This window comes from Olleya sp. Hel_I_94, from assembly GCF_007827365.1.
Classification (GTDB): Bacteria; Bacteroidota; Bacteroidia; order Flavobacteriales; family Flavobacteriaceae; genus Olleya.
The window spans coordinates 2,196,519-2,254,189 of the sequence record NZ_VISI01000002.1; the positions used below are offsets into that span (position 1 = coordinate 2,196,519).

The window sequence follows — 57,671 nt, forward strand, 5'->3', positions numbered from 1 at the left end:
GGTTTCATAGTGTGGTAATGCATGATTGGATTTATTAATTATTTTAATTTGCATATTGTTTATTTGCTTCTGTTTAACCTGAGTTTCAGGTTAATTTAATTTCTTTTTAATAAACGTTTTATTTCTTTCTTTTCAAAAAGAACTATTAAACCCAAAAATACTAAAACTATAATAGTATTAATATAATAGTTGGCTTTTGTACTTAATGCTACAATAGATAGCGCTACAGCTATAAATAAATAGCCTAAAATTTGCTTTAAATTATAAGGTACCGGATAATGTTTTTGTCCCAACAAATAAGACAATATCATCATAATCCCGTAAGCTACCAAAGTTGTCCAAGCTGCTGCTATAAAACCAAATTTAGGTATTAAAGTAATATTTAAACTAATTGTAACAATTGCACCAACAATAGATAAGTACATACCATATCTGGTTTTGTCCGTAAGTTTGTACCAAATAGCTAAGTTAAAATAAATACCTAAACATAAATTAGCTAATAATACTATTGGTACGATTTGTATGGCTTGCCAATAGCTAGAATCTGTAACTAACAAGGCTTTAAAAATATCTAAATATGCAATTATAAAGACAAACATTAAGCTACCTGCTATTACAAAATACTTCATGATTAAAGCGTAGGTCTGTTTTGCATTTTTTTCTTTTGCATGAGAAAAGAAAAAAGGCTCTGCACCTAACCTAAAGGCTTGTATAAAAATAGTCATGAACATTGCTATTTTGTAACAACCACTGTAAGCACCATTAATGTCTTTGTCTAATAAACTAGGAATGATCCATTTATCAAAATTCTCATTAATAACATATGCTAAACCAGCAATCATAATTGGCCAACCATAATTAATTAATTGTTTAAAAATGGTCTTACTAAAGTATAACTTGGTTTTGAAAAAGTAAGGTAACAACAATAATAATGTTACTGCACTTGCTGCCAAATTTGCGATAAAAATATATTGGACTAAATCCGAAGTATCATACCAAGAAAAAGACATATTAAATTTTGGAATGCACCAAAGGAAAAAATAATTAAGCAAAACATAAATTAATATGTTACTAATTTTAATTGCTGCAAATTTAATTGGTCGTCCTGTTGCCCGTAAATACGCAAAAGGAGCCACTACCAATGTGTCTAACACAATGACACCAATTAATAAATTAAAGTATTTTTGAGAAATGCCAAACATACTAGATAGTTGTTGACTATAAAGTAGCATCGCTATTAAAAACAAAAAAGTAGTAACAACTAAACTGATAAACGTAGTAGAAAATATCTTGTCCTTTTCTTTAGATTTTGTAAAAAACCTAAAAAAAGCTGTTTCCATTCCATAGGTAAGCAACACATTAAAAAATGAAGCGTAAATATAAAAGGTTGTGTTATCAGAAAAGCTTGTGGTTTTTAAATTACCTGTGTGAAGAGGCACTAAAACAAAATTCATAAGACGAGGTAATACAGTTGCTAAACCATAAATTATAGTGTCTTTAAAAAACTTTTTTAGTACGCTCAAGGTATATTACAATTTGAATTATAAGAGTCCGTGTGAAGTTAACAAAAATAAGGTTTAAGCTTTATTATTGTTTATTCAGATTTCTTGGTGGTGCACTTGGGTATTGCTCCATTTGTTTTTCGACTAGATTCTCAATCTTTAAGTACTTAGTTGTACCATTTTCTGTATAACTAACTACTGCTTCGTTATCCTTTAAGTCAAAAGGAATATCTGATGTATCTACACTATAATCTTTTGGCTGATTGGCATTAGTTGTTATACGTCCAATGTATAAATCAGGAAAATTAGGTTTAGTTTGTAAGGTTACTATATGTCCTCTAAAATATAAACTATCTAATTTTAAATTTTTAGAATTAGAGTCTATAGGAATAAACACATTTATACCAGAACCACCATCCTTAAGACCTGCTACCCATTTTTGATAGTAGGCTTTATCTGTTTGAAAAGCTGCTTCCTTTTGAAGTTTTTGTGCGCTAGAGCATTGCATAAATAAAAAACTTGATACTATCGAAAGGCTTAAATACTGTATAAATTTCATAATTGTAGGAATTTGTATAAAGGTAATTAATCAAAAGCTATTCCATAAAAAAAACCTTATCCAATTTGAATAAGGTTTTAATGTATCAAATATTCTACTAAAGTAGAAAAATTGTATTAGTTATTTAATGCTTCTGCACCACCAACAATCTCTAAAATCTCGTTAGTAATTGCTGCTTGACGCGCTTTGTTATATGTCAACTTAAGTTGATCTCTTAACTCTGTTGCGTTGTCTGTTGCTTTATGCATAGCAGTCATACGTGCACCATGCTCTGAAGCAAAACTATCTCTAATTCCTTTATATAACTGCGTTTTTAAAGACTTAGGTATAAGTTCTTCAACTATTTCTAGTTTAGATGGTTCAAAGATATAATCAGAATTGTTATCTGCTTCACCTTCTATCGGCACAATTGGTAAAAACTGTTCCGTCATTACTTCTTGTGTTGCTGCATTTTTAAATTTATTATAAACGATTTCGATTTTATCAAATTCGCCTTTAGTAAATTTATCCATTAACATTTCTGCAATATCTGCAACACTGTTAAAGGTTAAGTCGTCATAAATGGCACTTTGGTTACCAATTACAATTCCTTTTTTAGCAAATGCATCATTCGCTTTTTTTCCGATAGCTAAGACAGATACTTTTTTACCTGCATAGACATTAGAAATCAAGTGTTGTGTTTGCTTGATAATGTTAGAATTAAAAGCACCACATAAACCTCTATTAGAAGTTATAGATACGATTAAAACGTTATTAATCTCGCGTTGTTCTGCAAATTTACTTCCAGCATCTTCATCTAAAGTTGCACTTAAACTTTGTAAAAGTTCAGTTAACTTATCTGAATAAGGACGCATAGCAGTAATAGCATCTTGAGCTTTCTTTAACTTAGCAGCAGATACCATTTTCATGGCACTAGTAATCTGCATCGTTGAAGATACTGAAGATATTCTATTACGTATTTCTTTTAGATTAGCCATTCTTTATATTATAAAGACTCTTCGACACGCTCCGAGTGACATTAGTTTAATAATTCAAATTTATAGTTATAGACGACTAATCTATAACTATAAATTTATAATTGTTATGCTCTATATTTAGCTGAAAGGTCTTTACATACAGCGATAAGTGTATCTGTAACCTCGTCAGTTAATTTACCTGCTTTTAAAGTATCTAAAACACCTCTGTGCTTAGCATTTAAGAATTCAAGATAATCTCTTTCAAATTCTTTAATTTTATTTACAGGTACGTCTTTTAATAAGTTTTTAGATCCAGCATAAATGATTGCTACTTGATCCTCAACAGTAAATGGATCGTTTTGACCTTGCTTTAAGATCTCTACGTTACGTTTACCTTTTTCAATTACGTTTAAAGTTACTGCATCTAAATCTGAACCAAACTTAGCAAATGCCTCAAGCTCACGATATTGTGCTTGATCTAACTTTAAAGTACCTGATACCTTTTTCATTGATTTAATCTGTGCATTACCTCCAACACGAGATACAGAAATACCTACGTTAATTGCTGGACGTACACCAGAGTTAAATAAATCTCCATCTAAGAAGATTTGTCCATCTGTAATAGAAATTACGTTAGTTGGGATATATGCTGATACGTCACCTGCTTGTGTTTCAATAATTGGTAATGCAGTTAAAGATCCACCACCTTTTACGATTGGTTTTAATGATTCTGGTAAATCATTCATCTCTTTAGCAATCGCGTCATTATTAATAACTTTTGCAGAACGCTCTAATAATCTTGAGTGTAAGTAAAATACATCTCCAGGATACGCCTCACGTCCTGGTGGACGACGTAATAATAAAGATACCTCACGGTAAGCAACAGCTTGTTTTGATAAATCATCAAATACAATTAAAGCTGGTCTACCAGTATCTCTAAAATACTCTCCAATAGAAGCTCCCGTAAAAGGTGCATAAACTTGCATTGCAGCAGGATCTGATGCATTTGCAGCAACTATTGTAGTATAAGCTAAAGCTCCTTTTTCTTCTAAAGTTTTAGCAATAAGTGCCACTGTTGACGCTTTTTGTCCAACTGCAACATATATACAATATACAGGCTCACCTGCATCAAAAAATTCTTTTTGGTTTAAGATAGCATCAATACAAACTGCAGTCTTACCTGTTTGTCTGTCACCAATTACTAACTCACGTTGACCTCTACCAACTGGGATCATAGCATCAATTGCTTTAATACCTGTTTGTAATGGCTCAGTTACTGGCTCTCTGTAGATAACTCCAGGTGCTTTACGCTCTAAAGGCATCTCATAAGTTGTTCCAGTGATTGGTCCTTTACCATCAATTGGGTTACCAAGTGTATCTACGACACGTCCAACAATACCTTCTCCTACTTTAATAGAAGCAATACGGTTAGTACGTTTTACTGTAGATCCTTCTCTAACTCCTACTGAAGTTCCTAAAAGTACAATACCTACATTATCTTCTTCAAGGTTAAGTACGATACCTTCTAAACCACCATCGAATTCTACTAACTCACCATATTGTGCGTTAGCTAATCCGTAAGCACGTACAATACCATCACCTACTGTTAATACTGTTCCAACTTCGTCTAATGAAGCGCTAGCTTCAAAACCTGAAAGTTGTTGTTTTAAGATTGCTGATACTTCAGCTGGTTTTACTTCTGCCATCTTTATTGATATTTAGACCCTTCGACAAACTCAGGGTAAGTCTTAGTTTATTGTAAATTCTCTTTTTAACTTGCTTAATTGGTTAGCGATACTAGCATTATACTGCGTATCTCCAACACGTAAAATGAAACCACCTAAAATGCTTTCATCTACTATATTTTTTATTGCTGCATCTTTACCTGTAAGTTCTTTAACTTTTGCTAAAACTTTAGCTTCTAAAGCTTCTGTTAAAGGAATTGCTGTTGTAACTGTAGCAATTTGACTACCTTTTTGTTGCTCGAATAAAGTTATAAACTTTGAAGCTACTTCTGGTAATAAATCTGTACGTTTGTTTGTAATTAGAGTATCTATAAGGTTTACCGTTGCTGGATTAATACCTTTAAAAACTTCTAATAATGCAGATTTTTTAATGCTAGAACTAATTACAGGACTGTAAAGCATATCTTTTAAATCTTTACTTTGCGCTACTGTATTATTAATTAGCTCCATGTCATTGTTTACAACGTCTGTTGTATTATTATCTGTAGCTAAGCTTAAAACTGCTTTTGCGTAACGTATTGCTGCTCTTTCTCCTGCCATAACTTAAACTTAGTTTAATTTAGCATCATTTAACATAGACTCAACTAACTCTAATTGTTTGTCTTTGTTAGATAATTCTTGACGTACTACTTTTTCTGCAATGTCTAAAGATAATCCTGCTACGTGATTTTTTAATTCTGCCATAGCTGATTTCTTTTCGCTTTCAATAGCTGCTTGTGCTTGAGCAATCATATTGTTTGCTTGAGCTTGAGCTTCCGTTTTAGCGTCTTCGATCATTTTGTTTTTCAACTCTCTTGCTTCTTTAAGCATAGACTCACGCTCTGCACGTGCTTCTTTTAATAACTTCTCGTTATCTGCTTGAAGATTTTGCATTTCTAGCTTAGCATTTTCAGCTGAGTCTAATGCATTTTGTATACCGTCTTCACGAGTTTGTAAAGCGTCTAAAATAGGTTTCCATGCAAATTTTCTCATTAATACAATTAGTATTATTAAGATAACACCTTGCATAATGAATAAACCTACCGAAAAGTCATTTAATAAAGTTTCCATACTATATAGATTACTGTAATTCTTTGTTTGTTTAATTTAAAACAGTTCCTGCAACCAACCGTTGCAGAAAGCTGTTTCTTTTTGTTTTAGGATTATGCTCCTAAGATTAACGCACCGAATGCTAAACCTTCTAATAAGGCTCCGATGATGATCATCGCAGTTTGGATTTTTCCAGCTGCTTCTGGTTGACGAGCAATACCTTCCATTGCTTTTCCTCCAATTTGACCTAATCCGATTCCTCCACCGATTACGATTAATCCTGCTCCAATTAAATTGTACATACTAATTTGGTTTTATAAATATTAATTAAACAAATTCTTGTTAGTGATGATCGTCGTGTTCTTCGACTGCCATTCCTATAAATAACGATGATAACATCGTGAAAATAAACGCTTGTAAAAAGGCTACTAAAATTTCAATAACCGAAATAAATAAAGCTAACACTAAAGACATCCCTGTTGATCCAACTGCTCCAAATGATTCTTTCATTGTTATCATTAATGCTATTAAGCTCATTACCACAAAGTGACCTGCTGTCATGTTTGCAAATAAACGCACTAATAACGAGAAAGGTTTAATTAACACAAAACCTATTAACTCTATTACTGCTAATATTGGACGTAAAATAACTGGCACTCCTGGCATCCATAAGGTGTGTTTCCAAAAGTCTTTACTTCCACTAAATAAATATATAACTGCTGTAAAAATTGCTAGACAAGCTGTTACTGCAATCTGACCTGTAACATTAAACCCAATTGGCGTTAATCCTAATAAGTTTAAGATCCAGATAAAGAAAAATACAGTTAATAAAAAGCCCATAAACTTGCGGTACTTTTTCTCTCCAATATTTGGTTTAGCAATATCGTCTCTTACATATATTACTAAAGGCTCTAAAACTCTACTAAATCCTTTTGGTACAGCGTGTCCTTTTTTATAACCTCTTGCTAACGCTGTAAAAGCTAATAACATTAACACTCCTGTTAATAACATTCCAAAAACAGATTTTGTAATTGAAAAATCTATAACTTTATGTGCATTTGTTGGATGGTGTGCATCATCAAAAGCTACTGTTGTTGCGCCATTATCTAACTCGTAAATTTTACTATGTAGCTTTACTAAACGTGTATCTCCTTTTTCTACGATTACGCTTCCACTATCATCATGATGAAATGCTGAAGACATAAACGTCTTTAAACCATTACTTGTCCATACGATTACTGGCAACGGAAAACTGTAGTGCGTTCCAGACTCATTATGTGTAAACAAATGAAAATCATGAGAATCCTTTAAGTGATGTGCGATATACTCTTTAATTTCTTGAGCAGTATTCACCGGATTTCCTGGTTCTTGCTTATCATCGCTTCCATAAGAGGACACGGAAAATAAAGTCAGAACTAATATCGCTATAAAATTGATAGATTTTTTTGCCAACATCATACTTTTTGTAACTAATAAATTTATGGTCTGTAAATTTTGTGCAAATGTAAGTAATAATTTAAAAAGGTAAACGCTTTTTTTAATTAGATTTTTTTTAAGGTTTTAATAACCACTATTATTCTTTATTTCAGGTACTTACTTACTTTTTAATAATTTTGCTATACAAACAGCCTCTACTATTAAAAATAAAAAAAATGGAATTAATAATCCTAAGCGATGTTGTATCGCTAAATCTTGCTCAGTAAATATCGTGGATTTAAACAATAGTATGAAAATTCCTATTTTTAAAAACATCATTGTTAGGTATGCTGCACCTATTTGATTGGGCATTTTATCGTAAATAAGTTCTATACCTAGGTATACTATCAATACTGCAATACCATGAAATAAATATAGTTTTTGTAACGAGTAAGGTAGATTATCTTCTGTTAGAAAATTTTGAAGGTTATAGGCAACTGCTAATAATACTAATATTATAACAACTACATATAGTATGCGTTTATTCATTTTTAGTCTTTTGATCGTTAGTTATTTTAACAACTTGCTTGATTACAGCGTACATTGCTATAAACACAGATAGTAATGTAATTATTTTAAAATATAATTGACTACCATCACCATATTTGCTATCCAACCAATTACCTAATTGGCTACCTAACCAAATGGTTAAACCCATTTGTATGGCAATAGATGTAAACCTAATATATGGATTAAGCTGTTTTTTTTGTTTTTGATCCGCCATTTATATCTTTTACAGTCGTTTTCATAACACACGATACATTAAAAGTTGCTCCAGGCTCTACAGCCAGTTTTTGTGTGACTACTTCACCTTCTATATGTGCAGTGGACTTTAAGGTTAAGGTTTCGGTTAACTCTAAAGCACCTACTAGTTTACCTTCAAAATAGGCATTACTACATTTAAGAGTTCCTTTTATTTCGCCTTCTTTACCAATAACTACTTTACCAGACGCCTCTACATTACCTTCGATTAACCCATCCACACGTAGGTCGCCTTCGCTAAAAAAGTCTCCTACTATTTTAGTGCCTTTTGCTATTATATTTTGAATAGAAAATTGCTCTTGTTGCTTTTTTTTCATTTTTAGGGAAATTATTGATTTTCTAAATATTGATTTAGATTTTTATGTATTTGAAGTATTTTATAATTGTCAGAAGAAATTCCAAAATAAGGTCTATCTATTTTATATTTATCTTCTGCTTTTAAAATCTCTGCAAACCCTTTTGCTCCATCTACGCTTTTTAAACCATGAACCACTACAAATGAAGTTTCGGGATTATAAACATCTACAGATGTTGACAAATTATAATATTGCACCTTAGGTGTTACCTCGTCTAATAATTTTTTAAATGCAGTTATCGCTTCAGTATTGTTTTTTTCAAATTGGAACAATACTTTAAAGGACGTAGACTCCGTATTTGGTTTAAACGTTTTATCACTTACAGATTTTAAGCTGTTAACTATAGCTTCCGCTTTAATAGCCTCTGGCATGTTTGCATAAGCTAATGCTACGTCATTAAGTCCATCTACGTAGGCTTGATATCCATTTAACCTACCATTTGCTGTTGCTTTTAAAAGTGCAAATTTTGCTACTATTGGCTCGCCATCAAAAAACTTAATATATTTATTTGACTTTTCAATGACCTGAGCATAATCTTGTTCTTCTAGTAATTTATAGGTTGCTTCATATAGACTTTCCGGACTACTTTTATCTCTAGTTGCTGCTAATTCTGGGTTTTTCAAAATCTCGGCATATCTAGAACTTGAATAGTTGGCTATAATATCTGTTTTGGTGATTTGTGCTTCGTCGTTTTCGCCTAAAATCTCATATATTTTATATAAGTTATATTTAGAAGGTAAAATTAATTTTTGTTCAGGATTACTAGCTAACAGGTTTAAAAACTTGCTTTTAGACAAATTATATTCCTTAAATTTTTCTTTATAAATCAGACCTAACTGATAATAGGCATAATTACGATCCTTTTTTAAACTATCAAGTTCTTTTTGTGCTGTAGGGATTTGCGCTATATAAAATTGCGGATCTAAAAACTCTTGATCTTGCTCTAAAACTGCTGCTATATCAGAATTGGATTGATTGCCAATTGCGTTTCCGCTTGCAGATGACCATCTCCAATCGTCTTGATTTTTACGGTCTCCCCAAATACGCGTAAATTCGTTTTTACCATAAGCAACTGTGCTTTGGTTATAAAAATAAAAATTACTACCAACACCTGGTAATCCACCTCTTGGCTTAGTGACATTATTTGTTGGCGTATTTGTTGTTGCTAATCCTTTTTTTCTAGCTTCGATTTCTAAACGTTCTTTTTCTTTTTCAGCTTCTATCTTAAGCTTGTTGGTGTAGTCTGTAAAAAATGTAACACGATCTGCATCAGACATGCTAACTAGTTTAAGTATGCTATCATTAACTTCGGCTACGCCTTCATAATAAATAACATCATCTAAGTTTTCGCGTTTACGCTTAATGGTTCTGTAAGGTTTACTGTTTTCAACCATACTAGTCATTGTACTATCAAAATAAGCTCCTGCTACTTTATAGTTATTTCTATCAAAATAAAAATCGCCTAGAGTTTCGTAGTTTTTGGCTGTTAAAATTTTATCTGTAGATTTTTCTCTTAGTGATTTATTGTAATATACTACTGCTAAAGAATCCGATTTATTAGTTAAATGAAACTCGCCAATTTGGTGATATATCTTATCTAGGTACGGACGATTTTCTCGGTCTTTTTCTAATTTGGTTAGGTACTTTAAAAATGCAATTTTATCGCCTTTATCGTAATCAAAGTTTTTAGCTTTCTCAACATGTGCAGCCATTAAGTAACGACGTGGAATTTTTCGGTTTAAATCTATAACCTCGTCAAATGCAATATTTGCACTATCCTTGTAAGTAAGTACGTTGTATAGTTGTCCTGTTATAAAACCAAAACGTCCTTTTTCGTCATTATTTTTAGTTGCTTTAGCTGCAATTTTAATTTGCGTTAAAGCACTATCTAAAGCTTTAGTATTGATGTAGGCTTGTGCTAAAATGGACGTCGCATCCGCTAGTTCTTGACCTTCTAACTCTTCTTGTTCTATTAGACGTTTTAGATTTTTAATGGCTAACTCGTCATTATCCAAACGCATGTTAGTTTTTTCTCGCCAAACCTTTGCAATGTTTATTTTATCTGAAGCAGGATATTTGTAAAGGATGTAGTTAAAGGCTTCTAGAGCTGGCACAAAGCGTTGATCAAAATATCTAGCTTCTCCTAACAATAAATAGGCTTCATCAATTTGAGGGTTATACTCTTTACCTTGAATATTCATCCCATGTTTTTGGATGGCTTTTACTGCTTTTTCTTCTGCTTTAGTAAAACTTTCGTTTTTTGATTGTCCTGGTAAAACAATCTCATCACTAACTTGCATACGCTCGACAGGTAAGATGTCCCAATAATTGTCTTTATAACCTTCGTTAAGACTGTTTTGTCCTAGTTTTAAAGCCTCGTAACCATTAAACAAAGCGTTATACTCCGCAGTAACTGCATGAAAATTACGATTTATAAAACTGTTTTTTTTTCTTGAACAACTAGTAATTGTTGCTAAGATCAAACCAGAAACTATACAAATTTTTAATGCTATCTTCAATGCGGTTGTATTTAGTGTAATACATAACTAATTAATGCCATAATTATTATTTATAATTATTGACAGGTGCGTAAAAATAAGCATCTTTTTTACTTTTTGCCAAAAAATGAACTGAAACTTAGATGTTTTAGTCATCCAACAGCATATTACACTGGATTTACTGTACCAGAAAAATGCGCTTCCAACTCCTTTAAAGTTGCTTCGCTAGTTTGTATATCTTTAATAACATGACCTTTATCTAAGACCACAATACGCTCGCATACATCTGTGACGTGCATTAAATCGTGACTAGACACTAAAACAGTAACTCCTTTTTTTTCTGCTAAATCCTTAATAATTTGCTTTAATCTAATTTGTGTTGTTGGATCTAAATTAGCAAAAGGCTCATCCAAAATAATTACCTCAGGATTACCAATTAATGCAGCGACAATACCTGCTTTTTTCTGATTTCCTTTACTTAAATCTCTAAGATATTTTTTTTGACCCAAAATTTCGCCATGAAAAAAGTCTTCAAACTGTGACACTAAATTGTCTACGTCTTGTTTATTTTGTCCACGTAAATCACCAATAAAATAAAAATATTCTTCAGGTGTTAAATAGCCAATTAAAAAGCTTTCGTCAATAAAAGCAGACGTAAAGGGTTTCCAATCTTCGCTTTCGTTAACTAATATTCCATTAGTTTTAATATAACCAGTAGTAGGTTTTATTAAATCCAATAACAAACTAAAGTACGTTGTTTTTCCTGCACCATTATTACCCACAAGACCAAAGCTTTGACCTTTAGGTATGTCTAAATTAGAAATATTTAAAACTTCGTTTCCGCTATATTTTTTTGAAAGATTTGTTGTTGTTATCATAGTTAAAAAGTTTTGTAAATATTAATTGTCTTGGTTAAATGCTTTTATCATTTCATACTTAGAGTCTAAGTACTTACTGGTAATAAAGCGCATGATTTTTTGATGAAAAATAATTCCGATAACTCCTAGTAGTATTAACGCCGAAATACCTGAATAAAAACTAACAAAATGAGATAATATCCCAAAAATAGCCAATGGTAAAAGTAACAATGGGATACCAATTAACCATTGTACTGCTCCTGTACCTTGAAAGTTAAAAGCTGCACGTTGATTTAAGTCTATTTTTTTTCGATTAAAAGATCCACCAAGCATTATAACATAAGTATTAACACCTATATTATACACTGCTGCTGCAAAATGCGCAACTAAAATTTTCCAACCAAAATATACATATGGAATACTTAGCACAAACATGATAATAACACTAAGTACCATTAAGGTGTATTTAGATTTTAAATACTGCTCATACTTGATGTTTTGGCTCATTAACATTTTGTAATATCCACTATCCCAAGCTGGAATAAATTGTCCAAAATTAATTAAGAAAATACCAGTTACAAATACACCAATAAAACCATACATAATAGGCATGTCTCTGTACATTGGTTGTGGATAAAAAAACAAACCATATAATAATCCAAATACCAACATAAAAACTGCAGACTTTGGACGTTTGTTTCTCCAAATTAATTTTAAATCTAATTGCATAAAAGGTGCACTATCACCAAATCGTTTAGTCCATCCTAAATCTGAAGTGGTTACTTCTTTAATTTTTGTTTTAAGTGAATGGTCTAAGTATAATTTTTTAATTAATATTTTATGATTAAACAGGTATAAACCAATTAAAATTACAATCAAAATTAGCAGTAATAATGGATTGTTAACTATAGCTAACATAGCTGTAGACAAAGCTCCAGAAACATTAATAATATTAAAATAGTTAAGTCCAAATAGCGTACCAGCAAATATGATTATAGGTAGAAATGAAAGTTCTGTTTCTGCAGAAAAACTTTCAATAATAAAATTTAAAAAATTATTTATTAAGGTTAGTAAAATCATAGCAGCAGCCCAAGTCATTACGGTTGCTAGTTGATAATCCTTAGTAATAAGGATAATACTAAAAGGTATTATGGCAAAAAGAGGTAAAAAATTAAAAAAGGACACTGCAGATTTTCCTAAAACGAAATGCACAATACTACTTCTTTTAATGGGTATGGTTAGCAAAGGTTTGACACTCATTACTGGTAATTTTTGAAGAAAAAAACGCAATAATAAATCGCCTAAAAACCAAAAAAAGATAAATCCGTTAACCACTATAAAAGGGTCTTGATCCGGAAAAGTTTTCTCTAAAATTGGATATAATCCAAAGCCTAATGCTAAAAACACTAAAATAAAATATAAAGCAAAAAAGCCCATGACAATCTTTATTGCTAAGCTTTTACCAAAGCTTGCCGAGCGAATAAATGACTTCCATTCTAAGCTTAAAAATTTACTAATCATAGTTGTTATTGTTTGGTTGGTTTAATAGATAAGTATACAAATGTGCAAAAATGTTACAAACAAAATTCTGGATAGGTTTCATTTAAAAGTTGTTCTGCTTTGTTTGGTATAACCTCAAAACTAATATACATCCAAAGACAAAATAGTGTCGAAAAAATAGATAAGCCCAAAACAATGTAAGGGTAACTAAAAATATTACCAGAAAAATTATACCATTGTGGCAGCTGAGTGAGTAAAATTATTGCTGAAGCTCCTGCTTGTTTAAATATTATTTCTTCTAACATCCATTTTTTATTGGACAGCGCTTTACGCTGTTTAAATTGTCTTTTTAGTTGTATGCTTTTGTAGATTGTAAAAACACATATTATTACAAAAAGACCAATTAAAAACGATTTTGCAAAAATTGTAGACAACCCTAAATAAATACCAAAAAATAAAGCTAGTGTAGTTATTAATTTAGGAAACGTAAACCACTGTTTTAACTCTGTCCATAAATACCTTAGATAGCGTTTATTCATAGCTTTTTGACGACGTTCTAACACGTCCATAAAGCCAAATACTCCAAATTTTTTGAAGGCTTGGTCTCTTGCTTCTTCAAAAGATAAGTTGGTTTCTGTTTGCCATACAGACTCAATGTCGTTTGCTAAGTGATCTACTAATTCGGTTTGTAAATCATAATGCTCAACGTAATGTTGTCTTGTAAAGGCGTATAGGTTTTGTATTTGAGGTTGAGTTAATTTCATACTAAATTATGCTGTTTTATATTGATTATACAATGCTTTTTGGTCTTTATAAATCTGTCTTGACACAACTTCCGACGCAATACAAAACAGAAAAGCAATTACCCATAAAATAATAAACCACAGCACGCCTTGACCTTCAATAAAACTTGATTTAAAAAGTGTTAGAGAAAAACTAAATAACTGAGCCAACATATTTACAAATCCCGAAACGGATTGCATATAACTTAATGACAAGTGTTTTTTATTATCTATTGTTTTACGTCTATAAGACCACCAAAATGAAAGGATAGTAAAAGCAAATAATACACCTACTAAACTCAATAAAAAGTTCTCTTTAACCTCCAGAAAATTATAAACACCTACTAACACATACATCAATGCTGTTGTAAGAATAATTTTAGGTAAACTAAAAAAAGATAACAAGTACTTAAAAACTCGCTTATAAAAAACTTTTTCTATTTGTTTGGTCCTATTAGCTATTAACGGTCTAAAGCCTTTTGTCCCAAAAGCTATTTTAGCTTTTGTTACTGCATCCTCAAAAGGTAACTGTGGATTATCTTCCAAAATCTGAGCAGTTGCATCAGCTAAATGGTCAACTAATTCGATTTTTAAATCAAACCATTCTATACCGCTTTTTTCAACGTAGGTATCTATATATTGTATTTGGTCTTTGGTTAAATTCATGATTTAAATAATATTTTTAGAGTACTCTAAAATCTTATTCTTTTTGTTACGCAACTCGATGCCTCCAGCGATGTTAAATAAAATTGCTAAAAACCAAAAGGCAATAAAAAAATATTGATTCTCTAACCATGGTTTAGCTACTCCCATAGTATATAAAAATAAGGACGGTAAAGCCATTATTGAATATAAAGGCTGTGCCATTTGCAACTTTTTAAAAGTTTTATAATGTGAAAAACCAGTAATAAGCGCCCAAAAATGTATAATTGACAGACTAACTATAAGTATTAAAGTAAATGCTTTATTTGGCTGAAACTGCTGCATCCAATACACTGCAAATCCAAATACTATAGTAAAGGGAAGATAATTAGGCTTATAAAAAAACATAGCCAAACGTCGCCACATTTCCCTTTGATAACTCCAATGGATTGTTTTTTGACGTTTCTTTTCAAAGTCTTTTATAAAATCTATTTTAGATTTAAGATAATCTACTAATTGCTCCTCTTTATTAGATGCTTCAAAATCTGAAGCTAAATGATCGATAAGCTCTAATCTAACATCAACATACTTAATCTTAAGCCTAATTAGGTAGTTATCTATAAACTGTATGTTTTCTTTACTCAACTTCATATTAATCCAAGCTAAATTTAGGATTCATAAAGGTTTCCATGGTTTTAATGTAATCCTTAAGTTCTTCCAATTTACTTACCGTTTCTTTATTACCTTTTTCGGTAAGTTTATAGTATTTACGCAAACGGTTATCTACTTTTTTGACCTCGACGTCCAGCAACCCTTCGGCTTCTAACTTATGCAACGCTGGATACAAAGCACCTTCGGTAATATTAAGTTCACCTTTAGTAATTTCTTTCACCTTCTGTGTCATTTCGTAACCATACATTTTTTCGCTTTCATTTAAAAGCTTTAAAATAATAGTGGTCAGACTACCTTTATATAATTTTGAATTTGCCATATTACAAACATACATAATTTTCTTATGCATAATAAACTTATGTATTAATTTTTTTCTAAACAGAAGGCAAAACGGTAAAGCTTCATTATTTTTACATAAAAATTTAAACCATGTCTCAATTTAATACACTAACTATTTCGGATATCACACGTCAAACAGACCAATGTGTTACGTTGACTTTTAATGTGCCAGATAATTTAAAACAAGACTACGCCTTTAAAGCAGGTCAATATATTACACTAAAAACTAAAATTAACGATGCAGAAGTAAGACGTGATTACTCATTATGTTCTTCTCCGTCAAGCGGAATACTAACCGTTGCGGTTAAAGCAGTACCAAACGGAACCTTTAGTACTTATGCCAACAGCAGTTTAAAAGCTGGTGACACATTAGACGTTGCAAAACCACAAGGACGTTTTGTTTTTGAACCAAAAGCATCTGAGGAACGTACCATAGCAGCATTTGCAGCAGGAAGCGGAATTACACCAATTTTAAGTATTGCGAAAACAGTATTAGAGCAGGAACCTAAAAGCCACTTTGTATTAGTTTACGGTAACAAAACGGTTAATGACACTATATTTTTAGCAGATATTTTAGCCTTACACCATCAATATCCAGAGCGTTTTTATGTACAATTTTTATATAGCCAATCTCAAGAAGAGAACGCTTTATTTGGACGTATCGAAAAAAGTACCGTTAACCTTATTGTAAAAAATAAATATAAACATGTAACAATAGATGCTTTTTACCTTTGTGGTCCAGAAGCAATGATTAACACGGTAAAAGAGGTATTAGTTGAAAATAATATTGCCGAAAACACTATTCATTTTGAATTATTTACTGCTGCTACCCAAAATACAACAACCACTGTAGAAGCAACTCATGGTAACACACAAATAACAGTGACAGTGGATGACGAGTCGGAGACCTTTACTATGTCTCAAAAACAAACTGTATTAGAAGCTGCTTTAAAACAAGACCTAGATGCACCATATTCTTGTCAAGGTGGTGTTTGCAGTAGCTGTATTGCAAGAGTTACAGATGGTAAAGCAGTCATGAGACAAAACAACATACTTACAGATGCCGAAGTGGCTGAAGGCTTAATATTAACCTGTCAAGCACATCCTACAACACCAACATTAGTTGTAGATTATGATGATGTTTAGACCAAAACATACGTTTAAACGTTTTTTTAACACCTTTTACCGAATCACATCTAAAACAGACCTTCAAAAAATAAAACTAGTATAGTATCAGATATCTTTGAAACAGATTATAACACTGAAATTTGTTAGTTTAAGGGATGATATTAATTTTATATTAGTAGTTAAAATCTAAAAGCCTCAAGAAATTGAGGCTTTTTTTATGCGTTTAAAACAGCAGTAACTTTTTCTGTAATTTGTTTAGGTTGTATACTTCCAGCGACATTTTTATAATCTTCTGGATATTTATTACCGTAAATAGAAGTCGGTAATTTAGGATACAACATTTTGTCTGGTGTAATATTATAACTTTTAGGCTGATTAAAAGCTGCAAAACCAGCATAAGGATGCGTAACTCCCCAAATAGTAATCACTTTAACACCAAGCATAGCTGCCAAGTGCGCATTACCAGAATCCATGCTTATCATTACATCCAAGTTAGATATTAAATCTAACTCCTGGTTTAAATTATATTGACCTGCAACATTTATTACAGCTTCACTATTTGCTGCCAATGAGTCTAGTTTAGCTTGATCTGCTTTACCACCAAACAGAAAAATAATATAACTCTTCTTTAATATATTAATAACCTCTAGCATCTGATCCAATGGATACATTTTGGATGTATATTGTGCACAAGGCGCAATACCAATCCATTGCTTTGTGTTTTGGTTATTTACTTTGTTTAAGATTGTATTAGGAAGTGGTTGTTTACCAGGAAAACTTGGGTTATCTAAACTAAACTTAAAACCTAACGCTTTAAAAACGTCTGCATAACGTTGGTGCGTACTTTTTAAAGGATGAAAATTTTGTCCATTGACAAGTGCTTTCTTTTCGCTTCGACCCTTATCTATTTGTTTAAATTTTTTTCCGAAGAAAAAAAGTTTTAAAATCTTAGTTCTTAAAACATTATGTAAATCTGCAACAGCATCTATTTGTAATGCTTTTAGTTGCTTGGATAGTTTATATAATCCAAAAACACCTTTGTGCTGTTTGTTTAAATCAATTGCAAAAACCTCAACATTTTTTAAATCTCTGAAAAAAGGAGCAAAAAACGGACGTGTTAAAACGGTTAATTTAAGGTCTGGATAATGTTGTGTTAACGCTTGTAAAACAGGAACAGTCATAGCAACGTCTCCCATTGCAGAGAGACGTATTACTAAAATATGCTTTGGTATTTTGGACATACTTAAAACACGTGCTAAAATTACAAGTGCACGTTTTTATTTCTGATTTCTTAAAACAGGGTTAAGCTCGTCGTCATTATACATTTTCATTTGCTTATATACTTTCATGTACTTATCGCCATTTTGGATATCCGATAATAAGGTATCAATAGCAGTGCTTAAATCCACGCGTTGTTCTAATAAAATATCTAATTTAGTTTGGCAAGCAGCTTTATGAGAGGCTGACGCATCTGCTCTAGTTGCTTCCTCTTCCATGTGGTATACTTTTAGTGCCAGGATAGATAATCTATCAACTCCCCAAGCAGGACTTTCTGTATTAATAGTCGCGTCACTTTTAGGTGTCACGTCTTTATATTGCTCTAAAAAATAGCTATCAATATATTCTACCATATCTGTTCTGTCTTGGTTAGAGGCATCAATTTTACGTTTTAAAGTTAATGCAGCAACTGGATCTATTTGTGGATCACGAATAATATCTTCATAATGCCATTGTACAGTATCTATCCAACATTTACGGTATAAAAGGTGTTCTAATAAGTGCGTGCTTTTGTCATAAATATTAGTAAACGGTTGGTCTACCGTATTAATGATATGGTACTTTTTTATAACGTCCTGGAATATTTTATTTGCTGTATCTGTAAACATATTATTATTTTTAAGACTGTAAAATTACATAAATTAAACTGAATTTTAGGCTGAACGCGTTTTGGCTTTTTAAATATTAGAGTAACTTTACTTTTTAAAGAAACAATTATCATGCATATTCATAATCTATCTGAACAAAATTCTATTTTAAATCAATTTATTGCTGAAATCAGAGACGTTTCTGTCCAAAACGATAGTATGCGTTTTAGAAGAAATATTGAGCGTATTGGAGAAATTTTAGGCTACGAATTAAGTAAAGCTTTAGAATTTGAAACCAGGACTATTACAACGCCTTTAGCAACGATAACAACAGAAACTCCAAAAAACGATGTGGTTTTATGCTCAATACTTAGAGCTGGAGTCCCATTACATAATGGTTTACTAAACTATTTTGATAAATCAGAAAATGCATTTATATCTGCCTACAGACACCATTTAGATAATCCTGAATCTTTTGAAATAGTTGTCGAGTATCTAGCGTGTCCAGATCTTACAGGTAAAACATTAATACTTGCAGACCCTATGTTAGCCACAGGACAATCTTTAATTGCGACTTATAAAGCTTTAGAGCCTTTTGGAAAACCAAAAAACGTGCATATAGTAGCTGCAATTGGTGCAGAACCTGGTGTTGATTATTTAAAAAATAATTTACCAGAAGACACTAATCTGTGGATTGCTGCAATAGATAAAAGCTTAAATAATAAAGGTTATATCGTTCCTGGATTAGGAGATGCTGGCGATTTAGCTTTTGGTGCCAAACTACAACACTAATAAGACTATTGGAATAACTAATAACAATCCTAAAAACAATTCTTTAAACCATTTTTCTTCAATAGTTTCAATATAATTTGTAATTATTACAGCTAAAGGTGCAAAAAGAAATAAGAGTTCGCTTCCGTTTTTTTGTGGTGCAAAAGCAGCAATAATGCTAGCAAAAATACAAGCTAAAAACAAGATTTTATAAGATGGTCGGTAACTTCTCATTTTCTTTTTAATATCTTTTAAATAAAACAAAGACGACCAAATCCCAAACGATAACAACATGGTTATTGCTGTTATAAATTGCACCGAATTATAGCTGTTAAAGTCAAAATTAACTGCTGGATTTATATTTAGTGCTAAAAAATAATCATCGTAAACTACTATCGAAAAACTAATAGTCAAAACAACAACTGTTGCAAAACCAATAAACGGAACCAAGTAATATTTTACGTTGGTCTCTGAAAACAACAACATAGCTATAAACAGCAGCGGAAAAAACAAAATAGCCCAAAAATAAAATAGCGACGCCATAGCAATTAAAAACCCTGAATCAAATAACTTTTTAATTACGTCTTTTTTTGATCTAATACTTATTAAACGTCTTAATGTGAGCAAGATAAAAAAATTAGAGACAACAATTTTATAGTCTAAAAAGGCTTGCGGAATAGCCAAAAAAAACAGCGCAAATAATAAAATTTCGTAGTTATTTTGTTGCGATAATAAGTTTTTAGTAACTATAAAATTAAGCAGTAATATAGACAAATAGACTAATACAAAAACAGCGATATTGGTCCAAATGGACGTTTCAGCATTAACCAAATTTGGGTACTTAAAAGGCAACAATAAAAAAGCAATTAGTGTGATACTAAAAACAATTAAAAAATTAATTGGTTTGGATTTGCTAAAAATTGTTGTAATCATTAACTCTTTTTGTATTTTTGTACTATAAATATACTATTATATAATTATGAAAGATTTTTTTGAAGCTATAGCAAGCCTTTTTGTTGACGTATTATTTGCTCCTTATGACGCATTAAGAGCCTTAGAACTAGAAAACTGGTGGGCAGCAAACTTTATGTCATGGATATTTATCATCATTGGTTTTGTAGCGTTTATTTATTGGATGTTACAATTAAAAGGTTACGCAGCTAACAACGAAGAAGATAAAAGTATCTCTTCACACTCATATTTATAAAACTTATAGGTCAAATCCTATATCTTTTCTATAATTCATCTTATCAAAGTTTAGTTTATCTATACTTTGGTAAGATTTTTTTATGGCCTCTTGGTACGTATCGCCATAACTAGTTATTGCCATAACACGACCACCTGAGGTTACAATACCACCATCTTTGTTTTGTGCGCCTGCATGAAACACGATAGAGTCTTCAATATTTTCTAGACCTGTAATGACCTTTCCTTTTTCATAAGCTTCAGGATAACCACCAGAAACTAACATAATTGTAGTTGCTGCTCTTGGGTCTACCTCAATAGTAATTTGATCTAACGTTTGATTAGCAATTGCTTGAAAAACCTCAACTAAATCGTTTTTAAGTCTTGGTAAAACGACTTCGGTTTCAGGATCACCCAAACGCACGTTGTACTCGATAACCTTAGGCTCTTCTCCTACTTTTATCAATCCAATAAACACAAACCCTTTGTATGGTAAATTATCTTTTTGTAAACCTGCAATCGTTGGTTTAACCACTTGCTCTTCCACTTTATCTAGAAATGCTTGGTTAGCAAAAGGTACAGGAGACACTGCTCCCATTCCGCCTGTATTTAAGCCTGTATCACCTTCGCCAATACGCTTGTAATCTTTAGCAGTTGGTAGGATTTTATAATTTTTACCATCGGTTAGCACAAAACAACTTAACTCTATTCCGTCCAAAAATTCTTCGATAACCACTTTAGTACTTGCTTGCCCAAACTTAGCATCCACAAGCATGCTTTTTAATTCGGCTTTAGCCTGATCAATATTATTTAAAATAACAACACCTTTACCTGCTGCTAATCCATCTGCTTTAAGTACAAATGGCGGATTTAAGGTTTCTAAAAACGCGTAGCCATCTTCCACAGTGTCTTTATTAAAGCTTTGGTAAGCTGCTGTTGGTATGTTATGTCTGTATAAAAACTGTTTTGCAAACTCTTTACTACCTTCTAAAGTCGCAGCTGCTTGTTGTGGTCCAATTACCGCTACGTTTTTAAGTGCGTTATCTGCTAAGAAAAAATCATGAATACCTAATACTAAAGGATCTTCAGGACCAACCACTACCATAGTAATTTTATTATTTAAAACCACCTCTTTTATGGCTTCAAAATCGGTTACACTAACAGGTACATTTTTAGCTATTTGTGCTGTTCCAGAATTTCCTGGTGCTACAAAAAGCGAGCTACATTTTTGGCTTTGTTTAAGCTTCCATGCAATAGTATGTTCTCTTCCTCCTGATCCTAAAATTAAAATATTCATTGTAGTAATGTTGTGTTGTTGTTGTTTCCACAAAAATAATTATTTAAAAGAATTTGATTGACTTTAAATCCAATAGTTTTTTATTTCTTTATTTTACAGAAAATCTATTGCATTGAAACAATTTGAATGGTCTTTACGGTTAAAAGGATTTCCTGTTAATGAAGCTAAAAAAACACAAGCTATTATTGATGGGTTTACACAAGCTGATTATGCAAATTACCTAAGTAAGCAACTACAAGCCATTGTTGCATTTCATTTAGAACACACACCTTTTTACAACACCTTATGTCAAGGGATTGACACCAAAGATTGGAGTGCCTTACCTGTGTTAACCAAAGCTAATTTGCAACAACCTTTAGCTAATAGATTATCTGACAAATACACTGTAAAAACAGTACACAAACATAAAACATCAGGCTCTTCCGGAACCCCTTTTGAGTTTGCTAAAGATAATTTTGCGCATGCCATGACTTGGGTAACGTTTATGCAACGCTATAGTTGGTTTAATATTGATTTAAACACTTCTAAACAGGCGCGTTTTTATGGTATTCCGTTAGATACCAATGGGTATTATAAAGAACGATTAAAGGATTGGTTAGGTAACCGTTTTAGGTTTTCGGTGTTTGATTTAAGTGATGCTGCTTTAAATAAAGTATTACATAAATTTAAACGTACAAAATTTAATTACATTAATGGTTACACTAGTGCTATCGTACAATTTGCAAAGTTTTTAAAACGAAATAATATTGTTTTAAAAGACGTTTGTCCCACATTAACTGTTTGTATTGTTACCTCTGAAATGCTATTTGATGACGATAAAAAACTACTTGAAATACAATTTAATATTCCTATTGTAAATGAATATGGTGCAGCCGAATTAGGGCTTATTGCTTTTGAGGACCAAGACGACAATTGGATAGTAAATACCAACCATTTATATGTCGAAATTTTAGACAATAACAACCAACCAGTCCCTTATGGTCAACCAGGTAAAATTGTGGTCACCGATTTATATAATCGTGCACACCCTTTTATACGTTATGAGCTTGGCGATTTAGGACAGTTGTCCATTAAAAGCACGTTACAACGTCCAATTTTAGACGCTCTAACAGGACGTACCAGTGATTTTATTACGCTTCCAAGCGGAAAAATTGCAGCAGGTTTAACCTTTTATTATGTGACTAAAACCGTCATGACCAAAGACGCGAATGTAAAAGAGTTTATAGTTGAACAAATTAAAGAAGACACCTTTAAAATTGATTATGTTGCTACCGAAGCCTTAAGTAAAACGCAGCAAAAAGCAGTACAATTAGCAGTTGACAAGTATTTAGAACCTAATTTAAATTTAATTTTTGAACAGAAAGCTATTTTGGAACGGGAAGTTAGTGGTAAACTAAAACAGTTTAGGTCTGGATTGTAGGTTAAAATCGGTATTCTGCCCTTAAAAGCACCATGCGTGGTAGCAATCTAACTTCTGTAGTTGAAGACCCTAAATCGCTAATAGAAAAACTAGTGTAACGCTTGGTATTAAATAAGTTTTTACCAGTTATGCCTACTGTTAGTTTTTTATCAATCAACTTATATTGTGTTTCAAAATCTAAAAAATAATAAGTATTGTCTGTGTCTAAACTTCCAAAATGGTAACGTTCTGTTTTTACTTTTGTATCAAACTTTTTATTAAAGATAAAGTTAAGATCTAAAAAAGATTGATTATTAGTAAACTTACTATTAGCAAAGGTTTCAATTTTATTGGTTGTCCAAGCAGTACCTAAATGGTAATTAAAAACCCCTTTAAAAGCAGACCGTAACTCTAATCCATAATTATAATTATTAGATACTACTGTTCTTAAATTAGAATTGTTTACTACGTTTTTAAATTCATTTTTGGTGTAACCTAAATCTAATTTTAGGTTAGATGACATAAACTTAAAATAGTAATCAAACTTGGTATTAATAGTTAAAAACTGACTGTCTTTAATAAGTGTTTTCTGGGTTTGTGTGTAGTTTTGATTAATTAGCGTGTTAGTTGACAAAAAATCATGGTTTTTAGTATAAAGCACCAAAGTGTTTGCAAAAAACCGATTTGCCCAATTACCCAATTGATAATTAAGCATCATACTAGAGGCTTTTAATTGGTTAAAGGTATTAGTTCCTTTACTAAACGATCTAAATCCTGTTAACACATAATCACTGTACACGTCTAATACATTGGCATTAGTCGTATTGTAAGTATAAGTGGTTTGTATTTTATTATTACTATTTATAGTCCACTCTGCACCTAGACTTGGATTAATATAAAAAGGAGTTTGTTGGGTAGACGCATTGTTACTACCTAATGTATTAAACAACTGATGCGCTTCAAGGTTACCACTTAGTGCAAAATTATCTAGTTTTATCCTGTATTTGCTTTTAAAATATAAATCATTAACCTGATATTTAGTCTGGTTTTGGTACTCTATTGGCTGATCTAACGAAACGTTATCTTCTAATAGTGTAAAACTGGTGTTTAATTTATCCTCTCTAAACTGGTTACCAAATTGCAACTCTAATAAATGACCATTTGATTTACGATCTAAAATATGCGCATTTACACCAACAAACTGCATTTGGTTGTTGCTAACCTGATAGATATTGTTTGCAGCACTATACTCTGGAAATAAATCTTGATACAAAAACTGATTTATGGTGTAATTTTGTGGCTTTTTTTCGGTAATAAAACGACCTGTAAGTAACATTACCTTTTGGTCTTTAAACTTATTAGTATAGTTTAATTTTTGATCAAAAAAAGTATTGTTTTGTTCTAAATTTTGGAGTGTAGACACCCCATTAAATACTAAATCAGCATCATTATTATAATTTCCATTATTATACTTTGTAGTGGACTCTAACATTTTAGTTTTAGAAGGGTTGTAAATAAAATCCAACTTCCCAAATGCTAATTGTCTTTTATTATCCAACTTATAATCTTCCGCGTTAGTAAAACTGTTGGTGTTGGTAATGATATTATCCACTTGATTTCTAAAAAAAGAGGTTTCATCCCAATTAAAAAAGCCTAAGGTTTTTATTTTTATTTTATCTGAAGGATTAAATATGGCGTTTAGTGACACCAACTCGGCATTATTAAAATTGGTGCGTTCTTTTTTAAAATTAGAATCGGAAGCCGATAAACCTATTAAATTACTTACCGATTGATTATCTCCTAAACTTGCTGGCTGATTAAGTCTAAAAGGTTTAATTAATTGTTGAATATCTCCTGTAGCATTATAACCAATACTATTGGCATTGCCTAAAAAGTAGTATTTATTTTTTTTACCAAAATTCATCAAATTAGACTTGTAATGATAAAAACTATCGTTACCTATATTAGCCTCCAAATTACCAAACCAAATGCGTTTTGACTTATCGTTTAATTTTAAGTTTAAAGCTACCTTATCGCTTACTTCTATATCCTTTAACAAATGGTTGTTGGAGTAATTTTGCAACACCTCGACCGTTTCAATAGGATAAGCAGGCATATTTTTGGATAATAATTTATACCCTTTTTCAAAAAGATCGTCACCATCAATCATTAATTTTTCAATCTCTTTATTACCAACTTTTATAGTGCCTTCATTGTCTATATTTAAACCAGGTATTACTTTTAGTAAATCCTCGACTGTATGCTCATTTCCTCTTGTAAAGTATTTAGTTTTAAAGGTTATGGTGTCCTTTTTTATTACCATTGGACGTTCTGATTTTATAACAACCTCATCTAATGTAAAAGGTTGTTCTTCTAAAACTACGTTTATGGTTTTATTATTTTGAGTACCATCAAATACTAATGCAATTATTTTGGTTTTATAGCCTAATGCATTAAAAACCATATTAAATTGACCTTGGTTTTTGGTAACCAATGTATAGTTTCCGTTGTTATCTGAATATGTGTAATTTAAAATACGATTAGTTAACGTATCTTTTATAGTTATGCTAACGGAATATAAGCTGCCATTACTATCTGAGACAGTTCCAGACAATGTTGACTGCGAAAAGCCAATGGTTTGGAACACTAACAATAACGTTATGAAAATTAGTTTTTTCAATATTATTATTTTTTGTCTTCCCATTCAAACAACAACTCACGTCCTTGTCTTTTATTAAAGGTGTCTACAGAGACATTTGTCCCTCTGTCTTGTCTAGATTTTAGATTATTTTTAAAGTTATTCATCTTTGTATTAAACACCTCTTCTCTTAACGCTACAAATGCTTCTAAACTAATGTTTACATCGTGCTTGTCTTGATTAAGTATCTTTTCATTAATCGTTTTTTTAGTTATTTTAGTGACAATCCATTCGTATTTATGTGTTTGGTCATACATATCTAAAATTAGACCTGGTAATCCATGAAACTTCCATGGTCCAAAAGTTATTGGGATGTCATTGGTGTACCATGCTATGTAATTTCGACCTCTAAAATTTGTGGTTGCTTTATTGCACATATATGTGCCAATTTTAAGGGTATCTGGATGGTTTAGATCCCAATCTAGTTTTGGAAGTGCTTCCGTTACTAAATACGTTTTACTATCAAAGGTGATATTCTCTGTAGACGATAGCTTATTTGTATTAAGATTTACAAAGTTTCGTTTTATAACATTTTTTTTACCAATAACAATTGTTTCGTTTATCTCCGAATCATTAGTATCATCCTTTTGAATGCTATCTTCATCAAGCGGAATTTCGTAATAATTAGATTTATTTTCTTTTAAATATGGGATTAAAATTCCTTTTTTAGAAAGCGGAATATAAGTATTGAAATTAACTGTGAATTCTATTTGGTATTGGTTGCTAAGCGAATCTGATGGACTTATTTTGTCTGAATTTTGTGCACTTATAAGCTGTATTGATAATAATAATAAAGCAATTAAAATTTTAATTTTCATAATTGATTGATTTATTAAAACAGCAATAGTATATCATGAGATATACCATTGCTGATTAATTAAAGATTAACCGAATAATTCATTATAAGTTTCATAAATGTCATCAATTAATTCGTTTGAAGCTTCTTTACAACTTCCTGATGATATTGTAACGGTATAATGAACAGACATTATTAAATTTCCTTCTTCATCAACCACGTTGTGAGTAATGCTACAAGTTTTAAAATATATCCCATCGAAAGAAAATTCATAAAATGAATTTTTTTCTATTGAATTATCCACAGAGGGCAATTTCACAATATCGTTATGAGCCGATGCAAAAGATGTTATTAACATAAGTGCAAAAACAAAAATTAATTTTCTCATAATTTCTAAAATATTAAACCAGTTACATTGTTTAAACTGGTTGATTAATAATTAAGTTATTAGTCGATATTAAATTAATAGTTTTCGCTATTAAATTTAAAATAAGTTGTCGAAAAAATAAAAAAACAAGCGCTTGTTAAAGATTAATCTTGTGTCTCTAGCTAGTAGTTAAAATGAACAAAATTTGACTATTTTGCTATTAACAAATCGAAGCTAAGTTTAAAAAATTAAAACAACAGTTTTTTAATCGTTTTTTTTAGCGCTATATCGAAAACGGTGTGTTTCGCTCATTTTATGTTGTGGTTAAAACCACACATAATCAAATGTTTATAAAAAACGTTAGGTAAACTATTGTTTAGTAGATACAATTAATCTAGACTTTACAAAAAAATGTTCGTAAATAAAAATAACCATGCTGTATATGGATTTTATTGTTGAAAAGCCTAAGCCTTTTTTATACACCCAATAGTTATGTTTTAATAACTCTAATTTATTAGAAGAGATAGAGTTTGCTCTGACACGATAATATGCTAATGGCTCTTGGATACCTAGAGCAGGTTTACCAGACTTTTTGATGGCTGACAACCACAATAACCAATCCTGTCGTTTGCGTAGATTAGGCGCTGTTATTTTGCCTAAAGTTTTAGCATTATACATTCCGGTAAGATTACCTATGTAATTGGTTTTTAAATATCTTTTGTAACTGAGTTGTGGTAATGCTTTTACTAACTTGTTTAATGATTGTCCTGCTTCATTAATCTGTTTGTAACTACTAAAACTTACATCACAATTTTGAGTTAGCATAACATTAACTTGAACTTCCAATTTATTAGGCATCCACAAATCATCTGCATCTAAAAACGCAATAAAATTGCCTTGTGAAGCTTCAATACCTTTATTTCTGGATATTGCTGCGCCTGCATTAGTTGCATTTGATAGTAATTGGATATTATCATGCATGGCAACATATTTTGTTGCTAATGCAATGGTGTTATCTGTTGAGCAGTCATCTATTAGCCATAACTCCCAATTAGTATACGTCTGACCTAAAATACTTTTTATAGTCTGATCTATAAAAGCTTCTGAGTTATACATTGGTGTTATTATAGAGACTAATGGTTTCATGTTTAGTAGGCTTGTTTTTGACCTTTAAAAACGTTTATCATGGTTTGAAATATGATTCTAATGTCTAATACTAGTGACCAATTTTCGATATAAAAATTATCATATTTAATACGGTTAATTATGTCTTCGTCATTTTTTATTTCACCTCTATAACCTTTGACTTGGGCTAATCCAGTAACGCCAGGCTTAACGTTGTGTCTAAATATAAAATTGTACTTATCAATTTTTTTTGAATAATCATCTGTATAAGATAGCATGTGTGGTCTGGGTCCAACAACACTCATGTCTCCTTTTAATACATTATAAAATTGCGGAAACTCGTCCAAACTAGTTTTACGTAAAAACTTACCTATTTTGGTTACTCGTTTATCATTTTGGGTGATATAGGTTCCTGCAATGGTTTTATTAGTTTTTAATGATCTAAACTTATAACAATCAAACTCTTTATAATTAATTCCGTTACGTGTATGTTTATAAAATAAAGGTCCTTTAGATTCTAATTTTATTACAATAAACAGTAATGGGACTAGCCATGATAAAATAAAGATTATGATAAGTGATGAAAAAACAACATCAAAAATGCGTTTAATAAATTTATTAAAGTCGTTATTTAATGTTACCTCTGGCATTGACAATACTGGTAGGTAATTATAATAATCTGTTTTTAATCTACTAGTAAGTAATTTGCTAGATCTTGGAATAAACTTAATATTACAATGATTAATCTCGGCATACTTAACGTAATCATTAACTTGCTTCTCTGTTAGTTCATCAATTGCGCAATAAATCTCGTCAATACTTTTATCGTTAGATAAAAATTGAAAACTATCTGAAATATTTCCTGTAAACCCTTTAGTATCTGTATTTGCAAAGGTCGCTTTAATGGTATATCCTAATTCTTTACGTTTAGTAAATAATTGTTTTAGCTCTTGTGCACCTTCATCCTTTCCAATAATAACAACACGCCTAACATTACCTTTTAAAAAGGAGCGATACGATTTTAAAATATAATAGCTAACTAGTTTTGCGGTACTAATAATTAAAAATGAAAGTAGTAAGTATTTAAGGGTTGTAAAGGCAGGTGTATCTATGCTTCTAAAAGCTCCTATAAAGGCATATACGATAATACCAAAAGCTAAAAATTGCTTTATAATTAAGGATATAATGTTAATACTTGAGGTGTAACGATAGACCTCGTAAAATCGTAATAAAGACGTCGATATCATCCAGAAAAATATTGAATACACCACATACAAAAAGTGTTTGTTATTCAATATATCTATATCAAAATAGTAAAGACTTGATTGATTAAAGTTAAAAAAGTAAAAAGCAAGTACATTGATGACAACTAGGTCAAAAATGATAAGAGCAGGTCTAAGTAACCAAGAGTACCTTCCGCGTTTATACTCCATAAAAAATTACTTATTATAATTTGAAAAATCTTTGTGTTCGCTTTTATGAAGCTCAGCTTCGGTTAAGTTTTTAAAGTAGTCATAGGTTTTTTTCATACCTTCAGCACGACCTACTTTAGGCTCCCAACCTAACAACTTTTTAGCCAATGCTATGTCTGGTTGACGTTGCATGGGATCGTCCACAGGTAAATCTTTATATATTACTTTTTGCGTCGTGCCTGTTAATTTAATAATCTCTTCTGCAAAATCTTTAATGGTAATTTCATGTGGATTTCCAATATTTACAGGGTTTGCATAATCACTTAATAGTAATCTATAAATCCCTTCTACTTGATCTGTTACATAACAAAATGATCGCGTTTGCACACCATCACCAAATACGGTCAAGTCTTCTCCACGAAGTGCTTGTCCCATAAAAGCAGGAATTACACGTCCATCGTTAAGTCGCATTCTTGGTCCATAAGTGTTAAAAATACGGACAATACGTGTCTCTAATCCATGAAACCTATGATACGCCATAGTTATAGATTCTTGAAAACGTTTGGCCTCGTCATACACGCCTCTTGGTCCTATGGTATTAACATTACCATAGTAATCCTCTGTCTGTGGATGGACTAATGGGTCACCATAAACCTCTGATGTAGAAGCAATAAGCAACCTTGCATTTTTAGCTTTAGCTAAACCTAATAAATTATGTGTCCCTAAACTACCTACTTTTAGTGTTTGAATAGGTATCTTAAGATAATCTATTGGACTTGCAGGTGAAGCAAAATGTAAAATATAATCTAGGTCACCTTCTATATTTATAAAATTTGTAACGTCATGTTGTATAAAAAGAAAATTAACATTAGAAGACAGGTGTGCTATATTTTTAGGATCTCCTGTTATAAAGTTATCCATACCAATAACAAAATAACCTTCGTTTATAAAACGATCGCATAAGTGTGATCCTAAAAATCCTGCTGCTCCAGTAATTAAAACTCTTTTTTTACTCATTTATCTTCCTATTGACACATATTTAAACCCTTCATTTTCAACATCTTTTACGTCATATAGATTACGTCCATCAAATATAGTTGGACTATTCATTATCTCTTTAATTTTTGCGAAATTTGGAGTTCTAAAAATACTCCACTCTGTAGAAATAATTAATGCATCTGCTTTGTTTAATGCTTCATACATACTATCTGCAAAGTTAATTTTATCCCCTAATTTACGTTTAACATTTGGCATAGCCTCTGGATCAAAAGCTGTAATATTACATCCTGCTTCTAATAAAGCATCAATCATATATAAAGCAGGTGCCTCTCTAATATCGTCTGTTTCTGGTTTAAATGCTAATCCCCAAACAGCTATATTTTTCCCCTTTAAATCATTATTAAAATGAGATTCTATCTTAGGAATTAATACTAGTTTTTGTCTAGCATTAACATTAATAACTGCGTCTAAAATTTTAAAATCGTAATTATTATCTAATCCCGACTTATGTAATGCTTTTACATCTTTAGGAAAGCATGAACCACCATATCCAATCCCTGGAAATAAAAATCGTTTTCCGATACGAGAGTCTGTTCCCATACCAATTCTAACTTTATCTACGTCTGCTCCTACTTTTTCGCAAAAGTTAGCAATCTCATTCATAAAGGTTATTTTGGCAGCTAAAAACGAGTTGGAAGCGTATTTTGTAAGTTCGGCAGACTTTTCGTCCATTACAATAATTGGATTTCCAGATCTTACATATGGCTTATATAGTTTTTCCATAAGCTTAGTTGCACGATCGCTACTTGACCCAACAACGATACGCTCTGGCTTTAAAAAGTCGTCTACAGCAAATCCTTCGCGTAAAAACTCTGGATTAGAAACAACATCAAAATCTACTTTTGCATTTTTAGATATGGCTGCTTTTACTTTATCAGATGTACCTACTGGCACTGTACTTTTGTCCACGATGACTTTATAGTCCTTTATTAACTTTCCAATATTATCTGCTACACCTAAAATATATTTAAGGTCTGCAGATCCATCTTCATCTTCTGGCGTTGGCAATGCAAGAAAAATGATATCTCCATGCTCCAATCCTTCTTCTAAACTAGTAGAAAATTTAAGCCTATTAGCTTTAATGTTTCTTTCAAATAACACATCTAAATGAGGCTCGTAAATAGGCACCTTTCCAGATTGCATTTGTTTTACTTTTTCCTGATCTATATCTATGCAAAGTACTTCGTTTCCTGTTTCTGCTAAACAGGTTCCTGTTACTAAACCAACATATCCTGTCCCAATTACTGCTATTTTCATTTGTATCTATATTTAAACTATCTTTTTGTCAAAAATTTCAAAATCAGAATTCATACTTAAAAACTCAGGTACGATCTCTTTCATTTTTTTTACAATTTCATTTTTGTTGTCTTCTTTAGCTAAAATAAATAACTCATTTACATCTTTGTTAATTTCTGTATGAGTACAATTATCTATTTTGGCAATCATGATTTTGCTATTGTAAGTTGGTAATGTTGTAGATTTATAGCTTAACAACTCTTCATACAACTTTTCTCCTGGTCTTAATCCAACAACTTTAATATCAATATCTTTATAAGGTACAAAACCTGCTAAACGAATAATTTTTTTAGCCAAGTCAATTATCTTAACAGCTTCTCCCATATCAAAGATAAAAATCTCTCCACCATTACCCATTGCTCCTGCTTCCAAAACTAATTGGCAAGCTTCTGGTATGGTCATAAAATACCTAATAATGTCTGGATGCGTTATTGTTAACGGTCCACCTTCTTGAATTTGTCTTTTAAATAATGGTACAACAGAGCCATTACTACCCAAAACATTTCCAAATCTAGTGGTTACAAAGTTAGTTTTGTTTTTAGGATCTGCCATAGCTTTAACCTGTAAGGCTTGGACATAAATCTCGGCAATACGTTTTGAGGCTCCCATTACGTTACTTGGGTTAACAGCCTTATCTGTAGAGACCATGACAAATTTTTCTGATTTAAATTTATAAGATAAATCCGCTACATTTTTTGATCCCATTATGTTAGCAAAAATAGCTTCCGATGGGTGTTTTTCCATTAATGGTACATGCTTGTATGCTGCTGCATGGTACACTACTTGTGGATTATATTTTTTAAAAACATCTTCTAAAACATCTACTTTTCTTACATCTCCTATAATTGCTTCGAAGTTTAGATCTGGAAAATCACGTTTAATTTCTTGCTGAATTTCGTATAAAGGCGATTCTGATTGATCAAAAATCAATAGTTTACTAGGTTTATAGCTAGCTACTTGTCTAACAATTTCGCTTCCAATGGAACCTGCTCCACCTGTAACTAGAATACATTTATTAAAAATTTCTTTTGCAACTAACTTGTTATCTAACTGTATTGGTTCTCTCTCTAAAATGTCTTCAATTTGTATTTTTTGAATTTGATTAGAAAGTGTAGTGTTTTTTTCTATATCGGAAATTAAAGGCGCTCTAAAAACCTTGTAGTTAAACTCTAAACAGCTATCAACAATTTTAATACTTTCCTCTTTTGTTAAGGAGCTATCTGCTATAATAAGTGCTTGTGCATTATATATCCTAAGTAATACTGCGGTTTTGCGTTTTAGATAAATAATTGGTAGACCTAATATTTCTTTACTTTTATTTTTACCATCCTTATCAATAAATCCTAAAACCTTGTATCGCGAAGGTTTTTCCGATTTTAATGCACTTGCTATTGCTATTGCATTTTCACTGGTACCATAAATTAAAACATTTAGTCTTGCTTCTTCATCATTGTAACGTTGGTAAACTTCAAAGACTTGTTTAACCAAAATCCTAAATAAAAATAAACCACAAAAAGATACGATGGAATATATAAACAGTTGAGGAATTGAAAACAACTCGTCACCAACCAAATAAAAATAACCGTAGTATAATGCCAAGGATGAAAGCAATGTAGCTAAAGACGCTAGAAAAAACTTAGCAGCATCAATAAAGGTTGAGTGCCTTATAAGGCCAGCATAAGTCCTAAATAGTATAAAAAATAAGACATTAATTACAACTATTAAAAGCTCCTCATTTGAAAATCCTAAATTAAAAAAAGCTGCATTTTTAATTTTGCTTACAATAATCTTAGTAAAAAATAAAGAAATTACTAATATGAAACTATCAAAACAAAGTATTGCCCACCTTGGTAAGTAATTTACATTTTTAAAATCTATCTTTTTCTGACTAGATTCTAAAACTTGAAATAAAGCTTGTTTTAATTGTTTAAGCATTTGGATCTTTAATAAAAGTTAACAAATATCTTAAAATATAATGACAATGTAATCAAAATTATATTTAAAGCCTTTACAACTCTAGTTAATGTAATAATTTATAAAAGCTTATTTACTACTTTTTTTATTCTATCTAAATCTACTTGCTGTAAATTTGATCCACTTGGTAAACACAATCCTTTTTCAAACAGGGTTTTACTTAATTGATCACCAAAGTATAGCGCGTTTTTAAAAATTGGTTGCATATGCATAGGTTTCCATAAAGGTCTTGTTTCTATGTTCTCTGTATCCATAGCTTCTTGGAATTGTGCTTTTGTAAAAGGTGCGTCTTCATGAATTAAGATACAACTTAACCAAAAATTTGAATAAAAATCTTCATTTGGCTGTTTTTGAACTTCGACACCTTTTACATCTTTAAAAAGATTAGTGTAAAACGCATTCATGTCACGTCTTAATCCAATGTGTTTATCTAAAACCTCCATTTGTCCACGTCCAATACCAGCTGAAATATTACTCATTCTGTAATTATAACCAATTTTAGAATGTTCGTAATGTGGTGCATTGTCCCTTGCTTGGGTAGCATAAAAAATAGTTTGATCCTTATCTTCACTTGTATTGCAAACCATTGCTCCTCCACCGGAAGTTGTAATAATTTTATTACCGTTGAAGGATAAAATTGAAAAGTCCCCAAATGTTCCGCATTGTCTACCTTTATATGTGGATCCTAAAGCTTCTGCAGCATCTTCAACTACAGGTATTTGATATTTTTTAGCGACCGCTAACAATTGGTCTACTTTAGATGGCATACCATACAAATGGACTATAATTATAGCTTTTGGTTTTTTACCGTTGGCTATTCTGTCTTTTATTGCTTCTTCTAGATGCTTTGGACACATATTCCACGTTTCTGCTTCACTATCCACAAAAACTGGTATTGCACCTTGATAAACTATTGGATTTGATGATCCACAAAAGGTAAAGGTTTGACAAATTACTTCATCATTTAATACTACACCAAGTTGTACTAAAGCTAAATGGATTGCTGCTGTACCAGAAGATAAACAGGCTACTTTTTTGTCTTGACCTAAATAGGTTTCTAGGTCTTTTTCAAAACCATTTACATTAGGACCTAATGGTGCTACCCAATTAGTATCAAACGCTTCTTTTATATAATTTTGCTCTGTTCCTCCCATGTGTGGAGAGGATAGCCATATTTTTGAATTCATTTTCTAAAAATTATTTTAATAACTGTTTTTATTATGATTTTAATATCACCTATAAAAGACTGCGTATAATAGTACTCTAAATTAAGTCTTAATTTATCAGGATATATAACAGAATCGTTATAATGTTTTGGGTTATCATTCTTTAATAAAACTTGTTCTTCGTTAATATATTTTAAGGTTGCAGGACTAGTTAAACCTGGTTTTAATTCTAATATTTTACTAAACTCACCTGTTAGTTTATCCAAATATATTGGTAATTCTGGTCTTGGTCCAACAAAGCTCATGTCACCAATTAAAATGTTTATAATCTGAGGAATTTCGTCTAGTTTATATTTTCGTAGAAAAAATCCTACTTTATTAATTGTATCCGTTTTTAAACAGAAGGTTTGCAGCTTATAAATAGTAAATAATTTACCATTTTCACCTAACCTTTTTTGTTTAAAAATACCTGTTCCGCCATTATATATTTTTGCTATAATTATTAAAAACAATAATGGTAGTAACAAAACTACAAGTAACATTAAAGCTAATAATTTATCAAAAAAAGCTTTCATTTTTTATGCTCTGTACAATGGGAAAAACCCACTATTGGTATCTTTATTTTTTAATTGAACTAAGTTGTCATAGACTTCTTGATCCGATATAAATTGCCACACTTTATAATTAAAGTTTAAATCTGAAAAACCTGATTTAAACTTGTAAAGTGAGTCTTCATCACTACCACCAACACCACCACCAAGGTGCAGGTAATCTAAATCCAAAGTGTTACCTAATAGTCTAGCCTCATCTAAAATTAGCTTCATTGGTGTATCCCTAGAAAATTCTGCTTTTGTACCCGCTAAATGGTATTGCATTACTTTATTTGTGACAGTAAAAATAGCACCTGCTGTAATTATATCGTCTTTTTTAGCTAAAAGTAATTTAGCATCAAAGGAATCGTTTTTTAAAAAGGAGTAAAAATAGTCTTTAGTAAAGAAGTAATTATCCGAAGCATTAACCCTTTTCATGGTATCATTATAGATTTCAATAAATTGATCTATTTCCTCATTAGTAGTGGCTTCAATCACCGAGAAATTATTTTTTTTAAGCTTATTTATTTCGTATTTATTAGACTTTCTATATTTCTGTCTTTGTAAATCAATAGGTAAATTTAGGTCTATTGCTATTGTTTTATTTAAGCTAATTGTTTTTCCAAATCCATCTAACATTTTATGGTTTTCAAATACTGGATGTAATCTAGAAAAACAGGACACAATTTTAGAGTCTTTAAAAAATGACAGTACATTATTATGAAACAAGTCTAAAAGCGCTTTACTAACTTGGTCAAATGCTATGTTAGATATTGGTCCTGCGTAGCCATATACCGATGTACAGTCTTTAAAATCTGATTCAGGAATATCCCTAATAATAATTGGCAAAGCAATATAAGCATCCTCTAAAGATTGGACCAATAATACAGGTTCTCCTTCTGTTTCTAATACATTATAGTCAAGGGTATGATAAAAATCATAATTAACACTATTAGTAATTATATTAGACCATTCTTGGCTTTCGCTGAGTTTGATTATTCTAATACTATTCATTACTGAAATAAAAATTTAATTTGTTTATTATAAGATTAATATCCTCTGTATTATATCTATAATCTAAATGCAAAAAAAGAACTTTATCTTCAATTTCTATATCTCTTTTAGTAAGTTGGCCAGGCCACAAAACAGCTGGATATATTTTATTACTAATTAGATAAGATTTAAGTTCATCTCTATTTTTTTTAGACTTTAACTGTAAAACTAATCCTGCTCCAAGTCTTGTTTTTTGGCTATTTAAAACTAAGTCTTTATCAATCTTTAAATTACTTAAAGCTTGATTAATATTTTCTTTTTTTGCTTTAAGTATTTGGGTAATATCTAAATTTTGTAAAAGTACCTTAGCTGTTTTAGGTATTTTGGCACTTTTTAATTTGCCCTCCAAGTTTTCTTCACTTTCAATAAATATCTCTCTGTAGGTGTCTTTATCGTTAGACAAACCTTCTAAATATCTTTTTTTCAAATACATTGCTGTCAATTTTTTGATAGCTATACTATTTGCTAAACGACTTTGTTTACCCTTAGGTAATTTAAAACCATTAGAACTTGCTAAAAAGCCCCCAGAAGGTATTGGCAACTCTTTACGTAAAGAACCAAAAACATAGTCCGCAGTGCTAGTCTTTATGGCTTCTAAATTATGAGTTAAATCATCTATTAAAACTGCTTTTTTTATGGATAGAAACAAGTGATGTTTTAGCCCAAAAAAATCAACGTTTATAATCACAGACGTTGGATTATCATTAATCTTAAAATCTTTATCTATTGTGTCTAAAAAAGGATTAAAATCGTAAATCTTAACATCTATAGTTAAGTCTTGTATAAACTTAACAACCTCTTGGCAATAGTAACTAGGAAAATATACTGTTTTCCAGTTATGCTTTTTAATACCTTGCTTTAGCAAGGCATAAAGCGCTGTTCTGCCTGATAAAAATAAGGTTGTGTTTTTTAAGAAAAAATTTTGGTTATTGGTTTGCCACTTGGACTCTGTGCAAAGATGGAAATCTGAACCAAATTCTTTATTTGTTATTGACCCTCCCAATATTTATTTTCTTTAATTAAATTAAAATAATCTTCTTTAGTAATACCAACAATTACTTGATCCCACCATTGATTTTTTCTAAAATAATGATTTTTTTTAACACCTTCTACTTGCCAACCACACTTTTTAGTATAAACTCCTATAGATGCTTCGTTGTAAGAAATCATTGAACCATTCATTCGCATTAAACCTAACTCTTCAAATGCATATTTACTTATTGCCATTATAGTGTCCACACCATAACCTTTACCTCTCATATTTTTATCTCCTAATAGCATACCATGAAAAGCATTTCTATCTTTCCAGTTAATCTCTACAATATTAGCCATACCTATTATACCAAGCTCTTCAGTATCTATTGCAAATCTTTGGTTTGTACTGTTTAGTGATAATGAATTAAACCACTTTTCTTGGTCTTGTCTACTAGAAGGGAAATGCCAACCACCTAGCATATAATTAATTTCCGGATTATTTGACCACTTATGTAAAAATTCTAAATCTTCTCTTTCTATAGCTCTTAGCGTAATTTTTTTTCCCGTGATATTCATTATTTATTATTTTTAAAATGGTTAGAATCTAAGTTTTTACTAATCCCTAAATCATCAACTTCGTCTACTGTTTGCCCGTTAACTATTGTACTTTTACTAAATAAAACACTGTTTATAGTCATAAATATAATTTTGCAATCTAATTTAAAACTTAAATTGTCTATATAATAAACATCATTTATAAAACGCTCGCTAAATTTCATTAGATTTCTTCCTTTAACTTGTGCTAAGCCTGTAATTCCGGGTTTAACTAAATGTCTTCTTTTCTGTTCTTCTGTATACAACTCTAAATAACTTGGTAGTAAAGGTCTAGGACCAATAATACTCATATCTCCTTTTATTACATTTATTAACTGTGGTAACTCGTCCAAGGATGTTTTTCTTACAAATTTTCCAAAATTAGTTAAGCGGTCAACATCCGGTAATAACACTCCGTTTTTATCTTTGTCCTCTGTCATCGTTTTAAACTTAATAATATTAAAAAGTTTACCATCTTTACCAGGTCTAGTCTGGAAAAAAAAAGGGTTTCCTTTATTTACATATGCCAATGACAAGTAGACAATAATAAATATTGGGCTAAAAACTAATAAGCCTAGTAATGCTGCTGTAAAATCAAAAAATGGTTTAAAGACGTTTTTGTACATTCTATTTTTTTGTGTTTTCAATAACTTTAACTACTTGTGGGACTAGGATAGACTTATCGTATTTAGTCTCTGCTAACTGTCTAGAGTTAATAGAAAACGTATTATATAAATCTATATCTTTCTGTAAAACCTGTATTTTTTCAACTAACTGCTGTGGACTTGTTATGTCAGCATAAAAACCACAATTATTATCCTCTACCATGGTTTTTGTCCAACCTGCAGAATTAACTATTATTGGCTTACCTGCAGATAAGGAATCAAACAATTTGTTAGGTGAATTAGTCTTTAAAATGTCAATATTAGCGAAACTTACAAGCGAGACATCACATGCATTTACAATTTCTGAAACTTCAATCAATGCTTTTGTACCTAAAAACTTTACGTTGTCTAACGCATTATCTTGCACGTATTTTTTAAAGGTTTCAAATAAAACGCCTTCACCTAAAAACACAAAATCAATGGTTGTTATATTATTGTCTTTTGCATATTTTGCTGCTTCAAAAAGGTGCTCTAAACCGTTAGCTCTACCCATTGCACCAAAATGAATACAATTAAACTTTTGTGGATTTAAACCTAAGTTAGTTTTTTGCTGGTCTGATACTGGTCTAGGAAAAAACTCGTCAATCTTAGACATATTTGGTATCATGCTAACTTTGGTGCGGTCAGTGATAAACTTTAACACCCCTTTTTCCATACCTGGGGACAATGCAATAATATGACTAGCATTTTTATATATTGTTTTTTCAAAACCTACTGCTAATTTTATTAACAGTTTATTTTTTAAAGCTCCCATTTGGATTGGTACTTCAGGCCATAAATCTCTAACTTCAAAAGTATATGGAATCTTTTTAAACCATTTCCCTATTAATGCGGGAAAACCAACCGTTAAAGGTGTTGAAGTTGCAAAGACTGCATCTACATTTTTTTCTTTTAATAAGTAATAACTTGACATAAACATAAATGACAAGAAAGACTTAATTCTAGCAAAAATTGACAAGTTGTTAGAGTACGGAACGTTTAAGTACAAAACGTTAATACCATCAACAATTTCATGCTTTTTTGAAGAATCCATATTGTTTTTAGTACTAATAACTAAAACATCATGGTTTTTTTTTATTAACTCTTTAGCGATCCAATAAGATCTAGTACCACCAGACTCGGTTGGTTTTCTAAAATATTGGTGTATGTAGATTATTTTCATTGTTTTAGACTTAGCGCTCTATCATAATTAATAAATAGTACTGATATAAACATAATGACTATTGTATTAACACTTGTAAGTAAATTACCCGAAAATAGAGATGCAAAAATAAGACTAAATATTATAAAATTAGAATACTTAGCAGAACTTGTACAAAGATTTTTGAAGAACAAAACATATGCAACAACTCCAGTAAGCCCAAAAAACAGGATTAAATCAAACAATTCTAACTCAACTCGACTATTCGCAAATTTAGGTCCCCCAAAGATATAATTTAAAACACCCCAATTTTCTTCAATATAAGGAATAAAATAGTTTTGTAAAAGCACATTCCTGTATGACGTAAAGGATGTAAAAAAGCCTTCTTCCAAATACACCCTATTAAACAATGAAAACTGTTTAGCAAAAACATCTTGAATTACGTGTCTAAATAAAAAAATCATTAGTAAACTACCCGCTAAAAAATAGTACGTTATCTTTTGCTTAAGCAGTTTAATATTGTCAATAAAAAAATATAATAAGAAAATTAATGTTAATAAAGATGCTTTTTTTGTTCCAATTAAAAAGGAGCAAACAACTAGTAAAACTAAAACACTTGCCATTACCATATCCTTTTTTTTAAGGTATAAATAGTAGGCAACACATATTGCTATAAAATATAGATAACCTGCTTCGCTGTGATATAAAAGCAAACCTTGAAATCCAAACCTATTCCCTCCAAAAAAGTAGGATTTAAACACATTAAGATTTAAAAAATAACCAATTAATATGGTAACTGAGTTTAGTGCCATAAACCAAATAAAAACTTTTACTTGATATTTTAAAACACTGAATACCATTGTTTTATTAAATAAAAAAACAAATAGCAACGCAAAAACACCATTTAAAAAATAGTGTCCATTAAATAAGATATTAGCCTGGTTTAGTGTAGAATAAAATGTTAATTGACTAATAATAAATGCAATTGACAGCAAAACTATTGGCAATAAAAACTTATAATCTACTTTATATTTATTAAAAAAAAAATAGGCACTTATTATAATTAGTATTTTAAAAATAATACCATATCTGTAATAAGTAAGATTAGCAATGTCATGGGATACAAAAAGCTTTACAATAAAATCATATGTGAAAAAAAACAGTATACTATTTTTTAAAACAAAGTCTTCATTAAAAATTTTGTCAATAATTTTACCCATTATAAATACTAATATGTCTATTTACAAAACTTTCCCAGGACAGGCTTTGAGAGACTTTAATCACATTGTTTTTATATTGATCTATGTTGCTATTAACAAGTAAACAGGCGTCTGCAAAGTCCTTAGCATTATGGCTATTTGCTACCTGACCTACTTTATTAATATTTACATACATTTCTAATTGTCCTTTAGGAGGTACTACAACAGCCACACCGTAGGATCTAGCATCACTTACAGGTCCGCTGGCAGAAGGGAAACTATCACTATGTGTTGATAAAAAGATATCTGAAGCCTTAAAATTATCTTCATATTCTTTTAAACTCAAATATTTAAGTGTCTTGGTTACTCTATTTTCTATTTTAGCTTCTTTTATTAGGCTTTCAATTTCATCTATCTTATAATCGGATAAACTTCCTGCTATAACAAAATGAAAATTATCTGGTAATTGTTTAATGGTTTGAATTGCAACTTCAATTTTTTTGTCACGTCTTATCATTCCTAAAAATGAAATAATAGTTTTATCTAACGGTACTCCAAGTTCTGCTTTAAGCTTGTCTTTATCAATTTTTGAATACGCATTACTTGGGTAATCAATACCAGAAATTTTGTTTTTTAATTTTGGAAACGCTAAAACTAACCTATCCTTAATCCACTCTCCATGACATACAACATGAGCAGTTTTACTAAAACTTGTGTTTAGCATACTTTTTACTAGATACTTGTAGACCGATCCAATAGAGAATGATTGCAAATTAAAATCTGAAGCATGTAATGTGTAAACTAATTTTATAGGATTGTTTTTTAGTTTTTTAGCTAAATACCAATACGATATATATTCTGAATCAAGAATATGAACTACATCATAATTTTTAGTTTTTAAATGTTTTACTAAATCTTTATGAAATTTAATACCATTAGAAACCCTATCAAAACCCCTTTTAACCATACCCAATTTACCATACTTAGCATAGTTTTGCCTTGATAATTTAGAGAAGCTTAAATCACTTTTATGTATCCTATTTATATCAATATCCGTGTCTGCTAAAATAGCATCTTTAGGCACAAATACATCTGTATCAATAGCCTTTAGGTTTTTGTGTATATTGTTTAAATACACCGTTCCATGACCTGAATTACTTACACTACCGCTTACTAATAAGACTTTCATGCTTTACTTTTTTTGATTGAATAATAATGACTAACAGACAATAATACAAAAAATATTTTGCGGATGTCATACCCGAAGACACATTAAAGGGTACAAAATAAAATGCAGCAAAATATAGTAATACATTGTTTTTATTATTAATAATAGCTTTAACAAAAATGTATATTATGAATAAGAAAAACAGAATTCCAAAAAAGTAACCACAGGTTACAAAATATTCTAGAAAAAAGTTATGTGGCAGTAGTGAATCTTTATTTGGTGAAAAAGACAAATTAGGCAAAAAATTAATTTCTTGTATTAATTTTTCATAGATACTAAATCTAACTTGGACACTAGCTCCACCATCAGATTTAATAGCATAGGTCATCCTTTTTAAAGTTTCGATACCATTGTTATATGCAAAGGTTTCAATTTTTTTGAAAATATAATCCCAATTCAAATAAATTAATAACCCTATAAACGAGGCATACATAACACTTTTAAATCTTGAAGCTAAAAGGTATATCAATAATGTAAAAACTAGTCCAACAAGCGCTTGCCTAGAACCTGATAACAACAGTAAAAAAAACACAATCCCAATACACACCCATTTATACCATTTAGATTTGATACCAAAAAGTAAGATGGTTAAACCAGCCAATATATTGCCTACATGCTGATACCTGTTTTTAGATATTAATCCATTATAGTGCAAAAAGAAGATAAATAATCCTAGTATTATATAGGATAGCAATAGGTTTTTAAACGTTGTGTTAATGTCATGTTTATTAATCTCGCAATAAAAAATATAACTCATCGGAAAAAAAAACAGAAACAAATACATTGCTGATTTTACACGCACCTCAAAGTCTAAACCTATTAAACCTCCAATCAATAATAATGATGCTAACACACCTAAAAGCACGTAAAAGACAGAGGCTTTAAGGTTTATTATTAATTTTCTATTAAAAAAAATATAAACTAAAAAATATGAAACAGGAACAATGTAAGTGACAAAACTAAATCTAAAAGAAAAAGAGTATAAAAACAGTGTTAACACAAATATATTAACAAAAGACTTTTTAAATATGTTTTCTCTAAGAATACTAAAGAGCTTCATTTTTCTTCTTATTTATAACGTTAGTAATTATGTTTAGTAATTCTGGTTGTTGTTTAAAATACCAAACCATCAATAGCACAGATGCAATCATGGCAAATATAGCGTCTAGATAAACATTAGCAACTAGTAAAATAAGACTAATTGTTACGCTAAATATTAGTATCGGTTTATAAATATATTTAAGCCATTCAAACGGGTTTTTTACAACAATCTTAGCGGTAATAAAATTAAACATTGATGTTATAACTAATCCAATGTTTCCAATAATTACACCATAAAGTCCAAAAGATTGACCCAATAAATAAATACAGTACAATGCTAGAAAAGAGCCTAGTAACTGCCAAAGCCCAATATGTTTAGTCTTTTTAATTGCCATAAGGGTATAAAACCCTGGTATACTTAGGGAGTTAAATGCATAAATGACAATAGCTAACTGGAAAGCTAAAATGGAATCTGGATAAACTTCTAAATTAATATCCATAATATCTTTTAACAAAATCCTATAGACAATAAGCATTAAAAGTGATGCAAAAAATATCAAGAAAGTATTAAACTGGATGGCGTGTTTATACTCTTTAATAAATTCATCCCTATGTGTTTTAACCTTGGTCCATAGCTCTGTAAGCTTAGGTATTATTGGTTGTAAACCAACAGTTGCGATAGAACTAATATAACTAGTAATAGAAATTATGGCAGCATAAATACCCAATATTTCTGGTGTTGTTATTTTACCAATAATTATTTTATCAAACTGAGTAAAAATAACACTTCCAAAATAACCAACCCATGTAGTCCCAGAATAACTTATAATGGATTTTGTAGTTTGATAGTCAAAATGCGGTTTTATTTTAAAAATATTCAGCTTTTTAGAGGCCAAATAAATGTAAGTTATCAAGGTTAAAATACTAATTAAAAACATATAAAATGTTAGGGTTACAAAGTCTTCTTCTAAAAAACTAAAAACTAGTAGTCCTACATTTATAACAAAAATATTAATAAACTTAATAATATTAACTATCAAAAATTGATTGTAAGCTTGTATAATACCCGAAAACAAATGTTGAATTAACATAATTGAAGAGTATAACCCAATCCACCTTAAGGCAATAATTATATCATCACTGGCTAAACTACTGCTTAAAAAAATATGTGCAATTTCTGTTGTAAAAAACAAAAAAGATATCGCTACAATTGCACTAAGTACAATGTTAATTAAAAGCAAAACGGGTATTACCATTTTAGTTTTATGGTCTACCTCCTCTTTAGTTTCTAAAGCATTAATTTCTGACACAAAGTGCATTGTTGTGGACGCAATACCTACATCAAGCATTAAGGCTATGTTACCAATAGAAGTAATTAAAGCCCAGACACCAAATTTTTCGACACCCATATAATTAACCATCAATGGGATGGTAAAAAGAAACAGAATAGCTCTACCTGCTCCTCCAAATATATTATATAGATTATTTTTAATACTCATTATTTAATTTTTGAGAATTTGTAACGTAATAGTAGTACAATGAATTAAAGGCTGAAAAAAATATAATCCCGTTTAATCTTTCAAAAAACGTCTCTGTTAAAAACACCACCATTAATAGCATTAAGACAAAGAAATAAGCATAGTTTTTAGTTTTTATTGATAAAACCATATTGTTAATTATTAAAACTAAAAATGCAAAAAGCGTTACTAAACCACCAGACAACAATAGATAAAAATAGTTATTATGTGTGTTTAAATTATTGTCGTACAACCCCATAAACTCCATATCCAAATAGCAATTACTTAAGTTATAACTTACATCTCCAATTCCGTAGCCTAAAAATGGATTATTTAAAAATAAATTGGTATTACATTGGTTTATAAAATACCTGCCATCTATACCACTTGTAGACACCGTAGCATCCGTAAACCAAGCATACACTTTCTCTAATTGCAGTACAAGCCTGTAATTTAAAGAGAAATTATTCATCAATAAATAGTAAAACCCAACTAAAAACGGAATACATAATAACAAAAATATAATTCTACCTTTTAGAGTTTTGGTTTTTATAAAAAGGTATATAGGGATAATGATAATATAAGAATATACTACTGCTCTAGAATTAAGCATAAATAAAAACAAACTAAGTACTATTATAATTGCTATTGCTGATGCTTTGTAAGCCTTTTGGGTTACAGCATAACAATACTCGATCAATAAGATTATACTAGTCAATATAAAAGCGCTAATATACGTTGGATGCCAATCCTTGTAAGTGCCCGTATTAATTATTGATCTAAAATCAAAATTAGTAGTAGCGACTTCTAAAATAGAGACATTTTCGGAAAGCTTAATGCACAAATAAAGAACCGACAACACATTAGCTAACACAAATAATTTGGCTAAAATAATTAGTTGCTTTTTTGTAAGATTAATGAAATAAAAAATAATTATTGGAAATAATACAAAGGATAATTGTCTGGTAATAATTTTAAACCCTGTGTTTTTATCCGATGTGTAAATTATAGAAACTACTAATAGTAAAAAAAACAAACTATTTATTACCAATCCTTTAATAGGGGCGTTTTTAATAGAATTAATTCCTGTTTTAAAATTTAATACGACACTAAAAATAAAAAAAAACAATATAATTTTAGAGTTTGTTTTTACCTCAAGCATTGGAAAAAACATCAATAAACAAATAAGCAGAAAAGAAATTTTCTGCTTATAATTATTAATTTGGAATAAAACTGATTTCATTTATTGTGCTGTTTTATTCTTTATAAAAAACTTCTAATTTAGGTCTACTATCCACATCTACATGATTACTAGAGCAAAATCGTATGCCTTTATAGGGCTTCTCTTCGCTCTCCAATCTAAAAATATACCCATAATTTGGATAGGTTTTATTAACTACATTTTTAACGTAATTAGTAACGTCTATTTTGTAGGGCTGCATTTTGTCTGTTGGTGCAACTATTAATATTTGATCGCTTTCCTCGCCTTCTGGTTGGTTCTCCCAATTAATATCTTTATTTATCCAAACCGATTTAGAACGTTGAATATAAAATGAATTTTTTTCTCCAAAATGTCCAGGTTCAATAGCTTTTAAATATATAAAAGCTGAGTCTATTTTTGCAGTTTGAGGAATTGAAGCAAATCCAAAACGAATTAAAAAACGACTATCATTATCTATCGTGTCTTGAACTGACAACGATAATAAATGTAATCTTTCTAAATGCGAATAGTTTCTAGTTTCATAGGCTTCTGAAATTACTACATCTTTACCCATCACTTCATCGGGTTGAAAAACAGCTTTTATTGTTTTGTCTTTATTACAAGAGCAAAAAAGTATAATAGTAAATAAAATTGTTGCTTTTAAAAACTTCATTTCTTCGAATTTATCTGTCGTTTTCTTGTTCTAAAAAAAATTGAAAGGTTTTTTCTAATCCTTCTTTTAAGTCTACGGAATGTTTCCATCCTAACTCGTGCATTTTAGAACTATCCATTAGCTTTCTAGGCATACCGTCTGGTTTTGTAGTGTCTTTAACTATTTGACCTTCAAATCCTGTAATTCCTTTAATTATTTCCGCCAATTCTATTATTTGAACATCCTCGTCCGAGCCAATATTGATGTGTTGGTTTTCGTTATAGTTATTCATTAAAAATAAACAAGCACTTGCTGCATCATCAACATACATAAACTCTCTTTTAGCACTTCCTGTACCCCACATTACAACCTCAGCATCGTTGTTTACTTTGGCAGTGTGAAACTTTCTTAAAAGCGCTCCTATAACATGGGAATGTGCTGGGTCAAAATTATCGTTTTCGCCATATAGATTAGGTGGCATTGCAGATATAAAATTTGTCCCGTATTGCTTATTATAATATTCGCATAGTTTTATTCCTGCTATTTTTCCTAAAGCATATCCCTCATTAGTTGGTTCTAATTTACCATCTAAAAGATACTCTTCTTTCATTGGTTGTTGTGATAACCTTGGATATATACAAGAACTTCCTAAAAATAATAATTTAGAGACTTTGTTTTGGTATGCTGCATCAATGATATTGGAATTAATCATTAAATTATCATACAAAAATTCGGCTGGTCTTTCAATATTTGCTCCGATACCACCAACTTTTGCAGCAACAAGAAATACGTATTCTGGTTTTTCGGTTTTAAAAAAACTATTAACCGCTTCTTGATTTTTTAAATCTAATTCAAAAGATCGTCTAAAAACAAGGTTGTGATAACCGTCTTTTTTTAGAGCTCTTACAACAGCAGAGCCCAGCATACCATTATGTCCAGCTACATATATCTTAGCGTCTTTATGCATTTGAAAAGGATTTAAGGCAACTTATTAAACGGTCTACATGCTCTTTATTATCCTTTGAGTGATTACCTACAAAAAAGGCTTCGTCATGGATGTAATCAGCATTTTCTAATGTATTATGTACACTATAATCTAAATACTCGACTGCTTTATTTCTAACAAAGTTACCCGCAACTACTGGTCTTGCGTCAATATTATTTTGATCCAAAAGCTTAACTAATTGGCTTCGTTTACCTTTGTTTTTTCCTTCTAAAATTATTGCAAATCCAAACCAAGAACTGTCCTCTGTTTCTTGTTGAAATCTATAACCCTCTAAATCGTTAATTTGAGATTTAAAGTATTTAGCATTTTCGCGTCTTTGTGCAATAATACCATCTAATTTTTTTAATTGCTCAATACCTAAAGCGCCTTCCATTTCGATTGGTCTTAGGTTATATCCAGGCATTATAAAGTTGAAACTCTCGTAAAAAGCATCTTCTTTTTTCTTGTAAATTTTACTGTCTTTTGGAAGGTTTCTAGTCCAACCATGAGCTCTAATAGACAACATGTAATGATAAAGCTCTTCATTATCAGTTACGGTTACCCCACCTTCCATTGTACAAAGGTGGTGAGAGTAAAAGGTAGAAAAGGTTCCCATTTCTCCAATTGTTCCAGCTGCTTTACCTTTATAAAAGGCACCCATAGACTCACAATTATCTTCTAACAGAATTAAATTGTGTTTTTTGCAAATGCTATTTAAGGCGTCAAAATCGTTTGGGTTACCAAGTAAGTTTACTGCAAAAATTGCTTTTGTATTAGGCGTTATTGCAGCTTCTACTTGGGTAACATCCATGTTTAAAGTTTTTGCATCTATGTCGATAAACTTTAATTTTAAATTGTGTTGGGATAATGGAAAATAGGTTGTACTCCAAGATACCGCTGGTACTAGAACCTCATCACCTGCGTTTAGTTTTTTTGAATAGACTAAAGCTGCGATTGCTAATAAATTAGCTGATGATCCAGAATTAGACATCACAGCATATTTTGAATTGAATTTTTTAGCAAAATCCTGTTCAAAAGCTTTTACTTTTTCTCCCATTGAAAAGAATCCAGATGCTATAACTTCGTTTAAAGCTTCAAACTCTTTATTGTCCCAAGTATTATCAGATAAGGTATATCTCATTATAGAAAATTTTTAATCAAATGATTTTTTAATTGTGTGTTCTTTTTTAGCTAATTGAAGGTCATGTTTCATCATGATTTTAACTAACACTTCGATTGATGTTTTGCTAGAGTTCCATCCTAATAATTTATTAGCTTTTGATGGATCACCCAATAAGGTTTCAACTTCTGCAGGTCTAAAGTATTTTGGATCTACTTCAATTAATACTTTACCAGTTTTTTTACATTTTCCTATTTCCTCTACACCTTTACCTTCCCATACAATTTCAATTCCAACTTCTTTAAAAGATAATTCACTAAAGTATCTAATTGAATATTGCTTTCCAGTTGCAATGACAAAATCTTCTGGCTCTGGATGTTGTAACATTAACCACATACACTCTACGTAGTCTTTAGCATAACCCCAATCTCTTAAAGAGTCTAAATTTCCTAAATATAATTTATCTTGAGTTCCTTCAGCAATCCTAGAGGCTGCAAGGGTGATTTTTCTAGTTACAAATGTTTCACCACGTCTTTCAGATTCATGATTAAACAAGATACCATTAACAGCATACATCCCGTAAGATTCTCTGTAGTTTTTAGTAATCCAATAAGCATACATTTTTGCTACTCCGTATGGAGATCTTGGATAAAAAGGAGTTGTCTCTTTTTGAGGAATTTCTTGTACTTTTCCATAAAGTTCGGAAGTAGAAGCTTGATAGATTCTGGTTTTCTTTTCTAATTCGCAAATCCTAACAGCTTCTAATAAACTTAACGTCCCTAAAGCATCGGTTTTAGCTGTATATTCTGGCAAATCAAAAGACACTTTAACGTGTGATTGTGCAGCTAGATTATAGATTTCATCCGGTTCAATTTGCTTAACTAATCTAATTAAGTTTGAAGTATCCGTCATGTCACCATAATGAAGTGTTATTTTTCTATTAGAATGAAGGTCTCTAATTAACTCATCAATATACAGATGTTCTATTCTTTCTGTATTAAAAGAAGAACTCCTTCTAATAACACCATGTACTTCGTAACCTTTTTCAATTAATAACTCCGCTAAAAATGATCCATCTTGACCTGTTATCCCTGTTATTAGTGCTTTTTTTTGTTGCATTTTATTTCCGTTTTTTAACTAATTGGTTATCAACTTACCATAAGATGGGTCAAAGATATTGATTTTAAAGCGAAAACCAATTATTAGTGATTTTTGTTTAAACTTTAATTATAGTATAATCTAACGTTTAGATTATCTAAATTAAGTGGTCGTTTTAAATAACACACTACACTTTTTGCTTTTATACATATGTTGCAATAATTAATTCCAAAAATTGATGGTTGATAAAATTAAAAATTATTTAAATGATTTTTTAAACTTTTTTCCCAATCTAAAACCTTTAAATCAAAGGTGTCTATTATTTTTGTTTTATCCATTACACTGTACTTTGGTCTAAGTGCTTTGGTTACATACTCCAAAGAACTTACTGGTATAAGTTTGATTTTGGTATTAGTTAATTCAAATATCTTATTCGCAAAATTAAACCACGTTGTTTCACCTAAGTTACTAAAATGATATAGCCCAAATGCTTTTTTATCGCTATTAATTACCTTTACAATAGCTTCTGATAAATCGTTTGCATTTGTAGGAGTCCCTTTTTGATCATTAACAATACTTAATTCACTTCTTTTTGATGCTAGATTTAGCATCGTTTTTACAAAATTATTTTTAAATTCAGAATATAACCAAGAGGTTCTAATTACATAATAGTCGCTTAATATAGATTGAATTTCATGTTCTCCTTGCAATTTAGTCGTCCCGTAAACACCTAAAGGGTTTGTTGTATCTGTTTCTTTGTATGGCGTTTCCGCTTTACCGTTAAAAACAAAATCTGTTGAAATATGAATTAAAATTACTTTAAATTTTTTAGAGGCTTCAGCTAAATTTTTAGCCCCTAAAGTATTTATATTATAAGCTATATCACTTTCGTCTTCTGCTTGGTCAACTGCTGTATATGCAGCACAATTAATACAGTAATCAAAGTTGTTTTCACTAAAAACTTTATTAATCTGGTTGACATTAGTAACATCTAACCCTTTACTATCTAAAAAAACAAAATCTAAAGTGTCTTGTTCTTTAGATTTTATTTTTAAACATGATCCTAGTTGTCCGTTTGAACCTGTTACAAGGATTTTTTTCATTTGTAAAGTGTTTTTATAGTTGGAAGAATCTTATCTTTTTCTGAAACTATAAATTGATCAGGACTAAGTTTCCAATCAATATTTAAGTCTTTATCATTGTATATTACTCCGTTTTCAGAGTCTTTATTATATACATTATCACATTTATAATTAAATACTGCTGTCTGACTAAGTACTATATAACCATGTGCAAATCCTCTGGGTACAAAAAGTTGTTTTTTATTATCCGAAGATAACTCAACAGCTATATGTTGTAAAAAGGTTTCAGAATCTGGTCGTAAATCTACTGCTACGTCCAATACTAAGCCTTGTGTTACCCTAACTAATTTAGCTTGGGCAAATTCACCTTCTTGAAAATGAAGCCCTCTTAACGCTCCTTTATTAGAAAAAGCCTCGTTGTCTTGAATAAAATCAATTGCTTTACCAATTAAAGATTCAAATTTACTTTTATTATAGCTTTCAAAAAAATAGCCTCGAGTATCACCAAAAATGGTTGGTTCAAAAATGAAACAATCTTTAAGTTTTGTTTTGACGATATTCATTTATTATTGATTTACTAAACTAATTAAATGCTCACCATAACCACTTTTTAGTAATGGTGTTGCTAAATCTATTAATTGTTGTTTAGAAATAAAACCACTGCTATATGCAGCCTCTTCTATTGCTCCTATTTTTAAACCTTGACGCTCTTCTATCACTTGAACAAACTGCGATGCTTGCATCAACGAGTTAAATGTACCTGTATCCAACCAAGCGGTACCTTTATCCAGAATAGATACTTGTAATTTACCCTGTTCTAGATATGCTTTATTTACATCTGTAATTTCCAATTCACCTCTATGACTTGGTTTTATGTTTTCTGCAATTTGGATTACACTGTTATCGTAAAAATAAATTCCAGGAACTGCGTAATTTGATTTTGGTTTTTCTGGTTTCTCCTCAATGGATAATGCCTTACCTTCTTGATCAAAATTTACAACTCCGTAACGCTCAGGATCTGTAACATGATAAGCATACACAATACCACCATCTGGATTAATATTTGATTTTAATAAATCCGATAGACCTGTCCCATAAAATATATTATCTCCTAATATTAATGCTACTTTATCTTTTCCGATAAAATTTTTCCCTATAATAAAAGCTTCGGCTAATCCGTTAGGAGCCTTTTGCACTTCATATTCAAAATTGCATCCTAATTGGCTACCATCACCTAACAATTGTTTAAATAAAGGCAAATGGTCTGGTGTAGATATAATTAAAATTTCTCTTATACCTGCATGGATTAACGTGGATAAAGGATAATATATCATTGGTTTATCATAAATAGGCATTAATTGCTTACTTAATACTTTGGTTAAAGGATGTAACCTTGTACCTGATCCACCTGCTAATATAATTCCTTTCATTAATGATAATTTATTAACTATTATATTTTTTTAAATACCAGTCAATGGTTTTTCTAATTCCAGACTCAAAATTCTCGTCTGCTTTCCAGCCTAGATCGTTTTCAATTTTTGTAGCATCAATAGCATATCTTAAATCGTGACCTGGTCTATCTTTTACAAAGGTAATTTGCTCTTTATAAGATTTATTTGCTGGCTTAATATTGTCCAAAATTGAACATATAGTATCCACAATAGTTAAATTGTTACGCTCATTTCTACCTCCTATATTGTAAGTCTCACCAGATTTACCTTGTGTAAAAACTAAAGCAATACCTTTACAGTGGTCTAGGACATACAACCAGTCTCTAATATTTTTACCATCTCCATAGATAGGAATATTTTCTCCTGAAAGCGCTTTTCTAATTATTGTTGGAATTAATTTTTCATTGTGTTGTTTAGGTCCATAATTATTGGAACAATTTGTTGTAACAACATTAAGGCCATATGTATGAAAATAGCTTCTAACTATAAAATCTGAGGCTGCTTTTGAGGCGCTATACGGACTATTAGGTGCGTATGGTGTTTCCTCTTTAAATAAACCTGTATCACCCAAAGAGCCATAAACCTCATCCGTAGATATATGATGAAATCTATTATTTTCTTTTCCTTTTTTAAATTGAAAAGGAGCTGACATCCAATAAGATTTTGCTACATCTATTAAATTAAAGGTTCCTGTAATATTAGTATCTATAAAAGCACCTGGATTAGTAATTGAATTATCTACATGAGATTCTGCTGCAAAATGTATAACACCATCAAATTGATGCTTATCAAACAACTGCTCAATTAAACCTCTATCGCAAATGTCACCTTTTATAAAAGTATAATTAGGATTATTTTCAACTTCATCTAAATTAGTCAAATCACCAGCATAGGTTAAGTTGTCTAAATTTACCAGATTTACGTTAGGGTTTTCATTTAAATAATACGATATAAAATTAGAACCAATAAAACCTGCTCCTCCAGTAACAAGTATGGTTTTATTCTTCATAATTTAAAGTATAGACAATTATTTTTCTAATCATAAAAAATAATATCAGTATTACTAAAGATAGTATTGGGAAAATAATTGAATATTTTTCTTTCCAATGACTTGATATGTTACCGACTTCCTGAAAGCTAGATATTACCTCAAATACAACATCTTCTTCTATTTTTTGTTCCTCTAACTTCTTTAACTCGTTTCTTATTCTTTGTTCTTCTTGTAATAGCTCGTATTCTCTAGTTTTTTGACCATCACTACCTGATATAGATATGTCGCCAATTTTAAAGCTTTTTTCTTTATTGTTAGATTCTCTCTCTATTACATTAATATAAATATTTTGTAAATCTTTTACTTGTTGTAATTGATCTTCAAGATTTTCTTTTTGAATATTAATTAAATCATCACGCCTTTTCATGGCTTTGTTTGAATAATTATTTACAAAAGAAGTTAATATACCATCTTCCAAATCTTTAAATACGTTAGCTCTTGAAGCATATGCCTTAATTAAAAAGAACTTTCCGGCATACTCACTTCTATTACTAATAAAGTCCTCATAAGAATATTCTTGAGCTCTGACACTGTCTAATTGCGCTATAAAATTCTCATATTGCAACAGCTTGTCATTTTCTGTTTCAGGTCCAGGCTCTATACTAAATCCATTAATGGCACTTACTGTCTCTTTATCAATCTTAAATATTTTTTGTAATGATTGCGTGTCACCACTAGCTATTAATGCGTTAAAATAATCAATATTATTAACCAATTGAAACTTAGAATTAAAATAAGGCTCTACCAACATCTCTGCTTGAAAAGCAGTAGGTTTAGTTTTCTCTAAAGCATATCCAATGACAGCAGCTAATAGCACAATGCCTAAAATAATTTTCCATTTGGTTATAAAAAACCTAAGCGTAAAAATTAATACTGAAAATATATATTTAAGTATCCTAAATATATTGTTTAATAATTTATTAAAAGCATTACCTATTAGGTTAAAAAAAACAACTAAATCTTCTTCTTCGTTATTTGATTTTATTTCTTTATTATTTTCACTCATTGTAAAATGTTGTACTATTTAACACCTATTTATAATTGACTACATGCTTATAAAACTTTATAAAAGAGCCTACCAAAGCTAGTAAAACTAATGCTATAAGCGGGAATATTATTTTATACTTTTTATACCAAATGTTTTCTAAAAGTCCTTTTTCTTTAAATGAAGAAATTTTTTCAAATATTTCGTCATTAACTACCAGCTCTTTTTTAAGTCCATTTAACTGTTTTAAGATATCCAATTCTTTTGTTAATAATTGGTCCTCTTTTGTTTCTGTTTTCTCTACTTGAAAACCTAAAGAGCTGCCTAGATTAGAAGATACTATATTTTTTTCTGATTCTTTTTGTAGTACATCTAAGTAAGCGTCTTTCATCTTTCTAACTTCAACTAAAGATAACTCTAAGTTTTCTTTTTCTAAAATTAAAACAGAGTCTCTTTTTTTCTTTTCTATATCAGAAAACACGTTGTTTATAGATTTAGACAAACCACCTTCCAACTTTTTAAATATCTTATAATTGTGGGAACGCGCTCTTAACAAAAACACATTGGCAGTATAAATATTTCTATTATCTATATAGTCTTCAAAAGTAATTTTAGTCTTTGTTGTACTATCTAAGGTTTTTAAAAACCCATTAAAGCTTTCTAATTGTTCATTTTTTGACTCTGGACCTATCTCTGCTTCAAAACCTATAAGAGATTTTGCTTCTGTTTCATTTATTCCAAACTGGGATATTAATTCTTCTGTGTCTCCAACTGCAATCAACGAGTTGTAATATTTTATACTGTTAATCAATTCATATTTTGATTGAAATTTAGGTACTACAAACATTTCAGAATAATACACCTTTTCTTTTTGTGTATCTAATACATAACCTATAATTATTGCCACAACAGCAACTGCAAGTATAATTTTAATATTAATAAATATAGCTCTAATTAATGCTATAAACAGACCATAAATACCAACAAAAATTGATTTTATAAAAACCAATAATTTATTAATCGTATTTCCAATTAAATTGAAAAAAACAATTAAATCCACGTCGTCCTTATTGTTTTTTTCAGGTTCTAATTCGTTACTCATACTTTTTATATATTTAATTAAATATTTGTTGTAAAATTTTCCTAGTAATTAAATAGGTTGGTTTCACACCTGAAGTACCTAGTCCTCCAGAAGCTAATGTTCCACCAGATTCCAATGGATTATCACTAGCATAATATGCGTATCTTACTTTTACGTTTGGATTTATACTACCTCTAACTTTAGATGCTGCTTGTATTGCTTTTTGATAATGCGCACCTTCCATTTCAAGTCCAATTACATTCCAGGTAGAATTATAAAAAAACTTTAAGATATCCTTATTTTGAAGTGATGTTCCTAAAACGGTAATCATACTTCCTTCATATACTGCAACACCTTGATTTTCTAGATCAGATTTGTTTAACTCATTTTCAAAAGGATAATTATCTGCTGTTCCTTCAAAAATATGTGCAGAAGGTATCATTATGTCTCCTTTTGCGCCTTCTAATATACCTGCTTTACCCATTATTGAGATAGACTCAATATTTAGATGTGTTTTAGTGTCTCCTTCTCTAAACGGTTTTAAAAACTCGTCAATTGTTTCATACGCTTGTTCTCCAAAAGCATAATCCATAACAAAAAGCACAGGTGCTTCAGAATTTTTATCTTGTTTTGGTAAGTTTAAGTCTGTCTTTGATAAGTCAAGCTTAGCAGTATCAAAAATCTGAACATCTATATTTGTTCCAGAAGTGTCTGGAATAAAAATCATACCTTGTTGCAACGCCTTTTGGGTGACCTTGTTACGCAACGCTTTATTATCGCTTTGGCTTAAGGCTTCGTACACTTTAAAAATTTCGGTTTTAGAGGTTTCGGCTTTTAATGCAATTGGAGAGTATAGTGTATTCATGACACTATGTAAATTGGCACTAATAATATGGATTGGTCTTTCTAAAAGACCTTCTTTTTTAAGTGTATTTTTTATCGTGTTAGCCCAGATTTCACCATGGATATGGTGACCTAATCGTTCTCTTAACACTGGACTAAATGTTACAGTACGTTTATTATTATTAACAACCTCATCAATTGCTAATTTACCTAACCAATATACAATATGTAATAAACGCTCTGGTTTATTTGGCAATGCAAAAACGTTATAAACGGTAGACAGTTCCTTAAACGTGCGTCCTAAAATATTTGCGGTATGCGTGATAGCAATTTCACGTTCTTTTTGCGTTAATTTTTTCTTGTTTAATACTGCTGCTTCTAGCTTTTGCCAATCTCTTGTAGTTGCGCCATTTTCATCAATAATAACTCGCTTACTAATTTTATGGGATTCGACAAATAAAAAGGTTAAATGCGTTAATATATCATAAATCTCAGAGCGACCTCTAGTGATTTCAATATTCATTTGCTCATCATCAATACGATAGCAGTTTCTTCTTCGTTTTGGCGGAATTATAGCTTCAAAATGAGAATCCTTATAGCCTTCATCACTAGTTAGATTAATAAATCGACACTCTTCAATTCCATGAGGCAATCTATCAATTACGTAAAGTAACCCTTCAAGCTCCGCTTTTTCTTCAGATATAGATCCATAAATTTCTGGTCTAAGCACTAATAATGCTTCACGAAGTGTCTCTCCAGACACACCCATTGGTTTATAAAACCCTCTATTAAACAAGTGACGCATCGTAATATACATACGTTCTATTGCATTTGAGCTTTCTTGAGCTCTCGTTCTTTCATGTTGTTTTATCATACTACTCATGTAATGTATTTAATGGCCAAAGA

58 protein-coding genes (1 of these 58 only partly in view) are annotated in these 57,671 nt (G+C 30.6%); 4 read left to right on the forward strand and 54 right to left on the reverse strand.

From position 1 onward, the window contains the following. From dut to JM82_RS13180, 19 genes are all read right to left on the reverse strand, one after another. A protein-coding gene (gene dut / locus JM82_RS13090) for a dUTP diphosphatase (protein ID WP_145004786.1) crosses the window boundary here: on the reverse strand, nt 1-54 show its start. It extends 381 nt beyond the left edge of the window; 54 of the gene's 435 nt are visible here — the first part of the coding sequence; its start codon is at nt 52-54; the stop codon falls past the left edge of the window. Nucleotides 55-95: 41 nt separating this feature from the next. Then, the gene (locus JM82_RS13095) at nt 96-1,523 is read right to left on the reverse strand and encodes an oligosaccharide flippase family protein (protein ID WP_145004788.1); all 1,428 of its coding nucleotides are present in this window, start codon (nt 1,521-1,523) and stop codon (nt 96-98) included. Between the two features lie 64 nt (nt 1,524-1,587). Beyond that, complete coding sequence (locus JM82_RS13100) at nt 1,588-2,061, reverse strand: hypothetical protein (protein WP_145004791.1); 474 nt, start codon at nt 2,059-2,061, stop codon at nt 1,588-1,590. A gap of 116 nt (nt 2,062-2,177) precedes the next feature. Next, on the reverse strand, nt 2,178-3,038 hold the full coding sequence (atpG, locus tag JM82_RS13105; RefSeq protein ID WP_145004794.1) for an ATP synthase F1 subunit gamma: 861 nt from the start codon (nt 3,036-3,038) through the stop codon (nt 2,178-2,180). A gap of 104 nt (nt 3,039-3,142) precedes the next feature. After that, on the reverse strand, nt 3,143-4,723 hold the full coding sequence (gene atpA / locus JM82_RS13110; protein ID WP_145004797.1) for a F0F1 ATP synthase subunit alpha: 1,581 nt from the start codon (nt 4,721-4,723) through the stop codon (nt 3,143-3,145). A 42-nt stretch (nt 4,724-4,765) separates the two neighbouring features. Next, nucleotides 4,766-5,302, reverse strand: a complete 537-nt coding sequence (atpH, locus tag JM82_RS13115; protein ID WP_145004800.1) for an ATP synthase F1 subunit delta — start codon at nt 5,300-5,302, stop codon at nt 4,766-4,768. A gap of 9 nt (nt 5,303-5,311) precedes the next feature. After that, nucleotides 5,312-5,812 carry a F0F1 ATP synthase subunit B gene (locus tag JM82_RS13120; protein WP_145004803.1) on the reverse strand — a complete coding sequence of 167 codons (501 nt, stop codon included), beginning with the start codon at nt 5,810-5,812 and terminating at the stop codon, nt 5,312-5,314. Between the two features lie 92 nt (nt 5,813-5,904). Further along, entirely contained in the window at nt 5,905-6,093 is a 189-nt protein-coding gene (gene atpE, locus JM82_RS13125) for an ATP synthase F0 subunit C (protein WP_090837241.1), read from the reverse strand. Between the two features lie 40 nt (nt 6,094-6,133). Continuing rightward, a complete protein-coding gene (gene atpB, locus JM82_RS13130) occupies nt 6,134-7,249 on the reverse strand; it encodes a F0F1 ATP synthase subunit A (RefSeq protein ID WP_145004805.1) in 1,116 nt (371 codons plus the stop codon). A 135-nt stretch (nt 7,250-7,384) separates the two neighbouring features. Next, on the reverse strand, nt 7,385-7,756 hold the full coding sequence (locus tag JM82_RS13135; RefSeq protein WP_145004808.1) for a DUF6168 family protein: 372 nt from the start codon (nt 7,754-7,756) through the stop codon (nt 7,385-7,387). Continuing rightward, nucleotides 7,749-7,991 carry an AtpZ/AtpI family protein gene (locus tag JM82_RS13140; RefSeq protein WP_145004811.1) on the reverse strand — a complete coding sequence of 81 codons (243 nt, stop codon included), beginning with the start codon at nt 7,989-7,991 and terminating at the stop codon, nt 7,749-7,751. Before JM82_RS13140 ends, JM82_RS13135 begins: the two co-directional genes overlap by 8 nt. After that, on the reverse strand, nt 7,960-8,346 hold the full coding sequence (locus JM82_RS13145; protein WP_145004814.1) for a polymer-forming cytoskeletal protein: 387 nt from the start codon (nt 8,344-8,346) through the stop codon (nt 7,960-7,962). The genes JM82_RS13140 and JM82_RS13145 overlap by 32 nt, the downstream gene beginning before the upstream one ends. An 11-nt stretch (nt 8,347-8,357) precedes the next feature. Then, nucleotides 8,358-10,904 (reverse strand): tetratricopeptide repeat protein, encoded by a 2,547-nt coding sequence (locus JM82_RS13150; protein WP_261375405.1) that lies wholly within the window; start codon nt 10,902-10,904, stop codon nt 8,358-8,360. Between the two features lie 146 nt (nt 10,905-11,050). Continuing rightward, a complete protein-coding gene (locus JM82_RS13155; RefSeq protein ID WP_099568480.1) occupies nt 11,051-11,761 on the reverse strand; it encodes an ABC transporter ATP-binding protein in 711 nt (236 codons plus the stop codon). 21 nt (nt 11,762-11,782) lie between these two features. Continuing rightward, nucleotides 11,783-13,261, reverse strand: coding sequence for a DUF5687 family protein (locus tag JM82_RS13160; protein WP_145004816.1), 1,479 nt, complete (start codon nt 13,259-13,261; stop codon nt 11,783-11,785). Between the two features lie 53 nt (nt 13,262-13,314). After that, nucleotides 13,315-14,004, reverse strand: coding sequence for a hypothetical protein (locus JM82_RS13165; RefSeq protein WP_145004819.1), 690 nt, complete (start codon nt 14,002-14,004; stop codon nt 13,315-13,317). Between the two features lie 6 nt (nt 14,005-14,010). Continuing rightward, on the reverse strand, nt 14,011-14,688 hold the full coding sequence (locus JM82_RS13170; protein WP_145004822.1) for a hypothetical protein: 678 nt from the start codon (nt 14,686-14,688) through the stop codon (nt 14,011-14,013). Between the two features lie 3 nt (nt 14,689-14,691). Further along, complete coding sequence (locus JM82_RS13175; protein ID WP_145004825.1) at nt 14,692-15,315, reverse strand: hypothetical protein; 624 nt, start codon at nt 15,313-15,315, stop codon at nt 14,692-14,694. Nucleotide 15,316: 1 nt separating this feature from the next. Beyond that, nucleotides 15,317-15,655, reverse strand: a complete 339-nt coding sequence (locus JM82_RS13180) for a PadR family transcriptional regulator (protein ID WP_145006810.1) — start codon at nt 15,653-15,655, stop codon at nt 15,317-15,319. A 110-nt stretch (nt 15,656-15,765) separates the two neighbouring features. Here JM82_RS13180 and JM82_RS13185 point away from each other — a divergent pair, with 110 nt between their 5' ends. Beyond that, nucleotides 15,766-16,821 carry a ferredoxin--NADP reductase gene (locus JM82_RS13185; protein ID WP_145004828.1) on the forward strand — a complete coding sequence of 352 codons (1,056 nt, stop codon included), beginning with the start codon at nt 15,766-15,768 and terminating at the stop codon, nt 16,819-16,821. A 197-nt stretch (nt 16,822-17,018) separates the two neighbouring features. On the opposite strand, the gene JM82_RS13190 is transcribed toward JM82_RS13185, so the two are convergent. Next, nucleotides 17,019-18,044, reverse strand: a complete 1,026-nt coding sequence (locus JM82_RS13190) for a glycosyltransferase family 9 protein (protein WP_261375409.1) — start codon at nt 18,042-18,044, stop codon at nt 17,019-17,021. A gap of 36 nt (nt 18,045-18,080) precedes the next feature. Beyond that, on the reverse strand, nt 18,081-18,689 hold the full coding sequence (locus JM82_RS13195) for a DUF4254 domain-containing protein (protein WP_145004831.1): 609 nt from the start codon (nt 18,687-18,689) through the stop codon (nt 18,081-18,083). Nucleotides 18,690-18,800: 111 nt separating this feature from the next. On the opposite strand from JM82_RS13195, the gene upp reads away from it, so the two are divergent. After that, the gene (gene upp, locus JM82_RS13200; RefSeq protein ID WP_145004834.1) at nt 18,801-19,460 is read left to right on the forward strand and encodes a uracil phosphoribosyltransferase; all 660 of its coding nucleotides are present in this window, start codon (nt 18,801-18,803) and stop codon (nt 19,458-19,460) included. Here upp and JM82_RS13205 read toward each other — a convergent pair. Continuing rightward, nucleotides 19,449-20,372: a DUF6427 family protein gene (locus tag JM82_RS13205; RefSeq protein ID WP_145004837.1), complete on the reverse strand. Its 924-nt coding sequence runs from the start codon at nt 20,370-20,372 to the stop codon at nt 19,449-19,451. The genes upp and JM82_RS13205 overlap by 12 nt on opposite strands. Before the next feature lie 46 nt (nt 20,373-20,418). Here JM82_RS13205 and JM82_RS13210 point away from each other — a divergent pair, with 46 nt between their 5' ends. After that, on the forward strand, nt 20,419-20,646 hold the full coding sequence (locus JM82_RS13210; RefSeq protein WP_145004840.1) for a DUF6341 family protein: 228 nt from the start codon (nt 20,419-20,421) through the stop codon (nt 20,644-20,646). Nucleotides 20,647-20,649: 3 nt separating this feature from the next. Here the strand turns inward: JM82_RS13210 and purD are convergent, their stop codons facing one another. Then, entirely contained in the window at nt 20,650-21,921 is a 1,272-nt protein-coding gene (gene purD / locus JM82_RS13215) for a phosphoribosylamine--glycine ligase (RefSeq protein ID WP_145004843.1), read from the reverse strand. A 112-nt stretch (nt 21,922-22,033) separates the two neighbouring features. Between purD and JM82_RS13220 the strand changes: the two genes are divergently transcribed. Beyond that, the gene (locus tag JM82_RS13220) at nt 22,034-23,341 is read left to right on the forward strand and encodes a phenylacetate--CoA ligase family protein (protein WP_145004847.1); all 1,308 of its coding nucleotides are present in this window, start codon (nt 22,034-22,036) and stop codon (nt 23,339-23,341) included. A gap of 1 nt (nt 23,342) precedes the next feature. Here JM82_RS13220 and JM82_RS13225 read toward each other — a convergent pair whose 3' ends face one another. From JM82_RS13225 to JM82_RS13375, 31 genes are all read right to left on the reverse strand, one after another. Further along, nucleotides 23,343-26,000, reverse strand: a complete 2,658-nt coding sequence (locus JM82_RS13225) for a carboxypeptidase-like regulatory domain-containing protein (protein WP_315897458.1) — start codon at nt 25,998-26,000, stop codon at nt 23,343-23,345. Nucleotides 26,001-26,005: 5 nt separating this feature from the next. Next, a complete protein-coding gene (locus tag JM82_RS13230; protein ID WP_145004851.1) occupies nt 26,006-26,836 on the reverse strand; it encodes a GLPGLI family protein in 831 nt (276 codons plus the stop codon). 66 nt (nt 26,837-26,902) lie between these two features. Further along, on the reverse strand, nt 26,903-27,202 hold the full coding sequence (locus JM82_RS13235; protein ID WP_145004854.1) for a hypothetical protein: 300 nt from the start codon (nt 27,200-27,202) through the stop codon (nt 26,903-26,905). A 348-nt stretch (nt 27,203-27,550) separates the two neighbouring features. After that, a complete protein-coding gene (locus JM82_RS13240) occupies nt 27,551-28,327 on the reverse strand; it encodes a glycosyltransferase family 2 protein (RefSeq protein WP_145004856.1) in 777 nt (258 codons plus the stop codon). Nucleotides 28,328-28,329: 2 nt separating this feature from the next. Continuing rightward, a complete protein-coding gene (locus JM82_RS13245; protein WP_145004860.1) occupies nt 28,330-29,739 on the reverse strand; it encodes an exopolysaccharide biosynthesis polyprenyl glycosylphosphotransferase in 1,410 nt (469 codons plus the stop codon). A 6-nt stretch (nt 29,740-29,745) separates the two neighbouring features. Further along, nucleotides 29,746-30,735, reverse strand: coding sequence for a UDP-glucuronic acid decarboxylase family protein (locus JM82_RS13250; protein ID WP_145004864.1), 990 nt, complete (start codon nt 30,733-30,735; stop codon nt 29,746-29,748). After that, entirely contained in the window at nt 30,736-32,034 is a 1,299-nt protein-coding gene (locus JM82_RS13255; RefSeq protein ID WP_145004867.1) for a UDP-glucose dehydrogenase family protein, read from the reverse strand. Between the two features lie 12 nt (nt 32,035-32,046). After that, entirely contained in the window at nt 32,047-34,008 is a 1,962-nt protein-coding gene (locus JM82_RS13260; RefSeq protein WP_145004870.1) for a polysaccharide biosynthesis protein, read from the reverse strand. Nucleotides 34,009-34,106: 98 nt separating this feature from the next. Beyond that, a complete protein-coding gene (locus JM82_RS13265; RefSeq protein ID WP_145004873.1) occupies nt 34,107-35,234 on the reverse strand; it encodes a DegT/DnrJ/EryC1/StrS family aminotransferase in 1,128 nt (375 codons plus the stop codon). Further along, the gene (locus JM82_RS13270) at nt 35,231-35,788 is read right to left on the reverse strand and encodes a sugar transferase (protein ID WP_145004875.1); all 558 of its coding nucleotides are present in this window, start codon (nt 35,786-35,788) and stop codon (nt 35,231-35,233) included. Before JM82_RS13270 ends, JM82_RS13265 begins: the two co-directional genes overlap by 4 nt. A 3-nt stretch (nt 35,789-35,791) precedes the next feature. After that, nucleotides 35,792-36,817, reverse strand: a complete 1,026-nt coding sequence (locus tag JM82_RS13275) for a GNAT family N-acetyltransferase (protein ID WP_145004879.1) — start codon at nt 36,815-36,817, stop codon at nt 35,792-35,794. Next, on the reverse strand, nt 36,810-37,859 hold the full coding sequence (locus JM82_RS13280) for a hypothetical protein (protein WP_145004882.1): 1,050 nt from the start codon (nt 37,857-37,859) through the stop codon (nt 36,810-36,812). Before JM82_RS13280 ends, JM82_RS13275 begins: the two co-directional genes overlap by 8 nt. Beyond that, nucleotides 37,844-38,407 carry a GNAT family N-acetyltransferase gene (locus tag JM82_RS13285; protein ID WP_145004885.1) on the reverse strand — a complete coding sequence of 188 codons (564 nt, stop codon included), beginning with the start codon at nt 38,405-38,407 and terminating at the stop codon, nt 37,844-37,846. Before JM82_RS13285 ends, JM82_RS13280 begins: the two co-directional genes overlap by 16 nt. After that, nucleotides 38,407-39,051, reverse strand: a complete 645-nt coding sequence (locus JM82_RS13290) for a sugar transferase (RefSeq protein WP_145004887.1) — start codon at nt 39,049-39,051, stop codon at nt 38,407-38,409. The genes JM82_RS13285 and JM82_RS13290 overlap by 1 nt, the downstream gene beginning before the upstream one ends. A gap of 1 nt (nt 39,052) precedes the next feature. Next, nucleotides 39,053-40,252 carry a glycosyltransferase family 4 protein gene (locus tag JM82_RS13295; RefSeq protein ID WP_145004890.1) on the reverse strand — a complete coding sequence of 400 codons (1,200 nt, stop codon included), beginning with the start codon at nt 40,250-40,252 and terminating at the stop codon, nt 39,053-39,055. Next, nucleotides 40,249-41,043 carry a hypothetical protein gene (locus JM82_RS13300; RefSeq protein WP_186439224.1) on the reverse strand — a complete coding sequence of 265 codons (795 nt, stop codon included), beginning with the start codon at nt 41,041-41,043 and terminating at the stop codon, nt 40,249-40,251. The genes JM82_RS13295 and JM82_RS13300 overlap by 4 nt, the downstream gene beginning before the upstream one ends. Before the next feature lie 400 nt (nt 41,044-41,443). Continuing rightward, the gene (locus JM82_RS13305; RefSeq protein WP_145004896.1) at nt 41,444-42,619 is read right to left on the reverse strand and encodes a glycosyltransferase family 4 protein; all 1,176 of its coding nucleotides are present in this window, start codon (nt 42,617-42,619) and stop codon (nt 41,444-41,446) included. Then, the gene (locus tag JM82_RS13310) at nt 42,594-43,718 is read right to left on the reverse strand and encodes a hypothetical protein (RefSeq protein ID WP_145004899.1); all 1,125 of its coding nucleotides are present in this window, start codon (nt 43,716-43,718) and stop codon (nt 42,594-42,596) included. Before JM82_RS13310 ends, JM82_RS13305 begins: the two co-directional genes overlap by 26 nt. Continuing rightward, nucleotides 43,705-45,198 (reverse strand): oligosaccharide flippase family protein, encoded by a 1,494-nt coding sequence (locus tag JM82_RS13315; protein ID WP_145004902.1) that lies wholly within the window; start codon nt 45,196-45,198, stop codon nt 43,705-43,707. Before JM82_RS13315 ends, JM82_RS13310 begins: the two co-directional genes overlap by 14 nt. Further along, on the reverse strand, nt 45,188-46,459 hold the full coding sequence (locus tag JM82_RS13320; protein WP_145004905.1) for an O-antigen ligase family protein: 1,272 nt from the start codon (nt 46,457-46,459) through the stop codon (nt 45,188-45,190). Before JM82_RS13320 ends, JM82_RS13315 begins: the two co-directional genes overlap by 11 nt. 13 nt (nt 46,460-46,472) lie before the next feature. After that, nucleotides 46,473-47,090, reverse strand: a complete 618-nt coding sequence (locus JM82_RS13325; RefSeq protein WP_145004908.1) for a DNRLRE domain-containing protein — start codon at nt 47,088-47,090, stop codon at nt 46,473-46,475. Between the two features lie 10 nt (nt 47,091-47,100). Beyond that, the gene (locus JM82_RS13330; RefSeq protein ID WP_145004911.1) at nt 47,101-48,036 is read right to left on the reverse strand and encodes a GDP-L-fucose synthase family protein; all 936 of its coding nucleotides are present in this window, start codon (nt 48,034-48,036) and stop codon (nt 47,101-47,103) included. Next, the gene (locus JM82_RS13335; RefSeq protein ID WP_145004914.1) at nt 48,029-49,195 is read right to left on the reverse strand and encodes a DegT/DnrJ/EryC1/StrS family aminotransferase; all 1,167 of its coding nucleotides are present in this window, start codon (nt 49,193-49,195) and stop codon (nt 48,029-48,031) included. The genes JM82_RS13330 and JM82_RS13335 overlap by 8 nt, the downstream gene beginning before the upstream one ends. 12 nt (nt 49,196-49,207) lie before the next feature. Then, on the reverse strand, nt 49,208-50,293 hold the full coding sequence (gene gmd, locus JM82_RS13340; protein WP_145004917.1) for a GDP-mannose 4,6-dehydratase: 1,086 nt from the start codon (nt 50,291-50,293) through the stop codon (nt 49,208-49,210). 230 nt (nt 50,294-50,523) lie between these two features. Further along, nucleotides 50,524-51,375 carry a dTDP-4-dehydrorhamnose reductase gene (gene rfbD / locus JM82_RS13345; RefSeq protein WP_145004920.1) on the reverse strand — a complete coding sequence of 284 codons (852 nt, stop codon included), beginning with the start codon at nt 51,373-51,375 and terminating at the stop codon, nt 50,524-50,526. Beyond that, nucleotides 51,372-51,917, reverse strand: coding sequence for a dTDP-4-dehydrorhamnose 3,5-epimerase (gene rfbC, locus JM82_RS13350; RefSeq protein ID WP_145004923.1), 546 nt, complete (start codon nt 51,915-51,917; stop codon nt 51,372-51,374). Before rfbC ends, rfbD begins: the two co-directional genes overlap by 4 nt. 3 nt (nt 51,918-51,920) lie before the next feature. Beyond that, nucleotides 51,921-52,784 carry a glucose-1-phosphate thymidylyltransferase RfbA gene (gene rfbA, locus JM82_RS13355; RefSeq protein ID WP_145004926.1) on the reverse strand — a complete coding sequence of 288 codons (864 nt, stop codon included), beginning with the start codon at nt 52,782-52,784 and terminating at the stop codon, nt 51,921-51,923. A 13-nt stretch (nt 52,785-52,797) separates the two neighbouring features. Continuing rightward, complete coding sequence (rfbB, locus tag JM82_RS13360; protein ID WP_145004929.1) at nt 52,798-53,814, reverse strand: dTDP-glucose 4,6-dehydratase; 1,017 nt, start codon at nt 53,812-53,814, stop codon at nt 52,798-52,800. Then, nucleotides 53,804-54,862, reverse strand: a complete 1,059-nt coding sequence (locus JM82_RS13365; protein WP_145004932.1) for a hypothetical protein — start codon at nt 54,860-54,862, stop codon at nt 53,804-53,806. Before JM82_RS13365 ends, rfbB begins: the two co-directional genes overlap by 11 nt. Before the next feature lie 25 nt (nt 54,863-54,887). Next, complete coding sequence (locus JM82_RS13370) at nt 54,888-55,943, reverse strand: hypothetical protein (RefSeq protein ID WP_145004935.1); 1,056 nt, start codon at nt 55,941-55,943, stop codon at nt 54,888-54,890. Between the two features lie 13 nt (nt 55,944-55,956). Next, nucleotides 55,957-57,648: a DUF6909 family protein gene (locus JM82_RS13375; RefSeq protein WP_145004939.1), complete on the reverse strand. Its 1,692-nt coding sequence runs from the start codon at nt 57,646-57,648 to the stop codon at nt 55,957-55,959. Between the last annotated feature and the right edge of the window lie 23 nt (nt 57,649-57,671).

What these genes read in the sequence shown, in the direction of transcription:
- atpE (WP_090837241.1), bottom strand. Translation starts at nt 6,093, where the DNA reads ATGTACAATTTAATTGGAGCAGGATTAATCGTAATCGGTGGAGGAATC.
- JM82_RS13235 (WP_145004854.1), bottom strand. Translation starts at nt 27,202, where the DNA reads ATGAGAAAATTAATTTTTGTTTTTGCACTTATGTTAATAACATCTTTT.
- rfbD (WP_145004920.1), bottom strand. Translation starts at nt 51,375, where the DNA reads ATGAAAAAAATCCTTGTAACAGGTTCAAACGGACAACTAGGATCATGT.
- JM82_RS13160 (WP_145004816.1), bottom strand. Translation starts at nt 13,261, where the DNA reads ATGATTAGTAAATTTTTAAGCTTAGAATGGAAGTCATTTATTCGCTCG.
- JM82_RS13100 (WP_145004791.1), bottom strand. Translation starts at nt 2,061, where the DNA reads ATGAAATTTATACAGTATTTAAGCCTTTCGATAGTATCAAGTTTTTTA.
- rfbA (WP_145004926.1), bottom strand. Translation starts at nt 52,784, where the DNA reads ATGAAAGGAATTATATTAGCAGGTGGATCAGGTACAAGGTTACATCCT.
- atpH (WP_145004800.1), bottom strand. Translation starts at nt 5,302, where the DNA reads ATGGCAGGAGAAAGAGCAGCAATACGTTACGCAAAAGCAGTTTTAAGC.
- JM82_RS13375 (WP_145004939.1), bottom strand. Translation starts at nt 57,648, where the DNA reads ATGAGTAGTATGATAAAACAACATGAAAGAACGAGAGCTCAAGAAAGC.
- JM82_RS13195 (WP_145004831.1), bottom strand. Translation starts at nt 18,689, where the DNA reads ATGTTTACAGATACAGCAAATAAAATATTCCAGGACGTTATAAAAAAG.
- JM82_RS13260 (WP_145004870.1), bottom strand. Translation starts at nt 34,008, where the DNA reads ATGCTTAAACAATTAAAACAAGCTTTATTTCAAGTTTTAGAATCTAGT.
- JM82_RS13240 (WP_145004856.1), bottom strand. Translation starts at nt 28,327, where the DNA reads ATGAAACCATTAGTCTCTATAATAACACCAATGTATAACTCAGAAGCT.
- JM82_RS13320 (WP_145004905.1), bottom strand. Translation starts at nt 46,459, where the DNA reads ATGAAATCAGTTTTATTCCAAATTAATAATTATAAGCAGAAAATTTCT.
- JM82_RS13290 (WP_145004887.1), bottom strand. Translation starts at nt 39,051, where the DNA reads ATGTACAAAAACGTCTTTAAACCATTTTTTGATTTTACAGCAGCATTA.
- JM82_RS13145 (WP_145004814.1), bottom strand. Translation starts at nt 8,346, where the DNA reads ATGAAAAAAAAGCAACAAGAGCAATTTTCTATTCAAAATATAATAGCA.
- atpB (WP_145004805.1), bottom strand. Translation starts at nt 7,249, where the DNA reads ATGATGTTGGCAAAAAAATCTATCAATTTTATAGCGATATTAGTTCTG.
- JM82_RS13245 (WP_145004860.1), bottom strand. Translation starts at nt 29,739, where the DNA reads ATGGAGTATAAACGCGGAAGGTACTCTTGGTTACTTAGACCTGCTCTT.
- JM82_RS13165 (WP_145004819.1), bottom strand. Translation starts at nt 14,004, where the DNA reads ATGAAATTAACTCAACCTCAAATACAAAACCTATACGCCTTTACAAGA.
- JM82_RS13310 (WP_145004899.1), bottom strand. Translation starts at nt 43,718, where the DNA reads ATGAAGCTCTTTAGTATTCTTAGAGAAAACATATTTAAAAAGTCTTTT.
- JM82_RS13365 (WP_145004932.1), bottom strand. Translation starts at nt 54,862, where the DNA reads ATGAGTGAAAATAATAAAGAAATAAAATCAAATAACGAAGAAGAAGAT.
- JM82_RS13120 (WP_145004803.1), bottom strand. Translation starts at nt 5,812, where the DNA reads ATGGAAACTTTATTAAATGACTTTTCGGTAGGTTTATTCATTATGCAA.
- rfbC (WP_145004923.1), bottom strand. Translation starts at nt 51,917, where the DNA reads ATGAATATCGTCAAAACAAAACTTAAAGATTGTTTCATTTTTGAACCA.
- JM82_RS13265 (WP_145004873.1), bottom strand. Translation starts at nt 35,234, where the DNA reads ATGAATTCAAAAATATGGCTATCCTCTCCACACATGGGAGGAACAGAG.
- gmd (WP_145004917.1), bottom strand. Translation starts at nt 50,293, where the DNA reads ATGCAACAAAAAAAAGCACTAATAACAGGGATAACAGGTCAAGATGGA.
- JM82_RS13285 (WP_145004885.1), bottom strand. Translation starts at nt 38,407, where the DNA reads ATGAATATCACGGGAAAAAAAATTACGCTAAGAGCTATAGAAAGAGAA.
- JM82_RS13370 (WP_145004935.1), bottom strand. Translation starts at nt 55,943, where the DNA reads ATGAGTAACGAATTAGAACCTGAAAAAAACAATAAGGACGACGTGGAT.
- JM82_RS13135 (WP_145004808.1), bottom strand. Translation starts at nt 7,756, where the DNA reads ATGAATAAACGCATACTATATGTAGTTGTTATAATATTAGTATTATTA.
- purD (WP_145004843.1), bottom strand. Translation starts at nt 21,921, where the DNA reads ATGAATATTTTAATTTTAGGATCAGGAGGAAGAGAACATACTATTGCA.
- JM82_RS13250 (WP_145004864.1), bottom strand. Translation starts at nt 30,735, where the DNA reads ATGAGTAAAAAAAGAGTTTTAATTACTGGAGCAGCAGGATTTTTAGGA.
- JM82_RS13255 (WP_145004867.1), bottom strand. Translation starts at nt 32,034, where the DNA reads ATGAAAATAGCAGTAATTGGGACAGGATATGTTGGTTTAGTAACAGGA.
- JM82_RS13325 (WP_145004908.1), bottom strand. Translation starts at nt 47,090, where the DNA reads ATGAAGTTTTTAAAAGCAACAATTTTATTTACTATTATACTTTTTTGC.
- JM82_RS13230 (WP_145004851.1), bottom strand. Translation starts at nt 26,836, where the DNA reads ATGAAAATTAAAATTTTAATTGCTTTATTATTATTATCAATACAGCTT.
- JM82_RS13210 (WP_145004840.1), top strand. Translation starts at nt 20,419, where the DNA reads ATGAAAGATTTTTTTGAAGCTATAGCAAGCCTTTTTGTTGACGTATTA.
- upp (WP_145004834.1), top strand. Translation starts at nt 18,801, where the DNA reads ATGCATATTCATAATCTATCTGAACAAAATTCTATTTTAAATCAATTT.
- JM82_RS13205 (WP_145004837.1), bottom strand. Translation starts at nt 20,372, where the DNA reads ATGATTACAACAATTTTTAGCAAATCCAAACCAATTAATTTTTTAATT.
- JM82_RS13275 (WP_145004879.1), bottom strand. Translation starts at nt 36,817, where the DNA reads ATGAATAGTATTAGAATAATCAAACTCAGCGAAAGCCAAGAATGGTCT.
- JM82_RS13330 (WP_145004911.1), bottom strand. Translation starts at nt 48,036, where the DNA reads ATGCATAAAGACGCTAAGATATATGTAGCTGGACATAATGGTATGCTG.
- rfbB (WP_145004929.1), bottom strand. Translation starts at nt 53,814, where the DNA reads ATGAAGAATAAAACCATACTTGTTACTGGAGGAGCAGGTTTTATTGGT.
- JM82_RS13175 (WP_145004825.1), bottom strand. Translation starts at nt 15,315, where the DNA reads ATGAAGTTGAGTAAAGAAAACATACAGTTTATAGATAACTACCTAATT.
- JM82_RS13305 (WP_145004896.1), bottom strand. Translation starts at nt 42,619, where the DNA reads ATGAAAGTCTTATTAGTAAGCGGTAGTGTAAGTAATTCAGGTCATGGA.
- JM82_RS13295 (WP_145004890.1), bottom strand. Translation starts at nt 40,252, where the DNA reads ATGAAAATAATCTACATACACCAATATTTTAGAAAACCAACCGAGTCT.
- atpA (WP_145004797.1), bottom strand. Translation starts at nt 4,723, where the DNA reads ATGGCAGAAGTAAAACCAGCTGAAGTATCAGCAATCTTAAAACAACAA.
- JM82_RS13140 (WP_145004811.1), bottom strand. Translation starts at nt 7,991, where the DNA reads ATGGCGGATCAAAAACAAAAAAAACAGCTTAATCCATATATTAGGTTT.
- JM82_RS13270 (WP_145004875.1), bottom strand. Translation starts at nt 35,788, where the DNA reads ATGAAAGCTTTTTTTGATAAATTATTAGCTTTAATGTTACTTGTAGTT.
- JM82_RS13190 (WP_261375409.1), bottom strand. Translation starts at nt 18,044, where the DNA reads ATGTCCAAAATACCAAAGCATATTTTAGTAATACGTCTCTCTGCAATG.
- JM82_RS13185 (WP_145004828.1), top strand. Translation starts at nt 15,766, where the DNA reads ATGTCTCAATTTAATACACTAACTATTTCGGATATCACACGTCAAACA.
- JM82_RS13300 (WP_186439224.1), bottom strand. Translation starts at nt 41,043, where the DNA reads ATGGCACTAAACTCAGTTACCATATTAATTGGTTATTTTTTAAATCTT.
- JM82_RS13315 (WP_145004902.1), bottom strand. Translation starts at nt 45,198, where the DNA reads ATGAGTATTAAAAATAATCTATATAATATATTTGGAGGAGCAGGTAGA.
- JM82_RS13180 (WP_145006810.1), bottom strand. Translation starts at nt 15,655, where the DNA reads ATGGCAAATTCAAAATTATATAAAGGTAGTCTGACCACTATTATTTTA.
- JM82_RS13335 (WP_145004914.1), bottom strand. Translation starts at nt 49,195, where the DNA reads ATGAGATATACCTTATCTGATAATACTTGGGACAATAAAGAGTTTGAA.
- atpG (WP_145004794.1), bottom strand. Translation starts at nt 3,038, where the DNA reads ATGGCTAATCTAAAAGAAATACGTAATAGAATATCTTCAGTATCTTCA.
- JM82_RS13155 (WP_099568480.1), bottom strand. Translation starts at nt 11,761, where the DNA reads ATGATAACAACAACAAATCTTTCAAAAAAATATAGCGGAAACGAAGTT.
- JM82_RS13170 (WP_145004822.1), bottom strand. Translation starts at nt 14,688, where the DNA reads ATGAATTTAACCAAAGACCAAATACAATATATAGATACCTACGTTGAA.